The organism is Pseudonocardia alaniniphila (assembly GCF_022524485.1).
Classification (GTDB): Bacteria; Actinomycetota; Actinomycetes; order Mycobacteriales; family Pseudonocardiaceae; genus Pseudonocardia; species Pseudonocardia alaniniphila.
Window position 1 is genome coordinate 1 of sequence record NZ_JAKXMK010000044.1, and the last position, 50,186, is coordinate 50,186.

A 50,186-nucleotide genomic window follows, 5' to 3' on the forward strand; every position below is an offset into this window, starting at 1 on the left:
ATCGAGATCGGCGAGATCGAGAACACCCTGCTGCGCGTCCCCGGCGTCCGTGACGGCGCGGTGGTGGTCGCGGAGCGACCCGACCAGAGTAAGCAGCTGGTGGCCTTCTACGCCGGCACGCAGCCGCTCGAGGTCGACCTGCTGCGGGAGCGGCTCGGCGCCTCGCTGCCGCACTACATGGTGCCCGCGGCCTTCCACTGGCAGGAGAACCTGCCGCTGACCGCCAACGGCAAGATCGACAAGAAGTCGCTGACCGCGCTGGCCGGCGAGCTGGAGACCGTCGAGCAGGGCTACGAGGCACCCCGCACCCCGACCGAGGAGCGGATGGCGGCGGCGTGGGCGAAGGTCCTCGGTGTCCCGACCGACCAGATCGGCCGCGCCGACCACTTCTTCGACCGGGGCGGCAACTCGCTCTCCGCGGTCAAGCTGGCGATCGCGCTGGGGCGCATCGTGTCGCTCAAGGACGTCATCCGCTGCCCCGTCCTCGCTGACCTGGCCGAACTGGTCGACGTCAAGTCTCAGCCACCCGTCGGGCTGCTTCAGTCCCCGTCGGAGGCAGAAGACACGCAGACTGGCGGGGTCGAACCGATGGCCTCTTCACAAGCGAACTGAGAAAGGAGATCGTGATGTCGTCCTCTTTTTCGCCGTCGCCGCTCGACGTCAGTCTGCGGCCTGGCGCACCTCCGATGCTGCAGGTCCCACCCACGGGTGATGCCCCGAGCTGGGCAGACGCGAACCGGCAGGCGCTGTACGGGATCGTCGCCGAGCACGGTTCGGTCCTGGTCCGGGGTCTCGGGCTGAGCGACGCGAACACGGTGGGTTCGGTGTTCCAGCGGATCGGGCGTGGGCTGATGGCCGAGCGCGAGGCGTTCGCGGCCCGGCAGGTCTACTCCGAAGGTGTGTACTCCTCGGCGAAGTGGCCGTCGAACCAACCCATGTGCATGCACAACGAGCTGAGCTACACGCTCGACGTTCCCAGCCTCATGCTGTTCGCCTGCCTGACCGCACCGACGGAGGGTGGCGCCACCGGAGTGGCCGACTCACCGACCGTGCTCGACGCGCTTCCGGCCGAGCTGGCCGCCCGGTTCGAGCGGGAGGGCTGGCTGCTCGCCCGCAACTACAACGACGACATCGGGGCGTCCTACGCCGACGCGTTCGGCACCGACAACCGTGCCGCCGTCGAGAACTACTGCCGGGCCAACGCCATCGAGTTCGAGTGGCAGCCCGAAGGTGGTCTGCGCACCTGGCAGCGACGCAAGGCCGTGGTCCAGCACCCGATCACCGGCCGGCGCTGCTGGTTCAACCAGATCGCGTTCCTCAACGAGTGGACCCTGGATCCGGAGGTGCGCGAGTTCCTGGTCGACGTCTACGGCGAGGACGGGCTGCCGTTCAACACCCGCTTCGGCAACGGCGACCCGATCGGCGACGACATCGTGCAGCTGCTGAACGGGGTCTACGACGCCAACACCGCACGTGAGCCATGGCAGGCGGGCGACCTGATGCTCGTCGACAACATCCGCAGCGCGCACAGCCGCGAGGCCTTCAGCGGACCACGCGAGGTGCTCGTCGCGATGGCCGCACCGGTCCGCATGACCGACACCCCCCAGACACCGAGGTGACGAACTGATGACCACCACCGTGCCACCGTTCGCGGTGATCCCCGGCGCACAGGTCCAGCAGGCCCTGCAGGGCCACGAGAAGCAGGTCATGGAGGTGGTGGAGGCCACCTACCGGCTGCACGGCGCCGGCGACTCGGTGAACCCACCGTCCTACTTCCTGCGCTTCCCCGACCGCCCGTCCTCGCGCATCATCGCGCTGCCCGCGTCCATCGGCGGGCAGTCGCGGGTGGACGGCATCAAGTGGATCTCGAGCTTCCCGGACAACGTGGCCGCGGGCATCCCGCGAGCGTCGGCGGTGCTGATCCTCAACGACCACGACACCGGCTACCCGTTCGCCTGCCTGGAGAGCTCGATCATCAGCGCCACCAGGACGGCTGCGTCGGCGGCACTGGCAGCCGACTGGCTCAGCCGCGGCCGGGAGCGTCCCACCCGCGTCGGATTCTTCGGCGTGGGCCTGATCGCCCGCTACATCCACACGTTCCTGGCCGGCACCGGCTGGTCGTTCGACGAGGTGGGCGTCTTCGACCTGTCCGCCGACAGCGCGGCCGGATTCCGCGGTTACCTGGAGCAGTCGGGCACCACCGGCCGGATCACCCTGCACGAGTCGGCCGAGGATCTGATCCGCTCCAGCGACCTGGTGGTCTTCGCGACCATCGCCGGGAAGCCGCACGTCACCGACACGTCGTGGTTCGACCACAACCCACTGGTGCTGCACGTCTCGCTCCGCGACCTCGCGCCGGAGATCGTGCTGGCCTCGACCAACATCGTCGACGACGTCGAGCACTGCCTCAAGGCGGACACCTCGCCGCACCTTGCCGAACAGCTCACCGGCAACCGGGACTTCCTGCAGGGAACCCTGGACGACGTGATGGCCGGGCGGGTGAGCCTGCCGACGGACCGTCCGGTGGTGTTCTCGCCCTTCGGCCTCGGCGTGCTCGACCTCGCGGTCGGCAAGTACGTGTACGACCAGGTGGGCCGTGCCGGTGACCTGAACGTCATCGACGACTTCTTCCACGAGCTGCGCCGATACGGCTGACCAGCCCAGCTCAACCAGATGATGCCTGCCGCGATGGTCGCGAGGACGAGTCCTCCGGCCACCCGGCAGGCACCTCTGTCGAGGCCTCAGCGGGGGCCGAGGCCGGTTTTCCCGTCGATGAGCTCGCGAACGATGTCGAGGTGGCCGGCATGGCGGGCGGTCTCTTCGATCATGTGAAGGACGATCCCGCGCAGGTCGGTGATCTGCTCTCCCAAGACGCCGGGGTGGCGGGCACGCGGGGGCGAGGACAGCGGCAGGGCCGTGAGGATCGCATCGGAACGCTCGCACTGGTCGCGGTAGAACTCGAGGACCACTGACGGCGGCCGCGAGGTGACCAAGGGCGTGTCGTCGTCGGGCCAGGGCAGCGGATCGGCGGAACCGGTGGCGATCTCCTGGAACCAGTGCCGCTCGGCATGGCCGAGGTGCTCCAGGAGTCCCAGCGGAGTCCAGCCCGACGGCACGACCGAGGCTGTCAGGGCTTCGGTGTCGAGCCCGTCGATGATCGCCAGAACGCTGGCACGCTGCCACTCCAGGAACGCCAGGAGAGCCTTCTTCTCGTCGTCCATCGGGACATGCCTCTCTCCTGGAATGAGAGGCGGACGCTAGCAGTCGGCACCGACAGCCTCGGCGACGTCAGCAGGCCCGTCGGTCGCGGCGCGCCGCCGACCGGGCCGGTGTGCTGCCCCGCTCAGAGGGACAGCGCCAGCGAACGCAGCACCAGCGCCGCGATGAACACGACCGTGAACGCGAGGTCGATCTGCACCGAGCCGACCCGCACGGGTTTCAGCACGCGACGCACCGGCGCGAGTACCGGCTCGGTGAGCGTGTGGGACACCGAGCGAGCCCGTGCGGCCCAGCCGTCGCGCGCCGCGCCGAGCACGCCCGTCCAGTCCAGTACGGCGCGCACGACCATGACGATCAGGAACAGTAGTAGGACGAAACCGAGCAGAGCTCCGATGGCACTCATGGGCACCCCTCCACCCGTTCAGCATCCTCGCCCAGCCTGAGCTACGCCTGAGACCTCCGACTTTCGTGGTCACCCTTGTCGGCGACAGCCCGGAAACCCCGGTGTACACCCCCGGGCAACCCCGTCACACGTTCTCAGGAGACGGTCCGGTGACCGGAGCGGCGGCCGCCATGATGCGGTCGATCGCCATGAGGTCGCTGCGGCTCAGCGAGAGATCGGCCGCGGCCAGGCTGTCCTGAACGTGGTCGGCCTGCCGTGCACCGACGATGGCCACGTGCACAGCCGGGTTGGCCAACGTCCAGGCGATGGCCAGCTGACTCACCGTGACGCCCCGCTCCCCGGCGAACTGCTCCAGGGCGCGCACCGCGGCCAGGTTGTTCCGAAATCCGTCGCCGCTGAACATCGGGCTGGTGGCGCGCCAGTCGTCACTGCCGAACGTGGTGGCCTCGGTCATCGTCCCGGTCAGCAAGCCGTGGGCCAGCGGTCCGTAGACGAGCACGCCGACGTCGTGCGCGCGGGCGTAGGGCAGCACATCGTGTTCGACCTCGCGGCGGCGGAACAGGTGATACGGCGGCTGCACCGTTTCCACCGGCAGCGTCGCGGCGAACTCGGCCATCTGCACCGCGGAGTAGTTGGACACGCCGACGTGGCCGATCTTGCCCTCGGCGACCAGCTCCCGCAGCGCACCGGCCGTCTCGGCAGCGGGAACCTTCGGGTCGGGCCAGTGCACCTGGTAGAGGTCGACGTGGTCCACGCCCAACGCCGTCAGGCTGGCGTCCACACCGTCACGCAGCCCCTGCGGGCTCGCGTCGCGGACCAGACCCGCGTCGGTCATCCGCAGCCCACCCTTGGTGGCGATCACGAGTTGATCCCGGTTGGTGGCCAGCTCGCTGCGCAGCGCAGTCCCGAGCAGCCGCTCGGACGCGCCGAAGCCGTAGGCCTGCGCCGTGTCGAAGAAGTTGACGCCCAGGTCGCGGGCCCGCCGGATCGCCGTGACCGCCACGGCTTCGTCGAACCGGCCCCAGTCACCGCCCAACTGCCACGCGCCGAAGGCGATCCGGGAAACCTCGAGCCCGCTACCACCCAAGATAGTGGTCTTCATTCTGTTCTTCTCTCTGGTGCAAGGCGCCGAGGAGACGTGCTGTCCCGGGGAGCCGGACAGCACGGACGGTCGCGCCGATTCAGATCGATCAATTTCTGTTTCGCTGGGTCGCGATCAGTCAGGGGAGACACGGGGGAAGGATTCGCGGGAACCGCGGATCAGGACTGTCGGGCGCGGACGGATTTCTCGGTCCGCTTGCCGATCTGTCCGTCGATGTTCTTCCGGCACTCGAAAGCGCGGAGTACTTCGGGGCGGCGTACTCAAGTGTCTTGTCGGGGGCGGCGCTCTACATACCCAGGCCTCCTAGAAACTGAACGTCTAGTTTCCAATCAGGCTAGCGCGGGCCTCGGCGTGCGGCCGCTGTCCGAGCGGTGAGGTCGGTCTCAGCAGGCCAGACCGCGGATCGCCAGGTCGACGATCGAATCGGCGACGTCGTCGCCCATGGGCGCGTGGCCCGCGACGAGCCGGTAGATCGCAGCCCCGAATATCAGATCGATCGCGGACTCGGGATCGATGTCGGCACGGAGCTCACCGCGTGCGATGCCGCGAGCCAAGATCGTGCGTCCCAGTTGCCGCCGGGGGCCGATGAGTCGATCGTTCAGTTCTGCGGCAATCTGCGGATCGAACTGCGCCTCTCCGACGATCTGAGCGTAGACCCGCCCGCTAGGGCTGTTGTAGAAGCGCATCATGCCGCGCAGTACGAGGCGGAAGTCCTCGTGCGCGGAACCGGTGTCAGGATCGCCGGATTCGACGAACATCTGCGACAACATGGCCTCGACGGCAACCGCGTACTTGTTCGGCCACCACTTGTAGATCGTGGCCTTGCTCGCCCCGCACCGACTGGCGATCTCCTCGGTGGTCATCACCCGCAGCCCGACCTCGTGCATCAACTCCCCCGTCGCACGCAGAACGGCCTTGCGGGTCTGCTCGCTGCGTGGACGACCCGGGCGGGGTCGAGGCTGGTCCTGCTCGCTACGACTGACGGCCATCGGCCACCTTCCCCCAAATACGATACTGCCCGTTCAGTTTACATCTACGGGAGTTCGCCAGGGCCGAACAGTGGCTGGTCGTTGCCCCGTCAGGTCGCAACCACGGATGGCCCGGCCGCACCCCACTGCGGGTGCGGCCGGGCCATCGTCGTCGCCTCGACGGTCGGGAGCGGACGTCACTCGGGCCAGTCGGAGCCCAGGATCACCTCGACGAAGTCACCGCGGCGGAAGCCGGGTACGAAGTGTTCGAGCACGTCCGCCTTGACGTTGCCGAACGTGGTCTCGGGCCGGTCCTTGATGCCGTCGGTGAACGCCGCGAGGATCTGGTTCTTGAAGTCGGGACGTGGGTGCGCCGCCACGATCTGCGCGCGCTGCTCGTCGGTGATCGCGTCGTAGCCGATGCCGAGCACGTCCAGCTCGACGCCCCGGGTGACGAGCGCGACCTCCGGTGCCATGTGCAGCGGGATCTCCGGCGTGGTGTGCAGCGCGATGGCCGTCCAGACGGTCTCGGCCGGCTCCGTGCCGATTCCGTGCGCGAGCAGGAAGCGGCGGGCCTCGTCGGCGCCGTCGATCTCGAAGCGCTGGTCCGTGCGCCGGTACTTCGCCGTCAGCCCGAGGTCATGGAACATCGCGCCCACGTAGAGAAGCTCCGGGTCGAAGCGCAGGCCCTGCGCGCGGCCCCGCAGGCTGCCGAACAGGTAGACCCGGCGGGAGTGGTGATAGACCAGTGGGATCGTCGCCTCGCGCACCAGCTCGGTGGCCTCGGCGACCAGTCGCGTGTCAGGAATCTCGACATCCGAAATCGTCTCCGTCATGGACCTAGCATCGGGCGAGGTCGAAGTCCGGCACCATGTCTTGAAGGACGGGACCACCACACATCCGGACACGAGCGGGAGCTACCCATGGCACGCGCACATCGGGTCGGGATCCTGGTGTTCGACGGCCTCACCATGCTCGACGTCAGCGGGCCCGCCGAGGTGCTGGGCACGGCCCACCGGTTCGGTGCGTCGTACGAGGTCGTCCTGATCTCTCCCCGGGGCGGCGACGTGCTGACCTCGGCGGGTCTCCGGCTGGGCCCCACGGTGGCTGCGCACGAGGTGGGACACCTGGACACCGCGATCATCGCGGGAGGCGACCGGCTGCCGGTGCAGGTCATCGAGGAGGAGCTGCTCACCGCGGCACGGGTCGTCGCCGCGGCGGCGCAGCGGGTGGCCTCGGTCTGCACGGGGGCGTTCGTACTGGCCGCACTTGGCGCGCTGGACGGCCGCCGGGCCACCACACATTGGCGCCACACCGACCGGCTCGCGCGCCACTACCCACAGGTGCTCGTGCAGCCCGACGCGATCTTCGTCATGGACGGGCACGTGGTCACGTCAGCGGGCGTGAGCGCGGGCATCGACCTGGCGCTCGCGCTCGTGGAGCAGGACGAGGGTGCGGAGGTCGCGCGGAAGGTCGCCCAGGAGCTCGTGGTGTTCCTGCAGCGCCCGGGCGGTCAGTCGCAGTTCTCGGTGGCTGCCCGCACCCCCGTGCCGCTGAACGCGAAGATCCGCGAGCTGCTTGCGGCCGTCGTCGCCGAGCCGGGCGCGGACCACTCCCTGACGACGATGGCCGCCGCGATCCCGACGAGCACCCGCCATCTGGCGCGCCTCTTCCAGGAGGAGGTGGGCACCACGCCTGCTCGGTGGGTGGAACGCACCCGGTTGGAGGCGGCCCAGCGGCTCCTCCTGGAAGGTCACAGCGTCACCGCGGCCGCGGAGCTCAGCGGCCTGGGCAGCGACGAGTCGCTTCGGAGGGTGTTCGGCCGCCACCTCGGCATCACGCCCAGCGAGTACCGGCAGCGGTTCGCCAGCACCCGACGCAGCGCCGCGAGTTCCTCGGCAGAGCCGACGGTCGACGCGCTCTCGGCACGCTGACCCCTCACCCACCGACGCTGCGAGCAGCCTTTCGCTCCGATCAGGCTGCAGATGTCGTTGCGCCGGCGGTCATTGTCGGTGGCCGGGCCGGCCAGGCTGCTCGTGCCACCGGGGACCGACGGTCCGCGGCTACGAGAACGCGACGAGCGCGGCGTCATGCGCTTCGAGCCATGGCCGCGCGCCGCAGTAGTCGTCCCACAGCGAGAGGTGCACGTAACCCCAGTCTCCGCCGGGCAGTCCCGCCAGGTAATAGTTCCGGCGTTCCTTCGCGGGTTTCCGGGTCATCACGAGGTTCTCGTACCCGTTGTCGAGGTCCTTCCCGTTGTCGTCGCGGTACGGGTGCCAGTGGCCGTTGACCAGCTCCGCGACCATTCCGTTGAGGGGCCCGCCGATGTAGATCGTCGCGTGTTCGCTCATCCGGCCATCACGCCCCCGTCCAGCTCGATTGCCGCGGCTCGTCAGCGTCCACGTGGTCACCCCTTGCTCAAGAGCGACTACCAGTCGTAGCCGGCGGACGCACGCTAATCGGTCACGAGCACCGAGACAGCACCCGGCAGAGCGACACGAAGAACAGGAAGTTCACCCATTCGACCAGGACCCGACGCCGCGACTCGCCCGTCCGTTCACACGTTGCGACTGATCACCCTATTGGTCGACGCCCTCTCGCGCGGCGCGGCCGACCTGGGCGGGCAGCTGATCGACCTGGGCGGGACGCCTCAACGATCACTGCGGGCGGCCGGCTCGTCGGCCTTCGCAGCCTCTGGCCGCTCGCCGCTGTCCGCGTCGGCCGAGAACACCCGGCTGGCCAGGAAGTCGGCGGGTTCGAGCCGCATCAGGTCGTCCTTGGCCCATTCCCGACCGGGTTCGTCCACCAGGCGATTGGCGTGGCGCAGGCGGGCGCGCTCGAGCGCGTTGCGCACGCTGCGCGCGTTGGCGAACCGCGGCTGATGCATCCGGCGGCGCAGATAGTCGTCCAGCGTCTGCTCGGCGTCGGCGGACAGGCGGTAGCGCTGTCTGCGCAGCATCATCTGCGCGATGGCGATGAGCTCCTCGAGCTCGTAGTCCGGGAAATGCAGGTGGTGGGCGATGCGTGAGCTCATCCCGGGGTTGGACGCGAAGAACTCCTCCATCCGGTCCTGGTAGCCGGCGAGGATCACCACGAGGTCGTCGCGCTGGTTCTCCATCACCTGCAGCAGGATCTCGATGGACTCCTGGCCGTAGTCGCGCTCGTTCTCCGCCCGGTAGAGGTAGTAGGCCTCGTCGATGAACAGGACACCGCCCATCGCCCGCTTGATGACCTCCTTGGTCTTCGGCGCGGTGTGCCCGACGTACTGCCCGACCAGGTCGTCGCGCGTCACGGCTACGAGATGACCCTTGCGGAGATAGCCGAGCCGCTGCAACAGCCCGGCCATCCGCAATGCCACCGTGGTCTTCCCGGTACCGGGGCCGCCGGTGAAGCTCATGTGCAGGTTGGGCCGCTCGGTGGTGAGGTCGAAGCGGTCCCGCACGCGATCCACCAGCAGCAGCGCGGCGATCTCCCGGATCCTCGTTTTCACCTGGGCGAGCCCGACGAGCTCCTCGTCCAGGCCCGCCAGGATCTCGTCGATACCCGACGCCGCACGCTCGGCTTCGAGGTCGACCGTCGCGTCCTCCGGCAGTGCCTCCTCGGCGGACCCACCACCGGGAGACTCGACGCGACGGTCGTCCGCGGCCTCACCGTTGCGACGATCGCCGTCGCCGGAGTCGTCAGGATCCGGCGACGTCACCCCGGGCCGCGGCATCCCGAAGCTCGGCCGGCCGCCGTCGGATGCCGTCATCGCCGGTCGGTGGGCTGGTACCGCTCACCCGCCGGACGCTCGGTGGCGTACGCATGGGTGGTGTAGCGGATGGCCCGGTCGTGGCTCTCCTGGCGATCCAGGCGGAATCCCGGCTCCTCGGCCGGCCGATGGACCAGGAACGACAGCACGATCGTCTGTCGCCCCAGGCGCGCGTCGTAGGCGTTGAGCCGGATGTAGTGGTTCGGGTACGCCTCCCGGCACGCGTTCACCTCCATCAGCACGCCGGCCGCGTCCGCCAGGTCGAACATCGGCATCCCCCACATCTCCCAGTACGTGTTGCGGGGATGCGGGTCGTCGGTGAACTCCACCGACAGCGGCCACGAGTTGCCCAGTGCGTAGTCGATCTGGGCGGTGATCTCCTCGTCGGTCAGATCGGGTAGATAGGAGAAGGTTCCCTGCGTGATGTGCATCGGTGCTCCTAGGCGTGCGTCGGCGTCGCCACGACGTCCGGGGTGTCCGTGGACTCGTAGTTGAACGTGATGTCGCCCCAGGTGGAGAGCGCCACATCGAGCTCGCGGCTGTGCTTCGCGGCGGCCTTGAGGATGTCCTCACCCTCGGCGTAGTAGTCGCGGCCCTCGTTGCGCGCCTTGATCATCGCCTCGACGGCCACCCGGTTCGCGGTGGCGCCCGCGGCGATGCCCATCGGGTGACCGATCGTGCCGCCGCCGAACTGCAACACGACGTCCTCGCCCAGGTAGTGCAGCAGCTGGTGCATCTGACCGGCGTGGATCCCGCCGGAGGCCACCGGCATCACGGTGGCGAGCGAGGCCCAGTCCTGGTCGAAGTAGAGGCCCTTGACCGGGTCGGCGGTCACGTGGTCCTTGCGGAGGACGTCGTAGAAGCCTGCGGTCGCGTTGGGGTCACCCTCGAGCTTGCCGACCACCGTGCCGGCGTGGATGTGGTCGACCCCGGCCAGCCGCATCCACTTGGCGATCACCCGGAAGCTGACCCCGTGCGTCTTCTGCCGGGTGTAGGTGCCGTGCCCGGCGCGGTGCAGGTGCAGGATCACGCCGTTCGCCCGCGACCACCGGGCCATCGACTGGATCGCCGTGTAGCCCACGGTCAGATCGATCATGACGATCACGCTGCCGAGTTCCTTCGCGAACTCGGCGCGCTCGTACATGTCCTCCATCGTCGCGGCGGTGACATTGAGGTAGTGCCCCTTGATCTCGCCGGTGGTGCTCTGCGCGCGGTTCACCGCCTCCATGCAGAACAGGTAGCGGTCCCGCCAGCGCATGAAGGGCTGGCTGTTGATGTTCTCGTCGTCCTTGGTGAAGTCCAGCCCGCCGCGCAGCGCCTCGTAGACGACCCGCCCGTAGTTCCGCGCGGACAGGCCCAGCTTCGGCTTGGTGGTGGCGCCCAGCAGCGGACGCCCGTACTTGCCCAGGTACTCCCGCTCCATCACGATCCCGTGCGGCGGTCCCTGGAACGTCTTGACGTAGTGCGGCGGGATCCGCATGTCCTCCAGGCGCAGCGCCCGCAGCGCCTTGAAGCCGAAGACATTGCCGATGATCGACGAGGTGAGGTTCGCGATCGACCCCTCCTCGAACAGGTCGAGGTCGTAGGCAATGTGGGCGATGTACTGCCCGGGCGTCCCGGGCACCTCGTCCACGCGGTAGCACTTCGCCTGGTAGTGGTCATACGCCGTGAGCCGGTCGGTCCACACCACCGTCCAGGTCGCGGTGCTCGACTCCCCCGCCACTGCCGCCCCGGCTTCCTCCGGCGGCACGCCCTCCTGCGGCGTGATGCGGAAGGCGCACAGCACGTCGCTGTCCTTCGGCTCGTAGTCCGGCTGCCAGTAACCCATCTCGGCGTACGGGATCACACCCGCGCCCCAGCGTTCGGCCATCTCCACCACCTCGGTGTGTGTTCGTCTACGGCTGGAGTTCCCTACCGTGGCCTCGGACTATCGAACTGTCTATTGAGAATCGCCGCGACATCGTCAAGTATCGACTCATGAGTGGGGGGAGCCTGCGATGACACTGGCGCAGCTGCGCACGTTCCTTGCGGTCGCGGAGACCGGGTCGGTCAGTGCGGCCGCGGCGCGGCTGGTGGTCACGCAGTCCGCGGTCTCGGCGTCGATCGCGGCACTGCAACGCTCACTCGAACTCCAGCTCGTCGAGCCGAGTGGCCGAGGCCTGCGGCTCACCCCCGCAGGCGCCATCTACGCCGGTTACCTGCGCCGCGTACTCGGGTTGCTCGACGAGGCGCGGGTCGCCGCAGGCTCCGAGGGCGAACCCGCACGAGGTGAGCTGCGCATCGCTGCGGTGACCACCGTCGGCGACCACCTGCTGCCGAGGATTCTGGTCCGTTTCCGGGAGGCCCACCCGGAGGCACGAATCCACGTCGAGGTGGCCAACCGGGCGCAGGTGCTGGCTCTGCTCGACGACCACGAGGTCGACCTCGTGCTCGGCGGTCGCCCGGTCCGCAGCCGCAACCACGTGGCACTCGCTGTGCGGCCCAACGAGCTCATCGTGGTGGGTCCGCCGGACTCACCCCGCCACAGCGGCGACGAGCTGCTGAGCTGGCTCGCCGCTCAGACCTGGGTGCTGCGCGAGCCCGGGTCGGGCACCCGGGCAACCACCGACTCCTACCTGGCCGGCCTCGACCTCACACCCGCGCAACTCACGCTGTCGTCCAACGCCGCGGTCTGTGAGTCGGTGGCCGTCGGGCTCGGCGTCACCCTGATCTCCCGCGACGCGGTGGCCCGCGACCTGGCCGAGGGGCGGCTGGTCGAGCTCGCCGCGCCGGGCGCCCCTCTGGAACGCGACTGGTACCTGCTGGCCCACCGGAGCGGGCCGCCTGCCACCGCGCGCCTACTCGTCGACCAACTGCTCGCCAACGGCGAGTTCGAGCACCCCGCGGTAGCTCGCCGCCGCTCCCGAACGCGCGCCGAGCCGGTCGGCGACCGCTAGTGTTCTGCGTCAATAGTTCCTGGCCAGTGCGGCGTAGAACGAGTGCGGCCGGGTTGGCGTTGACGGCTGTCCGGCCATGATCGTCAATTGGGGCCTCGTAGCCGTGTATTGCCCTGTTTCCGACCCCGATCTGCTGATCATGGTGGGGTGCAGGGCCGGCCGTGCGGCACGGCGGGGCCGCACGGCCCGATGATCAACGTTCGGGGCCGGGCAGCCGGGTCCGGCACGGTTGCCGGGCCCGCACTGCTGATCATGCAATGGCGAGGGGGTCGTCGCCCGGCACGGCGACGACCCACCGCCAGTGTCATTCGGGGCCGCGCTGGTGTGCCGCCGAGTTGGTACGTGTCGACCCGCTGATCATGGGCGGGCGCGGGCCGCCGTCCTGTCGGGGCGGGGTCCGCCTGCCCCGAGGCATGATCGTCATCTGGGGCCTCGTAGGCGTGTATCGCCCGGTTTCCGACCCCGATCTGCTGATCATGGTCGCGTCGGCCCGCCCGGCACGGCGGCGCAGGCCCGCCCGCGGACTAGCTCGTCTCGACCGGACGGTTCGGGTCGCGGCTCCACTGCGACCACGAGCCGGGGAAGAGGCGGCCGCCGCCGAGACCGGCGTGCTCGAGTGCGATCAGGTTGTGGCACGCCGTGACGCCCGATCCGCAGTAGGAGATCACGGGCTCCTCCCCCGTGATGCCCGCCGCGGCGAACGTGGCCCTGAGCTCGTCCTGCGGCAGGAAACGCCCGTCCGGCGCGAGGTTCTCCCGGCACGGGACGCTGCGTGCACCAGGGATGTGACCGAAGCGTGGGTCCAGGTTGTCCGGCGCGCCCTCGAAACGCTCACGCTGACGGGCGTCGATCACGATGTGGGCACCGGCCTGTGCGGCGTCCTCGATCGAGGCCAGCTTGTCCTGCGGCCACGGCCTGGCGGTGAACGTCGCGGGCGCACGCAGCGGCGGATCCGTCTCGAGCGGGCCGTCGTAGGCCTGGATCCCGCCGTCGAGCAGCGCGGCCTCGTGGCCGGTCGCCCGAAGCATCCACACCAACCGCGCCGCCATGACGCCGCCGGCATCGTCGTAGGCGACCACGACGTCGTCGTCACCGATCCCGAGGGCGGACATGTCACGGGCGAACGCCTCCGGATCGGGAAGCGGGTGGCGGCCCGCGACGGACGGGTCGGTGTGGTCGGCGAGCACCTCGCCGAGGTCGACGAACACGGCTGCGGGCAGGTGGCCGGCGTCGTAGGCGTCGCGGCCGACACGCCCGTCCAGGTAGGAGCGCACGTCGGCGAGCACGGCGCCGACTGGAGCATCTGAGACGACGGGAGCAATCACACTTCGGAGGGTACGAGCACCGGCGCGACGGGGTGAGTGGTTCTCCCACCGGAAACCCCTCGCCGGAGGGAAGGACGTCCCGCTGCACCCGCCTACCGTCCGGGCAACCGGGCGGCGAGTCGGCGTGCCCGCCTTCCGCACCCGGCGAAGGAGGACGCCATGACCGAGCTCGTCACGACCGCGCGGGCGCTGGTGGCCGACGGCAAGGGCGTCCTTGCCGCCGACGAGAGCACCGGCACGATGGACAAGCGGCTCACCGAAGTCGGTGTGGCCGCCACCGCTGAGTCCCGCCGGCAGTTCCGCGAGATCGTGGTGACCACCCCCGGCCTGGGCGAGAGCATCAGCGGGGTGATCCTCTTCGACGAGACGTTCCGCCAGAAGACGTCCGACGGAACGCCGCTCCCGAGGGCCGCCGAGGATGCCGGGATCCTGCCCGGCATCAAGGTCGACACGGGCGCGAAGCCGCTGGCCATGGCCACCGACGAGACGGTCACCGAAGGGCTCGACGGCCTGCGCGAGCGGCTCGCGGACTACGTCGGGCTCGGCGCACGGTTCGCCAAGTGGCGGGCGGTCATCCGGATCGGCCGGCAGCGACCCACGACGCGGTGCCTGCGGGCGAACGCGCATGCGCTGGCCCGCTACGCCGCGCTGTGCCAGGAAGCCGGGGTCGTGCCCATCGTCGAGCCCGAGGTGCTGATGGACGGCGACCACTCGCTGGAGCACAGCGAGCAGGTCACCGGGGACGCCCTGGACCACGTGTTCGCCGAGCTCGCCGGCCAAGGCGTGCTGCTGGAGGGCATCGTGCTGAAGCCGAACATGGTGCTGCCCGGCACGGATCACCCGGACCAGCGGGACGTGGCCGCGGTGGTCACGGCCACCTTGCGCTGCCTACGCCGGCACGTCCCGGCGGCCGTGCCCGGCATCGCGTTCCTGTCCGGCGGCCAGGGCGACGAGGCGGCGACCGTCCATCTCGACGCTCTCAACCGGGCGGGCCCCCAGCCGTGGCGGCTCACCTTCTCCTACGGACGAGCGCTGCTCTCCCCTGCGCTGGCGGCCTGGGCAGGCCGGGAGGACCAGGCGCCCGCCGCCCAGCGGATCCTCGCGCACCGGGCGCGGTGCAACGGGGCGGCCGCGATGGGCCGCTACTCCCCCGAGCTGGAGGAACGCCACGAGGTCACCGCTTCAGCCTGAGCGGCACCCGCACCCGCAGCGTGCTGCCCCGGCCAGGGGCGCTGTCCACCTCCAGCCGGCCGCCGAGCAGCTCGGCACGCTGCAACATCCCGGACAAGCCGTACCCACCCGACCCGGGGCTCTCGGACTCCGGCACCGACGCCGGATCGAAACCCACGCCGTCGTCGCTGACCTCGAGCAGGACGGTGCCCGAGGAGACCTTCAGCCGGATCTCCACGTTCTGCGCCGACGCGTGCTTCACGACGTTCTGCAGCGACTCCTGGGCGATGCGGTAGAGCGCCGTCTCCAGGTGCTCGGGCAGCGCTTCGGTGCAGACCTGGACGTCCACGTCCAGCTCGGGGGACGCGTGCGCGAGGCTCTCCAGGCTCGCCGCCAGCCCCAGGTCGTCCAGCACGGAGGGCCGCAGCCCCGTCATCGCCGCACTGACCTCGTCCAGCGCGGCCGCCGCGAGCTGTTGCGCCTTGTCGATCTGCTCGCCGGCCAGCGTGGCGTTCGTGCCCACCAGGTCCGCTGCAGCGGACAGGTAGAACGACAGGCTCACGATGCGCTGGCCGATGCCGTCGTGGATCTCCCCCGCGAGCCGCCGCCGGTCCAGCTCCTGCATCCGCACCATGCGCTCGGTGAAGCGCTCGAGCGCCTCCTCCCGCTCGGCGAGCCTGCGGTGCAGCCGGGCGTTGTCCATCGCGCCGGCGATCAGCCCGGCGATCGACCGCAGCAGCTGCACGTCGGCCTCGGTGAACTCGCGGCGGAGGCGTGTGTGGACGTTCAGCACGCCGACCAGTGCACCCAGCCGGGTGATGATCGGGACCGAGACCAGCGACGTGAAGTCCTCCCCGCGCAGCTCGGGAATGTACTTGTACCGGGGGTCGGCGAACTTGTCCTGCACGATCACCACGGGCTCGCGGTGCGCGGCCACCCATCCGGCCACGCCCTCCCCCACCGACAGCTCGATCCGCCGGACCACCCGCTCGAACGGCGGGGTGGCCCCCCGAAGCTCCAGGTGGCGGCCGGAGTCGTCGATGAGGTGGACGAAGCAGACGTCGGTGGCGGTCATCTCCGTGATCACCACGGCCACGCGCTGGGCGACGGCGTCGAGGTCGAGACCTGCCGAGATGGTCTCGATGATGCGCATCAGCAGGCCGACCTCGTGCTCGGCGTCGGCCAGGCCGAGGCGTCCCTCGGTCATTGGAAGACCCCTTCGCGCAGGGCGGCAGCGACAGCGCCCGCTCGGTCGCTCACCTCGAGCTTGCGGTAGATCCCCCGCGAGTGCGTCTTGACCGTCTCCTCGCTGACGAAGAGCTTGGTGGCGATGGCCCGGTTGGACAGCCCGGCCACCATGAGGGCCAGCACCTCGCTCTCGCGCTGGCTGAGCCCGAGCTGCGCGCCCGGCCAGAACTCCCCGCTCTGCACCCGCGCCGCGGACAGCGCAACCCGGCTGGCCAGCGCCGGGTCGACCAGCGTCTCGCCCTCGTACACCCGTGTGAGGTACGCGACCAGCTCACTGCCTTCGATCCGTTTGAGCAGGTAGGCCGCCGCTCCCAGACGGAGCGCCTGGTAGAGGTACTGCTCGTTGTCGTAGACGGTCAGGAAGACGATCCTGCAGCCCGGGTCCTGCTCCAGGAGGTCTGCGCAGAGGTCGAGCCCGCTGGAGTTCTGCAGCCGCACGTCGAGCAGCACGGCATCCGGCTGTTGCTCCGCGACGATCCGGATCGCCTCATCCGGCCTGCTGGCCTCGCCGACGATCTCGACCTGGTCGGCGTAGGGCAGCAGCATCGCCTTGAGCCCGTCCAGCACGATCTGGTGATCGTCGACGATCACCAGGCGCAAGGGCCGCGCTGTGCCGGATTCCATGCCCGAGAACAGTAGATACCGGGGGGTCGTCGAGAAAGGCGAGGAAGCAGCTGCCACCCCATGAGCCCCACCTGCGGGGGAAGCGACACCGTCTGCGGGTTCGTACCGTCCCCGAATGGACAGACGACGCGCCCAGATCGCGCCCTCGGTTCTCCCGGCGGACTTCGCCGCCCTGGGCGAGGAGTGCCGGGCGCTGGAGAAGTCCGGCGCCGACCGCATCCAGTGGGACGTCATGAACGGCCGGTTCGTGCCGAACCTGACGTTCGGTCCGGACGTGGTGGCCGCCGTGCGACCCCACACCGCGCTGCCGTTCGAGGCGCACCTGATGGTCGTCGAGCCGGACGCGCTCGTCGGGGAGATGGTCGAGGCCGGCTGCGAGCTGGTCATCGTGCACGCCGAGGCGTGCGTCCACCTTCACCGCACCCTGGGCGCGATCCGCGACCTCGGCGCGCGCTCCGGGGTGGCGGTCAACCCGGCCACCCCGCTGACGGCGGTCGAGCACGTGCTCGACATCGTCGACCTGCTGCTGGTGATGACGGTGAACCCCGGGTTCGGCGGCCAGCCGTACCTCGCGAGCATGGAACCGAAGATCGCAGAGGCGCGCCGGCTGATCGGACGGTCCGGTCAACGGATCGAACTGGAGGTCGACGGCGGAATCGGGCCGGCCACGATCGGTGGCGCCGCGCGCGCCGGTGCCGACGTGTTCTGCGCGGGCAGTGCGCTCTACCGCCACCCCGACGGCCTCGCGGCGGCCGTCACGGAGCTGCGCGAGTGCGCCGAGGAGGCCTGGCGATGACCAGGTGCGGGACGGGAGAACAGCCATGTCGCACAAGTTGATGCAGATGCAGCGCGCCGAGACAGGACCACCGCCGGTGCGGCCCATCATGCTGGGGATCGCCGGGGACAGCGCCGCGGGCAAGACCACCCTGACCGGCGGCCTCGTGGAGGCGCTCGGAGCAGCGCGCAGCACCTCCCTCTGTGTGGACGACTACCACCGCTACGACCGCGCGGAACGGGCGTCGCTGCCGTTCACGCCCCTGCACCCGGACTGCAACTACGTCGAGATCATGGAGCAGCACCTCCAACTGCTGGCCACCGGAAAACCGGTGCTCAAACCGGTGTACGACCACAGCGACGGCACCCTCACCCGGCCCGTACTGCTCGAACCGAGGGAGTTCGTGATCGTCGAGGGTCTGCTGCCGCTCTACACCAAGCTGGCCAGGGCATGCTTCGACGTCACGGTCTTCCTCGCCCCGCCCGAGGACATCCGGACCCGGTGGAAGATCACTCGGGACACCACCAAACGGGGCTACACGGAGGAGAAGGTCCGCGCCGAGATGCAGCGGCGCGAGCCCGAGTCCGAACGCTTCATCCGCTCGCAGCGCAGCAACGCCGACATCGTGATCGTCTTCAGCCCGATCGAGGGCCGCGACGACCCCCCGGATACCCCGTTGTCGGCCACGATCCTGCTCCGGCCCACCATTCCGCACCCACCGCTCGCCGAGATCCTCGCGGAGACGCCGAGCAAGGCCATGCACGTCAAGTTGATGCGGGACGTCGACGGCAGCCCGGTCGACGCTTTGCACATCCACGGCTACGCACCCACCGAGCAGAGCACCGCGGTGGCCAACGCGATCTGGGAGCGGCTCCCGGTCGACGACCCCCTGCCGGACGGGCTGGGCAGGCTGGCCGAGGGCCAGCACAACGAGCCCCTGCGGCTGGCCCAGCTCATCCTGCTGTACCACCTGATGGGCGGCGCCTGACAAGATGCGAAAGCGCCGATTGCGGCCTTTTCGGATGTCACGAATTCGCATTCACGGACGACCCCGAGGCCCTGCACTACCGTGATGTGATGGCAGCGAACGGCGGACGGTACACCGGAAACGGCCCCGCTCCACAGCCCGCCGTCCTCATCGCGACAGGCAGCACTGGGAGTTCGTCATGCGGATCGACCGGCTCGACCACACCGTCCTGACCGTTGCCGACCTCGGCAAGACGATCACGTTCTACACCGAGGTCCTGGGCATGGACCTCGTGACGTTCGGGGAAGGGCGCAAGGCCCTGACCTTCGGCCGCAACAAGATCAACCTCCACGAGGCAGGCCACCCCTTCTCCCCGCACGCCGCGAGCCCCGTCCCCGGCAGCCAGGACTTCTGCCTGATCGTGGACGGAGCACTCGAGGACGTGATGGAGGACCTGAAGCGGGGTGGCGTGGCGATCGAGTTGGGCCCGGTCGACCGCACGGGCGCCACCGGCACGATCCGGAGCGTCTACGTGCGGGACCCGGACCAGAACCTCGTCGAGCTGAGCGTCTACGGGGTGTAGTCCGCGACCTCGTCGGCGCGGACTACTCCCCCGGGAGCCCAGCAGGATCGGTCAGCCTCCCGGCAACATGGAGTGCAGCGAGATGTCGAGGGTGGTCGCGAAGGTCAGGTACATCAGCCAGAGACCGGTGATCAGATGGAAGAACCCGAGCGCGCGCTCCCCCGGGTTGACCACTGAGGCCTCGGGTGCCCGGCTCGCGCCCAGGGACCCGATCGGAACCCCGCCACCCGACTCCGCCCCGCTCAGGGACGACGGCCGACCCGTCCGGGCGCCGATACGGAAGCTGGCGAAGAACTCACTGACGTAGACACCGGTGAGGCCGGCGAACAGGATCCCGACGGGCCAGGCTCCGGCGGCGAAGAAGACCACCAGGCCCAGCACCGAGATGATCGTGAACGCGATGGACATCAGGCCGGTCGGACGGACGTCGTTGCCCTGATACCTGTTCCAACCCAGCGCGAACCAGTGGATGCCGTAGGCGGAGAACGCAAGCGCCGCGGTGTACAGCACCGGATCCTTCAAGGTCTCCAGCCAGGTCAGCGCCACGAACAGGTACACCCCGGTGACGAACTGACAGAAGCCGGGCAGCCAGATGCCCCAGACCCCGGAGGCCCGGTCCACCGACGCATCACGGCGCGGGAAGCCGAACAGCTCCTGAGGCCCGTAAATGAGATAGCCGGTGCCCAGACCGAAGAATCCGAGGACGACCGGCGCAAATGCTGTTGTCGCGAGCGTCACATTCATTAATCGCTTCTCCTTGCGGCACGGTGTCGCGCTGACCGCTCGGCCGCCGGTAGCCCGGCGCTGACGGTTCCAGGATGTACATCGTGTACAAGGCGGACATCCCCGCCAGCCACCCCCCGCCGCTACCGCTGGGGGAGAGTCCGGATACCGGCTACCCGGAAGGCGTCTACCGAAGCATGCCTCGATGTCGGGGAATGCACGCGACGCCGCATTTCATGGATTCTGATGAAAGGACGCAATAGGAGAACAGCACAGAATGGCCCTGCGGCGTCGAAACCGCCCATCAAGCGCTCCAGGGCCTGAAGGTCACCTGGATGCCCGCGACCCGGCGGTCGTTCGACATGGTCGGGTACGTCTCCGCCCCGGCCGCAGGTCCCGAACCGGTGATCATCATCCCGCGGGCAGCCGGTGCTGGTCGCTCGGCGAGGCCATCAGGCGTGCGGTGGAGAGCTTCGACGAGAATCTGGACGTGCAGATCTGGGAACTGGTGGCATGAGCCACCGACTTCAGGGCCCGTGCGCCGGGCTGATCAACACGCCGTCCGACCAGGAGCTCCACCGACACGACCACGTCCCGGCATCGAACACCGCGGTCGGTCACATCGTGCCGGACGCCGCGGCATGACGGCGCCGGTACGGATCGCGCTCGTCGGAGCCGGGGCGTTCGGGGCCAAGCATCTCGACGCGCTGTCGGCGATCGAGGACGCCGTGGTCGACACCGTGGTGAGCCTTCCGCTCGAACAGGCCGAGAAGCTCGCCGGCCGCCATGGCGTGGCACGCGCGGACAGCGACCTTCACCAGGTGCTGGCGCGCGACGACATCGACGCGGTCATTCTCGCCACTCCCACCCCGCTGCACGCACAGCAGGCCCTCGCCGTGCTGCGGGCGGGCAAGCACGTGGAGGTCGAGATCCCGCTCGCCGACTCCTGGGCCGATGCCGAGCTCGTCGCCCGGGTCGCCGAGCAGACCGGGCTGGTGTGCATGGTCGGCCACACCCGCCGGTTCAACCCTTCGCACCGCTGGGTGCACGACCGCATCCGGCGCGGCGAGCTGAGTCTGCAGCAGCTCGACGTGCAGACCTACTTCCTGCGCCGCACGAACATCAACGCGCTCGGCGAGCCGCGGAGCTGGACCGACCACCTGCTGTGGCACCACGCCGCGCACACGGTGGACCTTCTCCGGTACCAGACCGGAGAGGAGGTGGTGGCGGCGAACATCCTGGCGGCCCCGACCCACCCGGAGCTCGGCATCGCGATGGACATGTCGGTGCAGCTACGCACGAGCGGAGGAGCGCTGTGCACCCTGTCGCTCAGTTTCAACAACGACGGCCCGCTCGGCAGCGTCTTCCGCTACATCGGCGACACGGGCACGTACCTCGCGCGCTATGACGACCTGTTCACCGGCCACGACGAGCCGGTCGACCTCTCCGCGGTGCCCGTGCCGCAGAACGGCATCGAGGGCCAGGATCGAGAGTTCGTCGCGGCGATCCGTGAGGGCCGCGAACCCGAGTCGAGCGTGCGGGCGGTGCTGCCGTCGTATCGGGTGCTGGCCGATCTCGACGCGCAGCTCCACCCCACGAGGTCCTAGTATCGTGAGCCCTCGGGCACGGGCGGCTCATGCCGTGCCGAGTGGCCGGCCCGGTACACGACCATGATCAGCAGATCGGGACCGAGAGCCGGGCGATATACGGCTGCGCGGCCCCAAATGTTGATCACCGGGCAGGCCGGCCCGCCGCGCCCGGGCGGTCGGCCCGGCACCTGACCATGATCAGCAGATCGGGGTCGGAAACCGGGCAATACACGGTTATGGGGCCCCAAATGACGATCATCACCGGACAGCCGGGCCGACCGAAATCAACCTCTCCACCGCATCATCGGACACCGTGCGCGGCCGTCCCGGCCGCGGTTCATCGACCGGCCCGGCCAAGCGCCGCTGCGCGAACCGATCCCGCCAGATCCGCACCGTCGTCCGCGACACCCCCAGCCGAGCCGCGATCGCGGAACTCGACCCACCATCGGCCGCCGCCAGCACGATCCGACTCCGCAACGCCAACCCCGCTGCACCCGTCCTGCACCGCGCCCACGACTCCAACTGCAAGCGCTCACCATCAGCAAGCTCGATCAACGACGGGACGTGGAGACGGTATCCCCCACAACAGAACCGCACTGACCAGGAACTATTGACTCAGAACGAGTCCGGCCACGCTGGCGCATCGCGTCGGCGGCCGGGCTCCGCTCCTTGCCGATCGCGTCCGGTTCAGCCGGCCACTGCAGCGCCGGCAGCCGCCCCCGCGGAGTCCCGCTCCAGCGCGCGCACCGCCAGCTCGGCGTGCAGCAGCACACCGTCGGAGAGCACGGAGTCGCTGAATCGGGCGCGCGGACTGTGGTTGTTCGGGGCCGTCTGCCAGTCCTCGCCCATCGCCGCCCCGAGGAACAGGTAGCAGCCGGGCACCGCGGCCAGCACGCGGGAGAAGTCCTCGGCTCCGGTCTGCGGGTGCACCATCGGGGCGTACCTCTCGTCACCGAACACGTCGGCGGCGACCCCGGCAGCGAACGCAGCGTGGTCGGCGTCGTTGACGGTCACCGGGTACTCCTCGATGTACTGCGCGTCCACCTCCATGCCGTAGGCGGCGGCCACCGACTCGCACAGCCGCACCGACTCGACACGCATCTGCTCCCGCGCCGCCACCGAGAACGACCGGACCGTCGCCTGGAACCGCGCCTCGTCCGGGATGATGTTGCGCATCGTTCCGGCGTGGAACGAGCCCACCGTGAGCACCACGGGGTCGAAGGCGTTGAACCGCCGGGTGATCAGGGTCTGCAGGTCGCCCACGAGCTGCGCGGCCACCGAGATCGGGTCACGCGCCAGGTGCGGCGCCGAACCGTGCCCACCGGCACCGCGCACCACCACGCGCAGTTCGTCGGATGCGGCCATCAACGGGCCCGGCCGCGTGATGAACTGCGCCGGGGGGATCGCCGAGGACATCACGTGCATGCCGTAGGCCGACGACACCCGCGTGCCCGCGGCGTCGAGCACGCCCTCCGCCAGCATCTTCCCGGCGCCGTCGTAGCCCTCCTCGCCCGGCTGGAACATGAACACCACGTCCCCGGCGAGCTGGTCGCGGTGGGCGCTCAGCAACCGGGCCGCGCCGGCGAGCATCGCGGTGTGCAGGTCGTGACCGCAGGCGTGCATCACCCCGTCGACCTCGCTGGTGAAGTCGAATCCCGTCTCCTCCTGCACCGGCAGCGCGTCCATGTCGCCACGCAGGAGCACCGCCGGGCCCGGACGACCGCCGCGCAAGACCGCTGTCACCGAGGTCAGCGCCTCGCCCGTGCTGATCTCCAGCGGGAGTCCCTCCAGCGCCTCGAGGACGGTCTCCTGCGTCCGGGGGAGCTGCAGCCCCACCTCGGGACGGCGGTGCAACCGGTGGCGCAGCTGCGCCAGCTCGCCCTGCATCGCGTGCGCGTCCTCGCGCAGTGCCGCTGACCCAGCCACGTGCCCCCCTTGACCTCGACCCGCCGAACGTTAGGAGAAGTTTGGTCGATTCCTCCAACATGCGAGACAATCTGCATGTATCCGTCACGAAGGGTCATCAGAATGCAGGGATCGGTTGCGCTCGACGAGGACGACCTTGCTCTGGTGGAAGCGCTGCAGCGCGACCCACGGGCCCCGTGGACGACGGTCGCCGAGATCGTGGGCACGAACCCCGTTACCGCGTCGCGCAGGTGGGAGCGGTTGCGCTCGACCGGCGCCGCTTGGGCGACCGGCACACCCGGACCGGGGTCCTATCACGCCCAGTGCCTCGCGTACGTCGACGTCACCTGCCTGCCCAGTGAGAAGACGCGAGTGGCACAGGAACTCGCAGGCGATGCACACGCGCTGTCGGTCGACATCACCGCAGGCGGCCGGGATCTGCTGATGACCGTCGCCGCGGTCGACCTGCCGACGCTCGGGCGGTACCTGCTCGAGCGCCTGGACCGGGTGCCCGGCGTCACCGGCACGCGCGCCCGGATCGCCACCCGGCTCTACGCCGAAGGCAGCCTGTGGCGCCTCGGGGTGCTCCCCGCCGCCGCGGGTGGCGCACCACTTCCGCCGACCCGCGCCGCCACCCTCGACACCGTCGACCGCGAGCTCATGTCCGCGCTCGGGGTGGACGCCCGCGCGTCCTATGCCACGTTGGCGCAGGTCACGGGCATCAGCCAGCCGACCGCGCGCCGCCGGGTGGACCGCCTGATCAGCTCCGGTGCGATCCTGCTGCGCACCGAGGTGGCGGCACCACTCGCCGGCTGGCCGGTGTCGGTGGTGCTGTCGGCGGACGCGCCTGCCGGCCGCCTGCACGACGTCGCCACCACGCTCGCACGGCTGCGGGAAGTGCGGCTGTGCGCCACTCTCGCCAGCACGCCGAGCCTGCTCGTGGTCGCCTGGCTGTCCTCCCTGGAGGAGGTCCACCGGTTCGAGCAGGACTTCCTGCAGAAGGTGCCCGACGTCGAGGTGCTCGACCGGCTGGTTGTGCTGCGCGCGGTGAAGCGCATGGGCCACCTGCTCGACGACGAAGGGCGCGCCGTCGGCATGGTGCGGATGGAGGTGTGGCAGGACCCGGTGAACCCGGACTAGTAGGGACGAACAGGACAGCGCGCGGGGCCCGGGCGGGGGCGGAGAGCGATCCACGATCACGCGCGTAGCACGGCGATGATCCACGGCCGTTATACGACTGTCACCCAGTCGATGTCGATCTGCCCTACTTTTCACCAACTGATCCGTCACGAAGGGCCCGTTGGTGAGCGATCCCGTCCTATCGATCCGCGGTTTGACGACGGAATTCGTCACGCCGGCGGGGGTGGTCAAGGCCGTCAACGACGTGAGCTGGGATCTCCATCCCGGCGAGACGCTGGGTGTCGTCGGTGAGTCGGGGTCGGGCAAGAGCGTGACGGCCATGTCGATCCTCGGCCTGATCCAGAAGCCTCCGGGCCGGATCGTCGCCGGCGAGATCCTCTTCGAGGGCCAGGACCTGCTGAAGATGTCGGAGAAGGCCCTCCGGCAACTGCGCGGCCGGGCGATCGGGATGATCTTCCAGGACCCGATGACGAGCCTGAACCCGGTGCTCACTGTCGGCGACCAGATCGCGGAGACGATCCGGTTGCACAACCGCGGCATCGGACGGGACGAGGCGCGCACCCGGGCGATCGAACTGCTCGCGATGGTCGGTGTCCCCGACCCCGAGAGCCGGTACGACCAGTACCCGCACGAACACTCGGGCGGCATGCGCCAGCGCGTGATGATCGCGATGGCCATCGCCAACGACCCCAAGGTGCTCATCGCCGACGAGCCCACCACCGCGCTCGACGTGACGATCCAGGCGCAGGTGCTCGACGTGCTCCGGACCGCTCAGGAACGGACCAACGCCGCCACCATCATGATCACCCACGACCTCGGGCTGATCGCCGAGAACGCCGACCGCGTCGTGGTCATGTACGGCGGCAAGGTGGTGGAGGTCGCCGACGTGTTCTCGATCTTCGCCGCGTGCCGGCACCCCTACACCCTCGGCCTGATGAGCAGCCTTCCCCGCCTGGACGTCGACGTCGAGCAGCTCGAACCGATCCCCGGTTCACCGCCCAACCTGATCGACCTGCCCACGGGCTGCGCCTTCCACCCGCGGTGCCGGGTCTCTAAGGGGCGGGAGATCTGCCGTACCGAGGTGCCGCTGCTCCGCGACGTCGGCGACGGGCAGCAGGCCGCGTGCCACTTCTCCGACGAGGTGCCCGCAGAGATGGCCGTGGTGTCCGACGAGATGGGCGCCCAACTCGGAACGGCGACGTCATGAACGCATCCGGCAACCCACCCCAGGACCTGCACGAACGCACGGCGCACGGAGCGGAGATCCTCCGGGTCGAGGACCTCAAGACGCACTTCCCGATCCGGGGCGGCGTGACCCGCCGCCAGATCGGCACGGTCTACGCCGTGGACGGCGTCAGCTTCAGCCTGAACGCGGGCGAGACCCTCGGGCTCGTCGGGGAATCGGGGTGCGGCAAGACCACCACCGGCCGCACCCTGGTCAAGCTCCTCGAACCCACGTCAGGCCGGGTCTTCTTCAAGGGCAACGACATCACGAACCTCGGCGGCGCGAAGATGAAGGCCGTCCGCCGGGAGGTGCAGTTCGTCTTCCAGGACCCCTACCGTTCGCTCAACCCCCGGATGACCGTGCGGGCCATCGTCGGCGAGCCCTACCGGATCCACGGCCTGGCCTCCGGCAGTGATCTGCGTGCGCGGGTGGACACGCTCCTGGAGTCCGTCGGGCTGACGCCGGAGCAGGCCGACCGCTATCCGCACGAGTTCTCCGGCGGCCAGCGGCAGCGCATCGGCATCGCGCGGGCCCTGGCTCTGGACCCCCAGGTCCTCGTCCTCGACGAGCCGGTGTCGGCGCTGGACGTGTCGATCCAGGCCCAGGTGGTGAACCTGCTCGGCGAGGTGCAGTCACGGCTGGGCCTGGCCTTCGTGTTCATCGCCCACGACCTGTCGGTCGTCCGGCACATCTCGGATCGCGTGGCCGTCATGTACCTCGGCAAGATCGTCGAGATCGGGACGCGGAACGACATCTACAACCGGTCCGCGCACCCCTACACGCAGGCGCTGCTGTCGGCAGTGCCCATCCCCGATCCACGCAAGCGGGGATCCCGCGAGCGGATCATCCTCACCGGCGACGCACCGAGCCCGGCGAATCCGCCGTCCGGCTGCAACTTCCGGACCCGCTGCCCCAAGGCCCAGCAGATCTGCGCCGAGGAGGAGCCCCAGCTCGTCGACCGCTTCGGCCACGGCCACCCCAGCGCCTGCCACTTCGCCGAGGTCCGCCCGGTGGTCGCCTAGCCCCCAGCCCGGAACGTCCACATCGCACCACTTCGTCAAAGCAGGAGCCCATGAGCACAACAGCACGAGGACGCACCGTCCGGATAAGAGCCTTCGCAGCAGTCGTGGCGGCCGGCCTCCTCCTGGGCGCCTGCAGCTTCTCCGAGGACCCGGCGGCGTCGTCGGGAGACGGCGGGAGCTCGTCCTTCTCGATCGCCATCGGCGTCGACCCGGACACCTTCGACCCCGCCGGTCAGACCACGACGACCGTGCAGAACATCGTCGACTACTCGGTCGAGACGCTGGTGAAGATCGAGGACGGCAAGGTCGTCGGCCTCCTCGCCGACACCATCCAGACGTCCCCCGACGGGTTGACGATCGACCTCACCCTCCGCAAGGGCGTGAAGTTCCACGACGGCACGCCGTTCAATGCGGAAGCGGTGGTGTTCAACCTCAAGCGCATCACCGACCCGAACCTGACCGTCCCGCTGGGCGCACCGTTCGAGGTGATCAAGTCGGTCACGGCCAAGGACGAGAGCTCCGTCCAGATCGTGCTGAACAGGCCGTCCCCGGGCTTCCTGAGCGCCCTGTCGGTGACGACGGCAGGAATGATCTCGCCGGCCTCGGTGACGGCCGACGGCAACACCAACGACAACTACCAGCACCCCGTCGGTACCGGGCCCTACACGTTCACCGACTACGTCGCCGGTCAGAGCGTCAAGGTCACGAAGTTCGCCGACTACTGGGGCGAGAAGCCGTACTACGACGCCGTCGAGTTCCGGGTGGTTCCCGAAGCCGCCACCCGCGAGAGCCTGCTGCTCGCCGGCCAGGTGGACATGATCATCCTGCCGCCGGTCTCGGACATCGAGGCGCTGCAGAACAACTCCGCGGTGAAGGTGATCCTCGGCGAGAGCGACCGCTCGATCTTCATCGCGCTCGACAACAACGATGCGCGGCTGTCCAACCCGAGGGTGCGCCAGGCGCTGAACTACGCGGTCGACAAGGACGCGATCATCAAGAGCGTCCTGTTCGGGGCCGCCCAGCCGATGGACGCGCCGATGGCGTCGAGCCTGTTCGGCTACTGCAGCACCGGCACCTACCCCTACGACCCGGACCGCGCCCGGCAGATGCTCGCCCAGGCCGGCGTTGCGGGGGCGACGTTCGACCTGCTCACCCCCAGCGGCCGTTACGTTCAGGACCAGCAGGCCTCCGAGGCCGTCGCCGGTTACCTGCGTGAGGTCGGCCTGACCGTGAACGTCTCGACGAGCGACTTCCCGTCGTTCCTCGCGCGGGTGAACGCGGCGCCGTCGCCGAACACGGTGGACATGCACCTGCTGGGCTGGGCGCCGGCCTACCTGGACGCCGACATGCAGATGCAGATGTTCCGCAAGGCCACGCACCCGCCGGCCGGTCTGGGCACGGCGTTCTACACCGACCCGAAGGTCGAGGAGCTGCTGGCGCAGGCCGACACCGAGGTCGACCAGGACGCCCGCAAGCAGATGTACTGCGACGCGTCGAAGATCATCTGGGACCAGGCGCCCTGGATCTTCCTGTGGACCCAGTCCTTCCCGGTCGTCCACTCCACCGACGTCACCGGCATCACCACCACACCGACCGAGAAGTTCGACGCCATCCACGCACGTCCGGCGAGCTGAGCCAGACCATGCGGCCGCTCCCGCCTCCGGCACGGGGGCGGGAGCGGCCGCGGACATGCAGAAGGGGAAGCCGCGCATGAAGGGCCTGGCGCGACGAAGGGCGCTGTCACGATGAAAGGCACCGCAGCACACATCGTGCGCACGCTGCTGCTGTCGCTGATCACCCTGTTCGGGGTGTCGGTGCTGATCTTCCTGATGCTGCGGGTGCTGCCCGGCGATCCGGCCCGGGTCCTGGCCGGTCTGGACGCCAGCGCGGAACAGGTCGACCGGCTCCGCGCCCAGCTGGGGTTGGACCAGCCGCTGCTGTCGCAGTACTGGTCGTTCATCTCCGGCGTGCTGCAGGGCGACCTGGGCGAGTCGGCCCGCACGTCGCGGCCGGTCGTCACGGAGATCGTCGCCCGGTTGCCGGCCACGCTGACACTGGCGGCGGTGGCCACCCTCGTCGGCTCGGTCATCGGGGTGACGGCGGGAGTCATCGCGGCCGTGCGGCGCAACTCCGTCCTCGACCACGTGATCTCCGGCGTGGCGATGGCCGGCGTGTCCATGCCGGTGTACTGGCTGGGCCTGCTGCTGATCCTGGTGTTCGCCGTGACGCTGGGATGGCTGCCCGCCGCCGGCAGCGAGGGGCCGCTCAGCATCGTGCTGCCGGCGGGCACCCTCGCGGCGTTCTCCACCGCGCTGGTCTCCCGCATGACGCGCGCCAGCATGCTCGAGGTGCTCGGACAGGACTTCATCCGGACGGCGCAGGCCAAGGGCGCACCGCCGGGCACGGTGATCATCCGCCACGGATTGCGCAACGCGTTCATCCCGGTTCTGACGGTCATCAGCCTGCAGTTCGGAGCGCTGCTGGGCGGGGCCGTCCTGACCGAGACGGTCTTCGGCTGGCCAGGTATCGGGCGGTTGATGGTCGACTCGATCGCAGCCCGTGACTTCGCCGTCGTGCAGGGACTCGTCCTCGTCTACGCCACGCTGTTCATCCTCCTGAACGTGATCGTCGACGTCCTCTACGTCGTCGTCGACCCGCGGATCAGGTACTGAGATGGTGGAGGGAACCCGATGAGAGCCTGGCGGCGCTTCCGCCACCACCCCCCGGCGCTGATCGGGCTGGGGATCATCCTGACGTTCATCCTGCTGGCAGCCATCGCGCCGCTGATCTCGCCCTACGACCCGAACGCGCAGGACCTGTCCGTCGCGATCCAGGGACCCTCTGGATCGCACTGGCTCGGCACCGACCAGCTGGGGCGCGACATCGCCACCCGGCTCATGTACGGCACCCGGATCTCGTTGCTCATCGGTGTGCTGGCGGTGGCGATCGGCCTGCTGATCGGCGTGCCGCTGGGGATCGTCGCCGGGTACTTCGGCGGGTGGGCCGACCTGGTCGTCTCCCGTTTCGCCGACATGCTGTTCGCCTTCACCAGCATCCTGCTGGCGCTCACCCTCGTCGCGCTGCTCGGGGTGAGCCTGCAGAACGTGATCATCGCCGTGGGCATCAGCGTCATCCCGGTGATCGCCAGACTCGTGCGCTCCTCGGTGCTCAGCCTGCGCGAGGAGCCCTATGTCGAGGCGGCGCGGGCGCTGGGCGCCGGGAACCTGCGGATCATCACCCTGCACGTGTTTCGCAACTCACTGACGCCCGTGCTGGTGCATGCCACGCTGAGCATCGGGGTGAGCATCCTGCTCGCGGCCGGGCTCGGATTCCTCGGCCTCGGCGTGCAGTCACCGACCGCTGAATGGGGGACGATGCTCGGCGAAGGGCGGCAGTTCATCTTCAGCGCTCCGCACCTGACGGCCTTCCCGGGCATCGCGATCTTCCTGGCCATTCTCGCCTTCAACCTGCTCGGCGACGGCCTGCGGGACGCGCTGGACCCCCGGATGCAGGTCGTGGACCGGCCGGCGGCATGAGCACCGGCCCTCGCCTCCTCCCTTCCCACTCCCGAGAGGCCTCATGAGCACTCCGAGCTTCCTGATCCGCGACGTCACGATCATCGACGGCACCGGCGCATCACCGGTCCCCGACCAGGCGCTGGTGGTCGAGGGCCGCCGCATCGCCTGGATGGGTCCGGCCGATCAGGCGCCCGTCACCTCCCCGGAGACCGTGGTGGAGGGCGAGGGCCGCACGCTGCTGCCCGGCCTCATCAACTGTCACGTGCACCTGACGGCAGACGGGGCACCGGACACGTTCGCCCAGGCCGCCGGAGACAGCATTCCCAAGGCCACTCTCCGGGCCGCCCGCAGCGCCTGGGCCACCCTGCATTCGGGGGTGACCACGGTGCGCGACTGCGGAGCCGCCGACGGCGTCGTCGTCGAGCTGGCCAAGGAGATCGAACGCGGAGCGGTACCCGGGCCGCGGGTGCAGGCCGCCGGCCGGGTCATCACGATGACCGGAGGCCACGGGCATTTCATCGGCCGCGAGGCCGACGGCCCCGACGAGGTGCGCAAGGCGACCCGTCAGGAGATCAAGGCAGGCGCCGCGGTCATCAAGATCATGGCCACCGGGGGCGTGCTCACCCCCGGCGTCACGCCGACCCAGACGGCCCTGCTGCCCGAGGAGCTCGCGGCCGCCGCGCAGGTGGCGCACAACTCCGGCCGGCGGGTGACCACACACGCCATCGGCCGGGCCGGCATCCACAACGCCCTGCTCGCCGGCATCGACTCGATCGAGCACGGCTTCTACCTCGACGACGAGCTGCTCGATCTGGCCATCGACCAAGGCACGTTCCTCGTCCCGACGATGCTCGCCGTCGACGGGATCATCCGCAACGGCCAGGCCAAGGGCATCCCCGCGTGGGTGGTCGACAAGGCCGCGTCCGAGGCGGAGCAACAGCGCAAGAGCTTCGCGGCCGCGGTGGCCTCCGGCATGCGGATCGCCGCAGGCACCGATGCCGGCACCCCGTTCAACGCCCACGGCGACCTCGCCCGCGAGCTCGCGCTGATGGTCGAGCACGGGCTGGCGCCGATGCAGGTCCTGGTCGCCGCCACCAGCGCCGCCGCGGAGAACCTGGGCCTCGCGCACGATCTCGGCACGCTGACGGCCGGCAAGCTCGCCGACCTGATCCTGGTGGACGGTGACCCGATCGCCGACATCACCGCGACCGGCCGCGTCGCACTGGTCGTCAAGGACGGCGTGGTGCAGCGGAACGAACTGACCACGTCGGGTCCTGCGGTCCCGACGGCTCTCTGACTCTTACTCGCACCACGATCCTGCGGGTCCGCGGCCGACGCGCTACCGGCGGGAGCCGCGGCCCGCACCGGGACGGCTCAAGCATCGTCCCGGTCCGGCTGCGGCTCGGCCCAGATCCCCCGCACGTGACGGATGTGGCGGTGCATCAAGCGCTCGGCTCCCGCCGCGTCCCCCGCCTCGATGAGGTCGATCAGCTCGGCGTGCTCGTGCGCGGAGGGCACCAGCTCGTCACGCTCGGCGAGGCTGCGCAGCCCGTAGATGCGCGATCGCGAACGCAGCGAGCGCACCGTCTCCACCAGATGCGGGTTGCCCGCGAGGGCCAGGAGTTCGAGGTGGAACTCCATGTCGATGGCGACGTGAGCGATGAAATCGCGCCTCTCGGCGGCCTCCTCGATACCGGCGGCCAGTGGCCGGAGCCGGTCGATCACCGACTGGTCGACACCGGCCTCGGCGATCCTCCGCACCGTGGGCACCTCGATCAGGGCGCGCAGCTCGCTCAGGTCGTCGAGGTCCTTGTCGGACAGCTCGGTGACCCGGAACCCTTTGTTCCGCAGGGCGTCGATCAGCCCTTCCTTGGCCAGATCGAGCATCGCCTCCCGCACCGGGGTGGCTGAGACGCCGAACTGCGCAGCCAGGCTCGGCGCGGAGTACACGACTCCCGGCCGTAGCTCGCCGGAGATCACCGCCGCGCGTAACGTCTCGATGATCTCGTCACGCAGGTTCCGGCGCACGCCGAACGAAGGCAGAGTCAACGAGGGATGACCCTCCGCGGCCGTCATACATCTCCCCTGCTCGTTCCGCCGCTGGTCACAGCGATCGGCAGATCCTCCCATGCCGAGTTCACGCTCCCGGAAAGCAAGACGTGGGGGATGCCTCTGACTACACACAGCAAACCCCGCATGTGTGGCATGTGACATAGTACAATCGCATCGGCCGGGATGACGTCATGATCGTTGCCGGATCCGGGTTTCCGCCCCCGCAGGGGCGCGCAACCGAATCTCGCGGCGATCTCGCCGCACCCCTTGGCGGGATGCCGGGCCGCCCGCTCGGGCTCAGACCGCGGGCACGCCGGGGCCCAGCCAGATCGCGGCCGCGGTCAGCATCGCCTCGACAGCACGTCGCAGGGTCGGCTCGAGGCCGGTCGGGACGAACTCCGGCGAGTGGCCCCCGGGGGCACGCCCGGCGGTCACCGCTACCTGTGGCCGCTGCGGGCCGTCGGGGAAGAGCGCCGGGTCGAACCCGCCGAAGTTCCAGAACACCGACGGCACCCCGGCGGCCTCGGCGAAGCACCCGAAGTCCTCGCTGCCCGTCTTGGGGGTGGTCTCGTGGACGTGGTCCGCCCCGAACGCCTCGCTGAACGCCGCCATCACCTTCCGCGTCGCCTCGACGTCGTTGGTGAGCACGGGGAAGCCGTTGATCGGAGCGATCTCGGGCGCCCTGGGCGCTCCGGCCGCCGCGGCCTCGGCCTGCACGATGCGCGTGATCGCGGCCAGCACGTGCGACCGGACGTCCGGATCGAAGGTGCGCACGTTGACCTTGAGCTCCGCCTCCGCGGGGATGACGTTCTCCTTGCGGCCCGCGTGGATGGCGGCGACCGTCACCACGGCCACGTCGTTCGGCGCGACCTCCCGCGCGACGATCGTCTGCAGCCGCATCACGATCGACGCGGCGATGACGACGGGGTCGATCGTGGTGTGCGGGGCCGATCCGTGCCCGCCGCGACCGTGGACGGTGATCCGCAGGCTGTCGGCCGCGGCCATGAACACACCGGGGCAGGCGTACAGGTGGGTGCTGGGCGCCGAGGTGATGTGCTGTCCCAGCGCGACGTCGAAGCGCGGGAACCGCTCCAGGAACCCGTCGTCGAGCATGGCGCGGGCACCGCCCCCGACCTCCTCCGCGGGCTGGAGGACCGCGAGCACGGTGCCCGACCAGTCCCCGCGGCGCGCGGCGAGTTGCTCTATCGCGCCGACCAGCGCGGTCATGTGGGTGTCGTGCCCGCAGGCGTGCATGACCGGAGCGGCGAGCCCGTCCTGGTCGATGCCGGTGGCGCGGCTGCGGTAGGGCACCTTCTCGATCTCCTGGACCGGCAGCGCATCCATGTCGGCCCGCAGCAGCACGGCCGGCCCCTGCCCGTTGCGCAGCACTCCGACGACGCCGGTGCCGCCCACCCCGGTGGTCACCTCGAACCCGGCGGCGGCGAGCCTGCCCGCCATCACCGTCGCAGTGCGCTTCTCCTGGAACGACAGCTCGGGGTGCTCGTGCAGGTCGCGATAGAGCGCCTCCAGGTTCGGTAGTCGATCTTCCAGGCCTGCGATCAGATCTTCAGCTCGGGTCATGGTGATGCCGAATCCGTCCCTTCTCACTCACTGTGCGCACGACCTGCCCCGCCGCGGCGCCCGTGGGTGCGCCGTTCTCCCATATGGGCTGCCCCCGCAGGAGCGTGTGGATCACGCCCTCCGCCAGCTGCCACGGTTCGGAGAAGGTCGACGGGTCGCCGACCCGGTCCGGGTCGAAGCAGGCGATGTCGGCGACGGCACCGGGACGCAGCACGCCGCGGTCGGTCCAGCCCAGCCGCGACGCGGGGAGCGAGGTCATCTTCGCGACAGCCGTCGGCAGATCCAGCAGTCCTTCGTCGCGGGTGTAGCGGCCCAGGACCCTGACGAACGTGCCGAAGCTTCGAGGGTGCGGCATTCCGTCGCCAGGGCAGCTCAGTACCCACCCGTCACTCGCGACGGCCACCGCGGGGTCGGCGAGCGCCGTGCGGACGTCGTCCTCCGCCATCCCGTGCATGATGATCGACACGGTGCCCCGCTGGCCGCGCAACACCTCCAGCATCGCGCGGGCGGGCGTCTCCCCGATCGCCGCGGCGATCGTGGCGAGGTCCTGGCCCACGAACCGGTGGAACGGCCCCTCCGGGGTGTCGGCGACGACGATGCGCGGGGCCAGGAACGACCACATGTCGTCGGCCTCCAGCTCCGCGACGATCCGGTCGCACACCCCCGGGTCGGACAGCCTGCGCAGCAGCTCCGGCACGCCGCCCTCCATGCTCCAGGCCGGCAGCCGTGTGGTGAGAGTCGTGCTTCCCGCCGCGTAGGGGTACTGGTCGGCGCGGATGTCGACGCCGTCGCGGCGAGCCGCGGCGATCTGCTCCATCGCAGCCGCGACCCGCCCCCAGTTGGCCGGTCCCACCGCCTTCAGATGGGAGATCTCGACCCGCACGCCCGTGCTCCTGCCGACCTCGATCGCCTCGTCGATCGCGCTGTCGAGGTAGTCGCCCTCGTCGCGGATGTGCGTGGAGTAGACCCGCCCGAACCGAGCGGCCTCGGCCGCGACGGCCGCGAGCTCCTCCGGCGCCGCGTACGACGCGGGGGCGTAGATGAGGCCGCTGGACAGGCCGGCGGCGCCGTCGGCGAGAGCCGCCCGTGCGAGCTCACGCATCCGCGCGAGCTCCGCGTCGTCCGGCCGCCGGTCGTCGAGGCCGAGCACGGCGATCCGCAGCGCCGAGTGGCCCACCTGCGGGGCGATGTTGACGCCGAGCGGGAGCCGGTCGACGGCGTCTGCGTACTCCCCCGCGGTCGACCACTCCCACGTCAGGCCGTCGTCGAGGAAGTCACCATGGGAGCGCAGCTCCTCGGCGTGCTCGGGCACGACGGGGAACGGGGAGAACCCGCAGTTGCCGGTGACCAGCGTGGTGACGCCCTGCGCGGACTGGGTGACGGCCTCCGGCGCTGCGAAGACGGTGTAGTCGGCGTGCGAGTGCAGGTCGATGAAGCCGGGGCACACCACGGCACCCGAGACGTCGAGGTAGCGCTGCCCCTCGCTCCGCGCGATCCTGCCGATCTCGGCGATCCGGCCGTCGCGGATGCCGACGTCGGCGGACCGCGCGGGAGCGCCGGTGCCGTCCACGACCGTGCCGCCCTTGAGCACAAGATCATGCACCGCGGATCTCCTCCTTGAGCCGTGACGACACCTTCCGAGGAAGCTACACAGCAAGATCAGACGGCCGCATGGACTTCGGCGGCGAGCACCAGGTCCTCCCACGCCATCCCGACGCTCTTGAACAGTCGCGGCCGGGACGGCGGAACGACCACCACGCCCCGGGCGACGTCCGCCAGACCGACGAGTGTGCCGGGGTCGAGCAGGCCTGCCTGCACCGGCCCGATCACGTCGCCCGCCTCCCGCAGCGCCGTCATCCGGTCCTCCACCACGACGGTGCAGGCGCACACGGTGGTCGCGTCGACCTCGGCCGCGTCCGGCTCGTGCGAGCCCACGGCCACCACGGTGGCGCGCGGGTGCAGCAGTGCGCCGTCGAACAGCGGCGTGCGGGCAGTGGTGGCGCAGACGACCAGATCGGCTCCTGCCACGTCTGCGGCCGTGCCCACGCGGGCCGTGAGTCCCTCCCCCGCCGCGGCGTCGGCGAACGCACGTGCCCGGCCCTCGTCACGGCCCACGACGACGACCTCGTCGACCGGCCGGACCGCGCGCACCGCGGCGAGGTGGCTGTGCGCCTGCGGCCCCGAGCCGAACACGACGAGCCGCCGCGCGTCCGGCTCGGCGAGCAGGTCGACGGCGACGGCCGACACCGCCGCGGTGCGGATCGCGGTGAGCGACACCGCGTCGACCACCGCGAGCGGCCTGAGCGTCTCGCCGTCGAGCAGCAGATAGGCACCCTGGATGCGCGGCAGGCCGCGCTCGGGGTTGCCAGGCGCGACAGTGGCCAGCTTGACGCCCGCGTACCTGCCCCAGTACGCGGGCATCAGGAGCAGCTGTCCGTGCGGTACCGGCACCACGGAGCGGGCAGGACCCGCTGCCGGGTCGAGCCCGCCGCGCAGCGCGTCGCGGATCGCGGCGATCGCGACGGGCATCGCCAGCGCCCGCTCGACCGCCGCGCCGTCCAGCGCCGCGGGCACCGTCACAGCTCGAAACCCTCCGGGAACGGGTCGGCGGGGTCGAGGAAGTACTGCGCTGTACCGGTGATCCAGGCCCGTCCCGTGATCGTCGGGACGACCGCGGGCAGGACCCCGACGGTCGTCTCCTCCACGAGCCGCCCGATGAAGTGGGTGCCGATGAACGACTCGTTGTCGAAGTCGGTGTCCATGGGCAGCTCGCCGCGGGCGTGCAACTGCGCCATGCGGGCGCTGGTGCCCGTGCCGCACGGCGAGCGGTCGAACCAGCCCGGGTGGATGGCCATCGCGTGCCGCGAGTGCCGCGCCGTGGAACCCGGTGCGGCGAGGTAGACGTGGTGACAGCCTGCGACCTCGGGGTTCTCCGGGTGCACCGGGCGGTCCTTCGCGTTGACGGCGTCCATCATCGCGAGCCCGAAGTCGAGCAGCCGCTGCTTCTCCGCCCGGTCGAACGGGATGCCGACCTGCTCGAGGTCGAGGATCGCGTAGAAGTTGCCGCCGAAGGCCATGTCGTAGCGCACCTCGCCGTAGCCCTCCACCACCACCGTGCGGTCCAGGCCGAGCGCGAACGACGGCACGTTCCGCAACGTGACGGCCCGTGCGACCCCGTCCTCGACCGCCACGTCGGCGACCACGAGCCCGGCGGGGGTGTCGAGCCGGATCGTGGTGACCGGCTCGGTGACCTCCACCATCCCGGTCTCGACCAGCACCGTTGCCACGCCGATGGTGCCGTGGCCGCACATCGGCAGGCAGCCGGAGACCTCGATGAACAGCACGCCCCAGTCGGCGTCGGGCCGCGTGGGCGGCTGCAGGATCGCACCGCTCATCGCGGAGTGCCCGCGCGGTTCGTTCATCAGCAGCTTGCGCACGTGGTCGAGGTGCTCCATGAAGTACTGGCGGCGGGCGAACATCGTGGCGCCGGGAACCACCCCCATGCCACCGGTGATCACGCGCGTCGGCATCCCCTCGGTGTGGGAGTCGACGGCGTGGAAGACGCGTTTCGCGCGCATGGTCAGGTCAGTCCCTCGGCGACGGCCTTCTCAGTGGCCTGGCGCACCGTCTGTTCCTGCTCCGGGGTGAGCGGCACGCGGGGCGGTCGGCACGGGCCACCGTAGCGGCCCACGACGTCCATGCTCAGCTTGATGGCCTGCACGAACTCGGTGCGGGAATCCCACCGCAGCAGCGGATGCAGCGATCGGTAGAGCGGCAGCGCGACATCGAGATCCTTCGCCGTCGCAGCCTCCCAGAACCGCACCGTGGAGCGCGGCAGAGCATTCGGGTAGCCGGCGATCCAGCCCGGCGAGCCCGCGATCGCCAGCTCCAGCGCCACATCGTCGGCGCCACACAGGACGTCGAGCCCGGGCGCGAGCTCGGCGATGCGGTAGATCCGGCGCACATCGCCGGTGAACTCCTTGACCCCGACGATGAGCCCCTCGCCGTGCAACTCGGCGAGCAGCTCGGGCACGAGGTCGATCTTGGTGTCGATGGGGTTGTTGTAGGCGACGATCGGCAGGCCCGCCCTCGCCACCTCGCGGTAGTGCTCGACGACCGCGCGCTCGTCGCCGCGGTAGGCGTTGGGCGGCAACAACATCACCGCGGCACAGCCGGCCTCGGCGGCCTGCTCCGCCCACCGCCGCGCCTCTCCGGCCCCGTAGGCGGCGACACCGGGCATCACGGTGAAGCCCTCCGGCGCGGCCGCGACCGCCGTGGTCACCACCCGCGCGCGCTCCTCGGGCGTCAGGGTCTGGTACTCACCCAGCGAGCCGTTCGGGGTGACACCCTGGCAGCCCTGCTCCGCCAGCCAGGCCACGTGCTCGGCGAAGGTGTCGAAGTCGGGGGCGAGCACCCCGGACTCGGACGGCCGCAGCGGCAGAGCGGTGGCCACCAGAACTCCGTGCCACGGTCGAGTGGGTGCGGTCATCGGTCCTCCGGAAGGTCGTCGGTCGGGTCCAAACCTGCGGCGACGCTGCCGAGCGTCACCGGTTGCGCGATCGGGCGGGAGGCGGTGCCGAGGAGATCCTGAGCGGTGACGGCGCGGCCGCACTCCCGCGCCACCAGGCCCGCGGTGGCATACCCGCAGACCCGGCCCTGGCAGAGCCCCATCCCGGGGCGGGCCAGCAGTTTCACGGTGCGCGCCTCGGTGGCTCCGAGCTCGGTGACGGCCGCGCGGATCGCCGACACCGGCACCTCCTCGCAGCGGCACACCGTGGTATCTCCGGTGAGCCAGCCCGTCCAGCCGGTGGGAACCGGGTGCGCGTCGTGCATCGCGGTGGCGAAGGCGCGGAGCCGGTCGCGGCGGCGCCGCAGCCGGGCGAGCACGCCGGGATCGAGGTGGCCGCGCGCTGCGTGCAGCCCGGCCAGCTGCCCTTCCACCAGCGACAGCGCCGCCCCGCCGACCCCGCACACCTCGCCTGCGAGAAACACGTCGGGCTCGGACGCCTGCTGCCGGTCGTCGGCGACGGCCACCAGGCTGCCGTCGGCGTCGAGTCGCGTGGCGCAGCCCAGCTGCAACGGGATCTCCAGTTGTGGGGTGAAGCCGTAGCCGACGGCCACCGCGTCGCACTCCAGCACCCGCTCGGTGCCCGGCCGGACATTCCACCCGGCGTCGAGACGGGCGACCGTCACCGCATGCACGCCGTCGCCGCCGCCGTGTGCGGCGATCACCGCCGTGCGGGTCCGGTACTGCACGCGGTGGCGCAGCAGCGTGCGCGCGTAGCCCGCGCCCTCCGCGAGCTTGCCGACGTTGGCGAGCACCGCGGCCGGGTGGCGGGCGAAGCCGGTGGGCGCGCCCGCCTCGAAGACACCGACGACCTCGGTGCCCGCCTCCGCGAGCCCGGCCGCGACAGGCAGCAGGAACGGCCCGGTGCCGGCGACGACGACCCGTCGGCCCACCGCCACACCGTGGCCCTTGAGCAGGGCCTGCGCCCCGCCCGCCGTGTAGACGCCGGGCAGCGTCCAGCCGGGGAACGGGAGCTGGCGGTCGTAGGCGCCCGTGGCGACGACGAGCGTCCGGCAGCGGATCCGGCGGGAGACCGATCGGCCGTCCACAGTGGTCGTGGTGTGCAGGGTGACACCGCGGTCGGTGCGTTCGGCGTGCCAGACCGCGTGGCCACCGAGCAGGTCGGGTCCGGCAACTGCGGCGCGCAGCCGCCTCAGCTCCGGCCACTGGTGGTGGCCGGTGCCGTCGTCGCCGTCGCGGTGGCGCCAGAACTGCCCGCCCACCCGTGTGCCTGCGTCCACCAGCGCCGTTCGCGCTCCGGACGCCCGCGAGGCGACCGTGGCGGCGAGCCCGGCAGGCCCGGCGCCGAGCACGGCGACGTCGTAGCTCTCAGCCGGTGAGGTGCTCACGGCCCGTCCCCTCCTGACGCTCGACCCGGTCTCCCGGCCGCACCTCGGTCAGGCACGCCCGCTGGTTCGGCCTGCCGTTCACCATCACGAGGCAGTCGAAGCACACCCCGATGCCGCAGAACGCACCGCGCGCCTCGCCGCCGACGCGGGTGGTGCGCCACGACCGCCGACCCGCGGCGATCAACGCCGCCGCGATGCTCTGCCCCGGTGCGGCGATGAGCTCGGCGTCGTCGAAGACGAAACGGATCTCCGGCGTCATGCCACCTCCACGGTGAAACGGTCCGGCCGGAACGGGGCCAGGTCCAGGTCGGGCTTCTCGCCGGTGAGGACCTGCGCGATCAGATGGCCCGTGGCAGCGGACAGGCCGATCCCCGCCCCCTCGTGGCCGCAGGCGTGCACGAGGCCGGGTGCGCGCGGATCCTCGCCGATCACCGGCAGATGGTCCGGGCAGTACGGACGAAACCCCAGGTAGCTGCGCAGCAGCGTCACGTCGGAGAGGAACGGGAACAGGCCGATCGCCTGCGCGGCGAGCCGCTGCAGCACAGCGACCGAGACCGTGCGGTCGAAGCCCACCCGTTCCCGGCTCGCCCCGACGAGCACGGTGCCCGCCCGGGTGCCCTCGACGACCACCGACGTCTCGAGGCCCGCGTCGCCGCTCGCCACGTTGGCGACGTAGTCGGCGGAGTAGACCTTGTGGCGCACCACAGCGGGCGGCAGCGGCTCGGTCACGAGGATGAACCCCTTGCGCGGCAGCACCGGAACGTTCACCCCTGCCATCGCCGCCACCTCGCCGCCCCAGGTGCCCGCGGCGTTGATCGTGTACCGCGCGGAGATGTCCCCCGCGCTGGTCGTCGCCCCGATCACCGCGCCGTCCGGGCTCCTCCGCAGGCCGAGGACCTCGCAGCCGGTGCGCACGGTGGCGCCGCGGACGCGCGCCTGCCGCAACAGCTCGGCGGCCGCCAGCATCGGCTGCACCTGCATGTCCTGCGGGTAGTGCGCGCCGGCGCTCACCTCTCGCGTGAGGTTCGGCTCCAGCTCCGCCAGCTCCGCCGCGCTCACGTCGCTGACCTCGACGCCGTCTGCACGCTGGGCGGCCACCAGCCCGGCGAGGCCTGCGGCAGCCTCGGCGGTCTGCGCCACGACCACCCCGCCCTTGGGCTCCAGTTCGAGGCGATCGGCTCCGATGCGCTCGCCGAGCGCGGCCCACAGCTGCACGGACAGCAGCGCCATCTCGAGCTCGGCACCCGGCTCCTTGTCGGAGACGAGGATGTTGCCCTCTCCCGCGCTGGTGGTGCCCCCGGCGACAGGTCCGCGGTCGACGACCGCGACCCGCAGGCCGGCCTCGGCGCAGTGGTACGCGCACGCGGAGCCGACCATGCCTGCCCCGATCACCAGCACGTCCACAGTCACCACCGGCACCCCAGTACTATGTCACATTGCACGGGATTTCCGGGACATTTTCCCGACCGGGGCGCCGCCGATCAGCTCGCCCGCGCACTCCCCTCGATGGATTCCATCGCGACCCACGCGAACGTCGCGAGCCAGTGCGTCGAGTAGTACTCGTCCGAGACGCTCGCCGCGAGCCCCGCGCCGAGCAACGGCGGGACACTCGCCCGCAGTCTCCGTGCCAGCTCACCCGCGTCGCCGTCGTCGGGGAGAGCGCCGGCGATGCGCGTGGCCGCGCCCGCGCGGAAGAGGTCGAGGCCGTAGAGGTGGACCTGATGCCCGTCGCGCGCATCGAGCACGGTGACCGGGCGGAAGATCGGGCTCTCCGGTGCGGTGGCGCCGAGGAACCCGACGCACCACGAGACGTACTCCTCGGCTGGCAGCACGAGCCGCATGAGGTCGGCCTCGGCGAGGCCGGGCGAGAGGAAGTCCTGCCCGCTGCGCTCCCAGTCGGCGGGCCAGCCCCGGTCGCCCGCGAACCAGCGGCGCGCGGCGCCGGCACAGGCGGCCTCGAGATCGGCGAGCCCCAGCGTCCGCGCCGACTCGACGATCAGCGCGAGCGCGAAGGCCGAGTTCGAGTGCACACCGTGGCGCACCGGCTCGGGCACGCTCACCGTCCACGCCGCGACGAGCTCCGCCACCGTCCCTGCGAACGCGGCGGTCGCCGGTGCCAGCGCCCGGACCGCGGAGACCGGTGAGGTGGCGACCTCCGCGGCCAGCCGAAGGGCCCACGCCCAGCCGTACGGCCGTTCGAAGTGCGGGTGCGCGACCAGGTAGGCGGCTTCGACCTCCAGGTTGGCGGCGGTGAGGTTCTCCGCGAGGAGCGCCTCCAGCCGGGCGCCGACGGCCTCGTCGACGCCGAACGACAGCAGCCGCGCCGCCAGCCAGTGCATGTGCACGCACGAGTGCCAGTCGTAGGACGTGGCGAACGCCGGGTGCAGTTCGATCGGCAGTGCGCGGTCATCCGATCCCTGGGTCTCGTGCTGCGTGGCGTACGGGAAACGGCGCGACAGGTTCGCGACGACGACGGCAGCGAAACCGTCCGCCCAGCTCCGTCGGTCCGTCGGCGTCTCCGTGGGCAGCAACAACTCAGAATGCGACGACATACATCACTCCCATGTTCACCAGCAGCACGAGGCCTGCCGTCGGCAGTTGCGCCTTGATCGGGCCGTACTTGTCCTTCATCTCCAGCAGGGCGGCGGGAACGAGGTTGAAGTTCGCCGCCATCGGGGTCGCCAGCGTTCCGCAGAAACCCGAGAGCATCCCGATCGCGAATATCGGAGCCGGCGCGCCACCGAAGGTCTGCACGAGCACCGGCCAGCCGACCGCCGCCGTCATGATCGGGAACGCTGCGAAGGCGTTGCCCATGATGACCGTGAATGCGGCCATCCCGATCGCGTAGACGGCGACCGCCGCGAGGAGCGAACCCTCGGGCAGTACCCAGCCCGCGATCGTGCCGACCGCCTTGCCGACGCCCGCCTGCGTGAAGAGGCTCCCGAGCGTCGAGAGCATCTGCGGGAGCAACGCCGCCCAGCCGATCGCCTCCAGCAGGCGGCTGCTCTCGCGCAGCGGAACGCCGAGCGACGGCGGCGCGGCGGGCGACGGGGGCCGCAGCAGCCGCATCGCCACCACCAGCGCCACGATCGCGCTGATGCCCAGACCGGTCAGCGTGGCGCTGCCCTCGGCGAGCAGCGGCTCGCCCCCGATGCTGATCAGCGGGCCGACGAGAGCGATCAGCACCGCCACGATCGGCACGACCAGCGCGGGCACGAAGAGCTTGTTGCCGAAGCGCTCGGCGAGACTCGTGCGCTCCTCGGGGGTCGTGGTCCCGGCCTTACCCCTCCCGACACGGCCGAACCCGGCGAGCGCCACCATCACGAGCACCACGATGCCCAGCAGCCACGCGGGCGCCTGGCCGCTCTGCACGAACGTCCCGTAGAAGAAGCTGATGCCCAGGAGCCCCCAGAACGCGGCGCTGCCGAGGCGCCGCGGGTGCTCGGTGTCGCGCAGGATGTGGACGGCGATCGCCACGAAGAACGCGCCGATGAGCCAGTAGAGCCATTCAGCTGTCAGCACTGGCCGTCTCCTTCTCCTGAGCCGGCGCAGCGGCCATGCGCGTGAGCTTGCGGTCCAGCCACAGCAGTTGCGGGGCGTGGATCAGCAATGCGGCGACGCCGGTCGGGATCGCCCAGAGCGCGAGGTCGATGGGTTCGAGGGCGAGGCCGTAGGTGGTGTCGACGAAGCTCGTGATCAGCAGGATCGAGCCGATCGCAACGAAGATGTCCTCGCCGAAGAACACGCCGACGGTGTCGGCAGACGACGCGTAGCCCTTGATCTTGTCTCTCATCCGCAGCGACAGCGGGCCGTACCGCTCCAGCGCCGCCCCTTCGGCCATCGGGTAGATCAGTGGCCGCACGGTCTGCGCCGGGCCGCCGATGCTGTTGAGCCCAACTGCGGCGGTGACCTGCCGGATGATCATGTACCCGGCGAGGATCCGCCCGGTCGTCATGGCCTTGAGGCGGGAGATCAACCGCTTCGCCTGCTCCTGGAGCCCGTAGCGCTCGATCAGTCCGATCACCGGCAGCACGATCACGAACGTCGTGACCGATCGGCTGCCCGCGAAGCCGGTGCCGAAGGCGTTGAGGATCTCGACCGGCCCGATCCGGGCGATCGCAGCGGTGGCGATACCGGCGACGGTGACCACCAGCAGCGGGTTGATCCGGAGTGCGAACCCGACGACCACGAGTCCCACGCCGATCAGGACGTACATGCTTCCCCGATTCGATCTTCACGAATGTGGCATGTGATATTGCACTTTCGTCAGACAGTCCGGCAATAGTCGCCCCGCGGGAGAAACCGGATCGTCACAACGCCCGTCGCCGCCCCTGTGGGCCTCACACCCGGAAGCCCGCAGGTCGGGCAGTACGCGGGCGGCATCGGCGTCCACGAGAGGTCGACGTCGCCGTCATCTGTTCGTTACAACGAACGCTGGGAGCGGTAGGTGAGGGCCGACTGGGCCGTACGTCCCGTCGTGGACCACTATCGGCGCAAGGTGTTGACTCTCCGTATCAAGATCCCTAGCCTCCCGTTCACTTTATCGAACGACGGCGAGGTCAGACATGCCATCACAGCCGGACGTGAGACGGGCAGCCGCGAGCAGGCCGGTGCGTCCCGGGACTCCGCACCCGCGCTTCGCGCCCTCCGGTACGACGGGCTGACGGATGGGCGTCTTCATCGTGCGGCGCGTGCTCGCCGCCCTGCTCACGCTGTTCATCGCGAGCATCGTCGTGTTCCTGGGAGTGCGCGCGCTGCCCGGTGACCCGGCGCTGGTGCTCGCCGGGGAGAGCACCGACGAGGCCACGCTGGCGGCGATCCGCGAGCAGTTCGGGCTCGACGACCCCCTGCCCGTGCAGTACTGGAACTACGTCAGCCAGGCGGTGCAGGGCAATTTCGGGCTCTCCACCCGCGACCGCATCCCGGTGGCCCAGATCATCATCGAGCGGCTGCCCGTCACGATCGAGCTGACGGTGCTCGCGGTGATCGTCGGCCTCGCGATCGGCGTGCCTGCCGGGATCGCGTCCGCGGTCCGCCGCGGCGGCCCGGCCGACTACGCCGCCACGGGACTGGGCCTGTTCGGGCTGTCGGTCCCGCATTTCTGGCTCGGGTTGCTCGCGATCCTGGTCTTCTCGGTGACGCTGCGCTGGCTGCCGGCGTCCGGGTTCGTGGGAATCGCCGAGGACCCGCTGGAGAACGTGCGGCGGATGGTGCTCCCCGCGGTCGTGCTGGGCACGGGGTTGTCGGCGGTGCTCATGCGCCAGACGAGATCGGCGTTGCTGGGCCAGCTCTCCGCCGACTACGTGCGCACGGCGCGCTCGAAGGGCGTGTCCCGGCCACGCGAGGTCCGCCACGCCCTGCGCAACAGCCTCACCACCGTGGTCACCGTGCTCGGCCTGCAGCTCGGTGCGCTGATCAGCGGCGCCGTCGTGACAGAAACGATCTTCGTGATCCCCGGGTTCGGCAAGTTGATCGTCGACGCCGTACTGGCGCGCAACTACCCGGTGATCCAGGGCGCCGTGCTCGTGACCGTCGCCGGGTACGTGCTGATCAACCTGCTGGTGGACCTGACCTACGCCTATCTCAACCCGCGACTGCGTCTCACCGGAGCGTCGACATGACCGACCCCAGCGGACCGCTCCTTCTCGAGGAGGCCGCCGACAGCGTGGCACCGCCCCCGGCGGCCACGGCCTCGCGCTGGCAACGCATCCGCCGCCGGTTCCTGCGCCGCAAGCTCGCGATGCTGGGCCTGGTGCTCGTCACCGCGTTCGTGTTGCTCGCCGTGATCGGGCCCCTGCTCACCGGCGATCCCGAGGAACAGGACTTCTCGACGACGCTCGCCGGGCCGTCCGCCGCGCACCTGCTGGGCACCGACGACCTCGGCCGCGACGTGCTGTCCCGCATCGCGCACGGCGCGCAGGTCTCGCTGCTGGCCGGGGTGCTCTCCACCACTCTGGCCCTGCTCCTCGGCGTGCCGATCGGGTTCCTCGCCGGCTTCTACCGGGGATGGCTCGACCCGGTGATCATGCGGATCAACGACGTGCTGCTGGCCTTCCCGTTCCTCGTGTTCGCGGTGGGGCTCGCCGCCATCCTCGGGGCGTCGCTGCGCAACGTGGTGATCGCGCTGGCGGTGGCCCAGATCCCCGCGGTGGTGCGAATCGCCCGCGGTGAGGCGCTGATGCTGCGCGACCAGGACTTCGTGGCCGGTGCGATCGCCGACGGCGCCCGCGACAGCACGATCCTGGCCCGCTACATCCTGCCGAACACCATGAACGTGCTGATCGTGCAGGCGACCGTCGCGATCCCGGGCGCGATCATCGGCGAGGCCACGCTGAGCTTCCTCGGCCTCGGTGTGCAACCCCCGACCCCGTCGTGGGGAACGATGCTCACCGACGCCCAGCAGTACCTGTCGCAGGCGCCGCAGCTCGCGCTGTTCCCCGGCCTCGCGATCGCGATGGCCACGCTCGGGTTCAACCTCCTCGGCGACGGACTGCGCGACGTCCTCGACCCGCGGAGCACCCGGTGACCGCCGCCGGACCGCTCCTCGACGTACGGGACCTGCGCGTCACGTTCGCCACCGACGACGGCCCCGTGATCGCCGTGAAGGACGTGTCGTTCACCCTGGATCGGGGCGAGATCCTGGCTCTGGTCGGCGAGTCCGGCTGCGGGAAGTCCGTCACCGCGATGGCGGTGCCCCGGCTGCTGCCCGACGGCGACGTCACGGTGGAGGGCACCGTCACGCTCGACGGCGTCGAGCTCACGTCGCTGCCGGAACAGCGGATGCAGGAGCTGCGCGGCAAGGACGTCTCGGTGGTCTTCCAGGAGCCGATGACCTCGCTCAACCCCGCGTACACCATCGGCCGCCAGATCGGCGAGGTGCTGCAGCAGCACGAGCGGCTCAGCAGGCGTCAGGTGCGCGAGCGCACCGTCGAGCTGCTCGCCCTGGTCGGCATGCCGGACGCACGCCGCCGTGCCGACGCCTTCCCCCACCAGCTCTCCGGCGGCATGCGCCAGCGCGTGATGATCGCGATCGCGGTGGCCTGCAACCCGAAGGTGCTCATCGCGGACGAGCCGACCACCGCACTCGACGTCACCGTGCAGGCCGGCGTGCTGGACGTGATCCGCAAGCTCCGCGACGAGCTGGGCACCGCGGTCGTGCTCATCACCCACGACCTCGGCGTGGTCGCCGACGTCGCCGACCGCGTGGTGGTGATGTACGCGGGCAGGCGCGTGGAGCAGGCGCCGGTCGCCGAGGTGTTCGCACGTCCGCAGCACCCCTACACCGTCGGCCTGCTGGGCGCCCTGCCCGGCCGGGCCCGGCTGGTGGACGGCAGGCGACGGCTGACGGAGATCCCCGGGCTGGTACCCGCGCCCACGTCCGACCCCGACGAGTGCCAGTTCCACCCCCGCTGCCCGCGCGCCACCGATGCCTGCCGCGGCACCCGGCCGCTGCTGGAGCCGAAACAGGCAGGGCACCTGGCGGCCTGCCACCACCCCGGCCCGGGAGGTATCCAGTGACCGGCGAGAACCCCGTGCTGGTCGTGCGCGACCTGCACAAGCACTTCGCCGGCGGGTCACGGCTGCGCGGCGGCCGGCACACCGTGCGTGCCGTCGACGGCGTCGATCTCACGATCGCGCCCGGCGAGGTGCTCGGCCTGGTGGGCGAGTCGGGCAGCGGCAAGTCGACGGTGGGTCGCTGCATCGCGCGCCTGGAGACGCCGACGTCGGGCACCGTCGAACTGCTGGGCCGCGATGTCTCGCGGATCAGCCGCCGGGAGATGCGGCCCGTACGGCGTGACGTGCACGTCGTCTTCCAGGACCCCTACTCCTCGCTCAACCCGCGCATGACCGTGGGCCAGATCGTCGGCGAGCCGCTGCGGCAGCACGGCGAGGGCGAGCGCCGCGACCGGACGCGGCGGGTGGGCGAGATGCTGGAGCGAGTGGGGCTGCGCGAGCAGATGCGCACCCGCTACCCCCACGAGCTGTCGGGCGGGCAGCGCCAGCGAGTGGCGCTGGCCAGAGCGCTGGTGCTCGGCCCGCGGCTGCTGGTGGCCGACGAGCCCGTGTCCGCACTCGACGTCTCGGTGCAGGCCTCGATCCTCAACCTGTTCCTGGACCTGCAGCGCGACCTCGGCTTCTCGTGTCTGTTCATCACCCACGACCTGTCGGTCGTCGAGTTCATCAGCGACCGGATCGCGGTGATGTACCTCGGCCGGATCGTGGAGACGGCACGCCGGGAGACGCTGTTCGCCGATCCCCAGCACCCGTACACGCAAGCGCTGCTGTCCGCGGCGCCCGTGCCCGACCCGGCCGACGTGAGGCGCCGGGAGCGGATCGTCCTCAGCGGCGACCTCCCCAGCCCGTCCGATCCCCCGTCCGGCTGCCGGTTCCACACCCGCTGCCCGGTCGCGATCGACCGCTGCGCCACCGACAACCCGCCGCTCACGGGCGTCACGGCACCGGACCACCCGGTGGCGTGCCACCTCGTGACCGCGGAGTCCGGACGGCCGCGGGTGGCCGCGCCATGACCGCAACGAACGACCGGAAGCCCGACAAGAGGAGTCCCGTGTTCACCACCCGTCCCGAAATCACCGGCGACATCGGCATGGTCGCGAGCACCCACTGGCTGGCGTCGTCGGCCGGGATGTCGGTGCTCGAACGCGGTGGGAACGCCGCCGACGCCGCTGTGGCGGCCGGGTTCGTCCTGCAGGTCGTCGAACCGCACCTGAACGGGCCGGGCGGCGAGGTGCCCGCGCTGGTCTGGGACCCGGGCACCGAGGACGTGACGGTCCTGTGCGGTCAGGGCGTCGCGCCGCAGGCGGCGAACGTGGGTGTGTTCGCCGACCTCGGGCTCGACCTCGTGCCCGGCACGGGGCTGCTCCCGGCCGTGGTCCCGGGCTCCTTCGGCGCCTGGCTGCTGATGCTCGAGCGCTGGGGCACCTGGCCGCTGCGGGACGTGCTGGAACCCGCCGTGCACTACGCCGAGCACGGCCACCCGATGCTGGAGCGGGTGTCGCACGCGCTCGGCACGGTCGCCGAGATGTTCACCAGCCGCTGGCCCACGTCGGCCGCCACCTGGCTGCCGGGCGGAGCCGTGCCCGCACCGGACGCCCGGTTCGCCAACCCCGTGCTGGCCCGCACCTACAAGCGGCTGATCGAGGAGGGTGAGGCTGCGGGCGGGAGCCGCGAGCGGCAGATCGCCGCGGCCCGCGACGCCTGGTACCGCGGGTTCGTCGCCGAGGCCGTCGGCGAGTTCTGCGCGGACACCGAGGTCGTCGACACGTCGGGGCGCGCGCACTCCGGGCTGCTCACCGCCGACGACCTCGCGCGCTGGGAGCCGACGTTCGAGAAGCCGGTGACGCTCGACTACCACGGCTACACGGTGTGCAAGACGGGCCCGTGGGGGCAGGGCCCGGCGCTCCTGCAGCAGCTCGCGCTGCTCGACGAGCTGGATCTGGCCGCCGCCGAACCTGGCTCGGCCGACTGGGTCCACACGATCGTCGAGACCGCGAAGCTCGCCATGGCCGACCGTGAGGCCTGGTACGGCGACCCGAACCACGTCGACGTGCCGCTCGCCGACCTGCTCGATCCCGCCTACGCCGCAACCCGCGCGAAGCTCGTCGGCGCCGACGCGTCGTACGAGCTGCGGCCGGGCTCCCCCGGGGGACGGACACCCCGGCTGCCCGGCGCCCGCGCGACCGGCGTCGCCGCGGCGGTCGCGGCGGGCGTCGGGGAGCCGACCCTCACCCCGGACGGTGAGGTGCGCGGCGACACCTGCCACATCGACGTCGTCGACCGGAACGGGATGATGATCTCGGCGACACCGAGCGGCGGCTGGTTCCAGAGCTCGCCGACGATCCCCGCGCTGGGGTTCTGCCTGTCGACGCGCGGCCAGATGTTCTGGGCCGAGGACGGGCTGCCGGCCACGATCCGGCCCGGCGCCCGCCCGCGTACCACCCTCACCCCGTCGTTCGCGCTGCGTGAGGGCAAGCCCTGGCTCGCCTTCGGCACCCCGGGCGGTGACTACCAGGACCAGTGGTCGATCCAGCTGTTCCTGGCCATCGTGCACGGAGGGATGGGCCTGCAGCAGGCCATCGACTTCCCCATGTTCCACACGGATCACGTCCGCAGCTCCTTCTACCCGAGGGAGGCGGTGCCGGGCTCGCTCGTCATCGAGGACCGGCACGCACCGGACGTGCTGGCCGATTTGCGCGCCCGCGGCCACGACGTGCAGGAGGTCGACGGCTGGTCGCTGGGACGGCTATCCGCCGTGGCCCGCGACGGCGAGTGGCTACGCGCGGCCGCCAACCCGCGCGGCTCCCAGGGCTACGCGGTCGGGGGGGGGGGGGGGCGCCCCCCCCCCCGGGGGGCCCCCCCCCCCCCCCCCCCCCCCCCCCCCCCCCCCCCCCCCCCCCCCCCCCCCGCGCCCCCCCCCCCCCCCCCC

49 protein-coding genes and 1 pseudogene are annotated in these 50,186 nt (G+C 70.6%); 23 read left to right on the forward strand and 27 right to left on the reverse strand.

Features of this window, described 5'->3' with window-relative positions; all coding sequences use genetic code 11:
• The 3 genes from MMF94_RS37835 to sbnB form a co-directional block, all read left to right on the forward strand.
• Positions 1–612, forward strand: a 612-nt coding sequence (locus MMF94_RS37835; RefSeq protein ID WP_241042293.1) for a phosphopantetheine-binding protein, incomplete at its 5' end; no start/stop codon positions are given.
• Positions 613–626: 14 nt separating this feature from the next.
• On the forward strand, positions 627–1,619 hold the full coding sequence (locus MMF94_RS37840; RefSeq protein WP_241042294.1) for a TauD/TfdA family dioxygenase: 993 nt from the start codon (positions 627–629) through the stop codon (positions 1,617–1,619).
• A gap of 7 nt (positions 1,620–1,626) precedes the next feature.
• Entirely contained in the window at positions 1,627–2,655 is a 1,029-nt protein-coding gene (sbnB, locus tag MMF94_RS37845; RefSeq protein ID WP_241042295.1) for a 2,3-diaminopropionate biosynthesis protein SbnB, read from the forward strand.
• Between the two features lie 86 nt (positions 2,656–2,741).
• Here the strand turns inward: sbnB and MMF94_RS37850 are convergent, their stop codons facing one another.
• From MMF94_RS37850 to MMF94_RS37870, 5 genes are all read right to left on the reverse strand, one after another.
• Complete coding sequence (locus tag MMF94_RS37850; protein WP_241042296.1) at positions 2,742–3,221, reverse strand: DinB family protein; 480 nt, start codon at positions 3,219–3,221, stop codon at positions 2,742–2,744.
• Positions 3,222–3,343: 122 nt separating this feature from the next.
• Positions 3,344–3,622, reverse strand: a complete 279-nt coding sequence (locus MMF94_RS37855; protein WP_241042297.1) for a YggT family protein — start codon at positions 3,620–3,622, stop codon at positions 3,344–3,346.
• 124 nt (positions 3,623–3,746) lie between these two features.
• Complete coding sequence (locus tag MMF94_RS37860) at positions 3,747–4,724, reverse strand: aldo/keto reductase (RefSeq protein WP_241042298.1); 978 nt, start codon at positions 4,722–4,724, stop codon at positions 3,747–3,749.
• Positions 4,725–5,107: 383 nt separating this feature from the next.
• Complete coding sequence (locus MMF94_RS37865; RefSeq protein ID WP_277398917.1) at positions 5,108–5,713, reverse strand: TetR/AcrR family transcriptional regulator; 606 nt, start codon at positions 5,711–5,713, stop codon at positions 5,108–5,110.
• Between the two features lie 176 nt (positions 5,714–5,889).
• Positions 5,890–6,528 (reverse strand): HD domain-containing protein, encoded by a 639-nt coding sequence (locus tag MMF94_RS37870; protein ID WP_241042300.1) that lies wholly within the window; start codon positions 6,526–6,528, stop codon positions 5,890–5,892.
• An 87-nt stretch (positions 6,529–6,615) separates the two neighbouring features.
• Between MMF94_RS37870 and MMF94_RS37875 the strand changes: the two genes are divergently transcribed.
• Positions 6,616–7,626, forward strand: a complete 1,011-nt coding sequence (locus tag MMF94_RS37875) for a GlxA family transcriptional regulator (protein WP_241042301.1) — start codon at positions 6,616–6,618, stop codon at positions 7,624–7,626.
• A gap of 129 nt (positions 7,627–7,755) precedes the next feature.
• Here MMF94_RS37875 and MMF94_RS37880 read toward each other — a convergent pair whose 3' ends face one another.
• From MMF94_RS37880 to MMF94_RS37895, 4 genes are all read right to left on the reverse strand, one after another.
• The gene (locus MMF94_RS37880) at positions 7,756–8,043 is read right to left on the reverse strand and encodes a hypothetical protein (protein ID WP_241042302.1); all 288 of its coding nucleotides are present in this window, start codon (positions 8,041–8,043) and stop codon (positions 7,756–7,758) included.
• Positions 8,044–8,342: 299 nt separating this feature from the next.
• Positions 8,343–9,443 carry a CbbX protein gene (gene cbbX / locus MMF94_RS37885; protein WP_241042303.1) on the reverse strand — a complete coding sequence of 367 codons (1,101 nt, stop codon included), beginning with the start codon at positions 9,441–9,443 and terminating at the stop codon, positions 8,343–8,345.
• Positions 9,440–9,874, reverse strand: coding sequence for a ribulose bisphosphate carboxylase small subunit (locus tag MMF94_RS37890; protein WP_241042304.1), 435 nt, complete (start codon positions 9,872–9,874; stop codon positions 9,440–9,442). Before MMF94_RS37890 ends, cbbX begins: the two co-directional genes overlap by 4 nt.
• A gap of 8 nt (positions 9,875–9,882) precedes the next feature.
• Entirely contained in the window at positions 9,883–11,313 is a 1,431-nt protein-coding gene (locus tag MMF94_RS37895; protein WP_241042305.1) for a form I ribulose bisphosphate carboxylase large subunit, read from the reverse strand.
• 127 nt (positions 11,314–11,440) lie between these two features.
• On the opposite strand from MMF94_RS37895, the gene MMF94_RS37900 reads away from it, so the two are divergent.
• Complete coding sequence (locus tag MMF94_RS37900) at positions 11,441–12,379, forward strand: LysR family transcriptional regulator (protein ID WP_241042306.1); 939 nt, start codon at positions 11,441–11,443, stop codon at positions 12,377–12,379.
• 524 nt (positions 12,380–12,903) lie between these two features.
• On the opposite strand, the gene MMF94_RS37905 is transcribed toward MMF94_RS37900, so the two are convergent.
• Positions 12,904–13,704 (reverse strand): sulfurtransferase, encoded by an 801-nt coding sequence (locus MMF94_RS37905; RefSeq protein WP_241042307.1) that lies wholly within the window; start codon positions 13,702–13,704, stop codon positions 12,904–12,906.
• Between the two features lie 159 nt (positions 13,705–13,863).
• Here MMF94_RS37905 and MMF94_RS37910 point away from each other — a divergent pair, with 159 nt between their 5' ends.
• The gene (locus tag MMF94_RS37910; RefSeq protein ID WP_241042308.1) at positions 13,864–14,895 is read left to right on the forward strand and encodes a class I fructose-bisphosphate aldolase; all 1,032 of its coding nucleotides are present in this window, start codon (positions 13,864–13,866) and stop codon (positions 14,893–14,895) included.
• Here the strand turns inward: MMF94_RS37910 and MMF94_RS37915 are convergent.
• Both MMF94_RS37915 and MMF94_RS37920 read right to left on the reverse strand, forming a co-directional pair.
• On the reverse strand, positions 14,879–16,081 hold the full coding sequence (locus MMF94_RS37915; RefSeq protein ID WP_241042309.1) for a GAF domain-containing sensor histidine kinase: 1,203 nt from the start codon (positions 16,079–16,081) through the stop codon (positions 14,879–14,881). The genes MMF94_RS37910 and MMF94_RS37915 overlap by 17 nt on opposite strands.
• Positions 16,078–16,746: a response regulator gene (locus MMF94_RS37920; RefSeq protein WP_241042310.1), complete on the reverse strand. Its 669-nt coding sequence runs from the start codon at positions 16,744–16,746 to the stop codon at positions 16,078–16,080. The genes MMF94_RS37915 and MMF94_RS37920 overlap by 4 nt, the downstream gene beginning before the upstream one ends.
• Before the next feature lie 115 nt (positions 16,747–16,861).
• Between MMF94_RS37920 and rpe the strand changes: the two genes are divergently transcribed.
• The 3 genes from rpe (at position 16,862) to MMF94_RS37935 (ending at position 19,071) form a co-directional block, all read left to right on the forward strand.
• Complete coding sequence (rpe, locus tag MMF94_RS37925) at positions 16,862–17,542, forward strand: ribulose-phosphate 3-epimerase (protein WP_241042311.1); 681 nt, start codon at positions 16,862–16,864, stop codon at positions 17,540–17,542.
• A 25-nt stretch (positions 17,543–17,567) separates the two neighbouring features.
• Positions 17,568–18,509: a phosphoribulokinase gene (locus MMF94_RS37930; RefSeq protein ID WP_241042312.1), complete on the forward strand. Its 942-nt coding sequence runs from the start codon at positions 17,568–17,570 to the stop codon at positions 18,507–18,509.
• 178 nt (positions 18,510–18,687) lie between these two features.
• A complete protein-coding gene (locus MMF94_RS37935; RefSeq protein WP_241042313.1) occupies positions 18,688–19,071 on the forward strand; it encodes a VOC family protein in 384 nt (127 codons plus the stop codon).
• A gap of 51 nt (positions 19,072–19,122) precedes the next feature.
• On the opposite strand, the gene MMF94_RS37940 is transcribed toward MMF94_RS37935, so the two are convergent.
• Entirely contained in the window at positions 19,123–19,815 is a 693-nt protein-coding gene (locus MMF94_RS37940) for a hypothetical protein (RefSeq protein ID WP_241042314.1), read from the reverse strand.
• 492 nt (positions 19,816–20,307) lie between these two features.
• Here MMF94_RS37940 and MMF94_RS43485 point away from each other — a divergent pair, with 492 nt between their 5' ends.
• The gene (locus MMF94_RS43485; RefSeq protein ID WP_277398920.1) at positions 20,308–20,439 is read left to right on the forward strand and encodes a hypothetical protein; all 132 of its coding nucleotides are present in this window, start codon (positions 20,308–20,310) and stop codon (positions 20,437–20,439) included.
• Positions 20,436–21,401 (forward strand): Gfo/Idh/MocA family oxidoreductase, encoded by a 966-nt coding sequence (locus MMF94_RS37945; protein ID WP_241042315.1) that lies wholly within the window; start codon positions 20,436–20,438, stop codon positions 21,399–21,401. Before MMF94_RS43485 ends, MMF94_RS37945 begins: the two co-directional genes overlap by 4 nt.
• 261 nt (positions 21,402–21,662) lie before the next feature.
• Here the strand turns inward: MMF94_RS37945 and MMF94_RS37950 are convergent.
• Together MMF94_RS37950 and MMF94_RS37955 are read right to left on the reverse strand one after the other, a co-directional pair.
• Positions 21,663–21,980: pseudogene (locus tag MMF94_RS37950) on the reverse strand (helix-turn-helix domain-containing protein); the annotation flags it as partial.
• Between the two features lie 90 nt (positions 21,981–22,070).
• Positions 22,071–23,270 (reverse strand): M20 metallopeptidase family protein, encoded by a 1,200-nt coding sequence (locus tag MMF94_RS37955; RefSeq protein ID WP_241042339.1) that lies wholly within the window; start codon positions 23,268–23,270, stop codon positions 22,071–22,073.
• A gap of 141 nt (positions 23,271–23,411) precedes the next feature.
• Between MMF94_RS37955 and MMF94_RS37960 the strand changes: the two genes are divergently transcribed.
• The 7 genes from MMF94_RS37960 (at position 23,412) to MMF94_RS37990 (ending at position 31,490) form a co-directional block, all read left to right on the forward strand.
• Positions 23,412–24,428, forward strand: a complete 1,017-nt coding sequence (locus MMF94_RS37960; RefSeq protein ID WP_241042316.1) for an Lrp/AsnC family transcriptional regulator — start codon at positions 23,412–23,414, stop codon at positions 24,426–24,428.
• A 193-nt stretch (positions 24,429–24,621) separates the two neighbouring features.
• On the forward strand, positions 24,622–25,635 hold the full coding sequence (locus MMF94_RS37965; RefSeq protein ID WP_241042317.1) for an ABC transporter ATP-binding protein: 1,014 nt from the start codon (positions 24,622–24,624) through the stop codon (positions 25,633–25,635).
• On the forward strand, positions 25,632–26,675 hold the full coding sequence (locus MMF94_RS37970) for an ABC transporter ATP-binding protein (RefSeq protein WP_241042318.1): 1,044 nt from the start codon (positions 25,632–25,634) through the stop codon (positions 26,673–26,675). Before MMF94_RS37965 ends, MMF94_RS37970 begins: the two co-directional genes overlap by 4 nt.
• Before the next feature lie 50 nt (positions 26,676–26,725).
• Positions 26,726–28,309, forward strand: a complete 1,584-nt coding sequence (locus tag MMF94_RS37975; protein WP_241042319.1) for an ABC transporter substrate-binding protein — start codon at positions 26,726–26,728, stop codon at positions 28,307–28,309.
• A 111-nt stretch (positions 28,310–28,420) separates the two neighbouring features.
• The gene (locus tag MMF94_RS37980) at positions 28,421–29,347 is read left to right on the forward strand and encodes an ABC transporter permease (RefSeq protein WP_241042320.1); all 927 of its coding nucleotides are present in this window, start codon (positions 28,421–28,423) and stop codon (positions 29,345–29,347) included.
• Between the two features lie 18 nt (positions 29,348–29,365).
• Positions 29,366–30,211: an ABC transporter permease gene (locus tag MMF94_RS37985; RefSeq protein ID WP_241042321.1), complete on the forward strand. Its 846-nt coding sequence runs from the start codon at positions 29,366–29,368 to the stop codon at positions 30,209–30,211.
• A 43-nt stretch (positions 30,212–30,254) separates the two neighbouring features.
• Positions 30,255–31,490, forward strand: coding sequence for a metal-dependent hydrolase family protein (locus tag MMF94_RS37990; protein ID WP_241042322.1), 1,236 nt, complete (start codon positions 30,255–30,257; stop codon positions 31,488–31,490).
• 77 nt (positions 31,491–31,567) lie between these two features.
• Here the strand turns inward: MMF94_RS37990 and MMF94_RS37995 are convergent, their stop codons facing one another.
• The 12 genes from MMF94_RS37995 to MMF94_RS38050 all read right to left on the reverse strand — a co-directional run bounded on the left by MMF94_RS37995 (position 31,568) and on the right by MMF94_RS38050 (position 43,958).
• Positions 31,568–32,269: a GntR family transcriptional regulator gene (locus tag MMF94_RS37995; protein WP_241042323.1), complete on the reverse strand. Its 702-nt coding sequence runs from the start codon at positions 32,267–32,269 to the stop codon at positions 31,568–31,570.
• Between the two features lie 273 nt (positions 32,270–32,542).
• Entirely contained in the window at positions 32,543–33,826 is a 1,284-nt protein-coding gene (locus MMF94_RS38000) for an amidohydrolase (protein WP_241042324.1), read from the reverse strand.
• Entirely contained in the window at positions 33,813–35,429 is a 1,617-nt protein-coding gene (locus MMF94_RS38005; RefSeq protein WP_241042325.1) for an N-acyl-D-amino-acid deacylase family protein, read from the reverse strand. Before MMF94_RS38005 ends, MMF94_RS38000 begins: the two co-directional genes overlap by 14 nt.
• Before the next feature lie 56 nt (positions 35,430–35,485).
• Positions 35,486–36,406 (reverse strand): ornithine cyclodeaminase family protein, encoded by a 921-nt coding sequence (locus tag MMF94_RS38010; protein WP_241042326.1) that lies wholly within the window; start codon positions 36,404–36,406, stop codon positions 35,486–35,488.
• Complete coding sequence (locus tag MMF94_RS38015; RefSeq protein WP_241042327.1) at positions 36,403–37,404, reverse strand: proline racemase family protein; 1,002 nt, start codon at positions 37,402–37,404, stop codon at positions 36,403–36,405. Before MMF94_RS38015 ends, MMF94_RS38010 begins: the two co-directional genes overlap by 4 nt.
• A 2-nt stretch (positions 37,405–37,406) precedes the next feature.
• Positions 37,407–38,315, reverse strand: coding sequence for a dihydrodipicolinate synthase family protein (locus tag MMF94_RS38020; protein WP_241042328.1), 909 nt, complete (start codon positions 38,313–38,315; stop codon positions 37,407–37,409).
• Positions 38,312–39,742, reverse strand: coding sequence for an NAD(P)/FAD-dependent oxidoreductase (locus MMF94_RS38025; RefSeq protein WP_241042329.1), 1,431 nt, complete (start codon positions 39,740–39,742; stop codon positions 38,312–38,314). The genes MMF94_RS38020 and MMF94_RS38025 overlap by 4 nt, the downstream gene beginning before the upstream one ends.
• Positions 39,723–40,001 (reverse strand): (2Fe-2S)-binding protein, encoded by a 279-nt coding sequence (locus tag MMF94_RS38030; RefSeq protein WP_241042330.1) that lies wholly within the window; start codon positions 39,999–40,001, stop codon positions 39,723–39,725. Before MMF94_RS38030 ends, MMF94_RS38025 begins: the two co-directional genes overlap by 20 nt.
• Positions 39,998–41,161, reverse strand: a complete 1,164-nt coding sequence (locus MMF94_RS38035) for an NAD(P)/FAD-dependent oxidoreductase (RefSeq protein ID WP_338104416.1) — start codon at positions 41,159–41,161, stop codon at positions 39,998–40,000. Before MMF94_RS38035 ends, MMF94_RS38030 begins: the two co-directional genes overlap by 4 nt.
• Before the next feature lie 62 nt (positions 41,162–41,223).
• The gene (locus tag MMF94_RS38040; protein WP_241042331.1) at positions 41,224–42,294 is read right to left on the reverse strand and encodes a DUF2891 family protein; all 1,071 of its coding nucleotides are present in this window, start codon (positions 42,292–42,294) and stop codon (positions 41,224–41,226) included.
• Entirely contained in the window at positions 42,278–43,264 is a 987-nt protein-coding gene (locus MMF94_RS38045; RefSeq protein WP_241042332.1) for a DUF979 domain-containing protein, read from the reverse strand. The genes MMF94_RS38040 and MMF94_RS38045 overlap by 17 nt, the downstream gene beginning before the upstream one ends.
• A complete protein-coding gene (locus MMF94_RS38050) occupies positions 43,251–43,958 on the reverse strand; it encodes a DUF969 domain-containing protein (RefSeq protein WP_241042333.1) in 708 nt (235 codons plus the stop codon). The genes MMF94_RS38045 and MMF94_RS38050 overlap by 14 nt, the downstream gene beginning before the upstream one ends.
• A gap of 451 nt (positions 43,959–44,409) precedes the next feature.
• Here MMF94_RS38050 and MMF94_RS38055 point away from each other — a divergent pair, with 451 nt between their 5' ends.
• The 5 genes from MMF94_RS38055 to MMF94_RS38075 form a co-directional block, all read left to right on the forward strand.
• Positions 44,410–45,363, forward strand: a complete 954-nt coding sequence (locus tag MMF94_RS38055) for an ABC transporter permease (RefSeq protein WP_241042334.1) — start codon at positions 44,410–44,412, stop codon at positions 45,361–45,363.
• Complete coding sequence (locus tag MMF94_RS38060; RefSeq protein ID WP_241042335.1) at positions 45,360–46,268, forward strand: ABC transporter permease; 909 nt, start codon at positions 45,360–45,362, stop codon at positions 46,266–46,268. Before MMF94_RS38055 ends, MMF94_RS38060 begins: the two co-directional genes overlap by 4 nt.
• Positions 46,265–47,260, forward strand: coding sequence for an ABC transporter ATP-binding protein (locus MMF94_RS38065; protein ID WP_241042336.1), 996 nt, complete (start codon positions 46,265–46,267; stop codon positions 47,258–47,260). The genes MMF94_RS38060 and MMF94_RS38065 overlap by 4 nt, the downstream gene beginning before the upstream one ends.
• Positions 47,257–48,270, forward strand: a complete 1,014-nt coding sequence (locus MMF94_RS38070; protein ID WP_241042337.1) for an ABC transporter ATP-binding protein — start codon at positions 47,257–47,259, stop codon at positions 48,268–48,270. The genes MMF94_RS38065 and MMF94_RS38070 overlap by 4 nt, the downstream gene beginning before the upstream one ends.
• The coding region (locus MMF94_RS38075) for a gamma-glutamyltransferase family protein (RefSeq protein ID WP_241042338.1) at positions 48,267–50,186 on the forward strand (1,920 nt) is incomplete at its 3' end. The genes MMF94_RS38070 and MMF94_RS38075, both read left to right, overlap by 4 nt.

Bases quoted from the DNA above. Each gene is read 5' to 3' on its own strand.
- MMF94_RS37930 (WP_241042312.1), top strand. From the start codon at position 17,568: ATGTCGCACAAGTTGATGCAGATGCAGCGCGCCGAGACAGGACCACCG.
- MMF94_RS37890 (WP_241042304.1), bottom strand. From the start codon at position 9,874: ATGCACATCACGCAGGGAACCTTCTCCTATCTACCCGATCTGACCGAC.
- MMF94_RS38000 (WP_241042324.1), bottom strand. From the start codon at position 33,826: ATGACCCGAGCTGAAGATCTGATCGCAGGCCTGGAAGATCGACTACCG.
- MMF94_RS37870 (WP_241042300.1), bottom strand. From the start codon at position 6,528: ATGACGGAGACGATTTCGGATGTCGAGATTCCTGACACGCGACTGGTC.
- MMF94_RS37960 (WP_241042316.1), top strand. From the start codon at position 23,412: ATGCAGGGATCGGTTGCGCTCGACGAGGACGACCTTGCTCTGGTGGAA.
- MMF94_RS38020 (WP_241042328.1), bottom strand. From the start codon at position 38,315: ATGACCGCACCCACTCGACCGTGGCACGGAGTTCTGGTGGCCACCGCT.
- MMF94_RS37970 (WP_241042318.1), top strand. From the start codon at position 25,632: ATGAACGCATCCGGCAACCCACCCCAGGACCTGCACGAACGCACGGCG.
- MMF94_RS37900 (WP_241042306.1), top strand. From the start codon at position 11,441: ATGACACTGGCGCAGCTGCGCACGTTCCTTGCGGTCGCGGAGACCGGG.
- MMF94_RS37975 (WP_241042319.1), top strand. From the start codon at position 26,726: ATGAGCACAACAGCACGAGGACGCACCGTCCGGATAAGAGCCTTCGCA.
- MMF94_RS37995 (WP_241042323.1), bottom strand. From the start codon at position 32,269: ATGACGGCCGCGGAGGGTCATCCCTCGTTGACTCTGCCTTCGTTCGGC.
- MMF94_RS37880 (WP_241042302.1), bottom strand. From the start codon at position 8,043: ATGAGCGAACACGCGACGATCTACATCGGCGGGCCCCTCAACGGAATG.
- MMF94_RS38060 (WP_241042335.1), top strand. From the start codon at position 45,360: ATGACCGACCCCAGCGGACCGCTCCTTCTCGAGGAGGCCGCCGACAGC.
- MMF94_RS37990 (WP_241042322.1), top strand. From the start codon at position 30,255: ATGAGCACTCCGAGCTTCCTGATCCGCGACGTCACGATCATCGACGGC.
- cbbX (WP_241042303.1), bottom strand. From the start codon at position 9,443: ATGACGGCATCCGACGGCGGCCGGCCGAGCTTCGGGATGCCGCGGCCC.
- MMF94_RS37855 (WP_241042297.1), bottom strand. From the start codon at position 3,622: ATGAGTGCCATCGGAGCTCTGCTCGGTTTCGTCCTACTACTGTTCCTG.
- MMF94_RS37915 (WP_241042309.1), bottom strand. From the start codon at position 16,081: ATGACCGAGGGACGCCTCGGCCTGGCCGACGCCGAGCACGAGGTCGGC.
- MMF94_RS37850 (WP_241042296.1), bottom strand. From the start codon at position 3,221: ATGGACGACGAGAAGAAGGCTCTCCTGGCGTTCCTGGAGTGGCAGCGT.
- MMF94_RS38055 (WP_241042334.1), top strand. From the start codon at position 44,410: ATGGGCGTCTTCATCGTGCGGCGCGTGCTCGCCGCCCTGCTCACGCTG.
- MMF94_RS37910 (WP_241042308.1), top strand. From the start codon at position 13,864: ATGACCGAGCTCGTCACGACCGCGCGGGCGCTGGTGGCCGACGGCAAG.
- sbnB (WP_241042295.1), top strand. From the start codon at position 1,627: ATGACCACCACCGTGCCACCGTTCGCGGTGATCCCCGGCGCACAGGTC.
- MMF94_RS37955 (WP_241042339.1), bottom strand. From the start codon at position 23,270: ATGCAGGGCGAGCTGGCGCAGCTGCGCCACCGGTTGCACCGCCGTCCC.
- MMF94_RS37865 (WP_277398917.1), bottom strand. From the start codon at position 5,713: ATGGCCGTCAGTCGTAGCGAGCAGGACCAGCCTCGACCCCGCCCGGGT.
- rpe (WP_241042311.1), top strand. From the start codon at position 16,862: ATGGACAGACGACGCGCCCAGATCGCGCCCTCGGTTCTCCCGGCGGAC.
- MMF94_RS37940 (WP_241042314.1), bottom strand. From the start codon at position 19,815: ATGAATGTGACGCTCGCGACAACAGCATTTGCGCCGGTCGTCCTCGGA.
- MMF94_RS37945 (WP_241042315.1), top strand. From the start codon at position 20,436: ATGACGGCGCCGGTACGGATCGCGCTCGTCGGAGCCGGGGCGTTCGGG.
- MMF94_RS37985 (WP_241042321.1), top strand. From the start codon at position 29,366: ATGAGAGCCTGGCGGCGCTTCCGCCACCACCCCCCGGCGCTGATCGGG.
- MMF94_RS43485 (WP_277398920.1), top strand. From the start codon at position 20,308: ATGAGCCACCGACTTCAGGGCCCGTGCGCCGGGCTGATCAACACGCCG.
- MMF94_RS38040 (WP_241042331.1), bottom strand. From the start codon at position 42,294: ATGTCGTCGCATTCTGAGTTGTTGCTGCCCACGGAGACGCCGACGGAC.
- MMF94_RS37920 (WP_241042310.1), bottom strand. From the start codon at position 16,746: ATGGAATCCGGCACAGCGCGGCCCTTGCGCCTGGTGATCGTCGACGAT.
- MMF94_RS37980 (WP_241042320.1), top strand. From the start codon at position 28,421: ATGAAAGGCACCGCAGCACACATCGTGCGCACGCTGCTGCTGTCGCTG.
- MMF94_RS38050 (WP_241042333.1), bottom strand. From the start codon at position 43,958: ATGTACGTCCTGATCGGCGTGGGACTCGTGGTCGTCGGGTTCGCACTC.
- MMF94_RS38015 (WP_241042327.1), bottom strand. From the start codon at position 37,404: ATGCGCGCGAAACGCGTCTTCCACGCCGTCGACTCCCACACCGAGGGG.
- MMF94_RS37935 (WP_241042313.1), top strand. From the start codon at position 18,688: ATGCGGATCGACCGGCTCGACCACACCGTCCTGACCGTTGCCGACCTC.
- MMF94_RS37860 (WP_241042298.1), bottom strand. From the start codon at position 4,724: ATGAAGACCACTATCTTGGGTGGTAGCGGGCTCGAGGTTTCCCGGATC.
- MMF94_RS37840 (WP_241042294.1), top strand. From the start codon at position 627: ATGTCGTCCTCTTTTTCGCCGTCGCCGCTCGACGTCAGTCTGCGGCCT.
- MMF94_RS37875 (WP_241042301.1), top strand. From the start codon at position 6,616: ATGGCACGCGCACATCGGGTCGGGATCCTGGTGTTCGACGGCCTCACC.
- MMF94_RS37895 (WP_241042305.1), bottom strand. From the start codon at position 11,313: ATGGCCGAACGCTGGGGCGCGGGTGTGATCCCGTACGCCGAGATGGGT.
- MMF94_RS38030 (WP_241042330.1), bottom strand. From the start codon at position 40,001: ATGACGCCGGAGATCCGTTTCGTCTTCGACGACGCCGAGCTCATCGCC.